The 56,327-nt window shown below is 44.6% G+C and carries 39 protein-coding genes; 23 read left to right on the top strand and 16 right to left on the bottom strand.

Annotation, left to right across the window (positions count from 1 at the left end; all coding sequences use genetic code 11):
- Positions 1-80: 80 nt before the first annotated feature.
- Together ACWB0I_RS00990 and ACWB0I_RS00995 are read left to right on the top strand one after the other, a co-directional pair.
- The gene (locus ACWB0I_RS00990; protein ID WP_479386162.1) at positions 81-1,004 is read left to right on the top strand and encodes a hypothetical protein; all 924 of its coding nucleotides are present in this window, start codon (positions 81-83) and stop codon (positions 1,002-1,004) included.
- Positions 1,005-1,021: 17 nt separating this feature from the next.
- Positions 1,022-1,915, top strand: coding sequence for an FkbM family methyltransferase (locus tag ACWB0I_RS00995; RefSeq protein ID WP_479386163.1), 894 nt, complete (start codon positions 1,022-1,024; stop codon positions 1,913-1,915).
- Between the two features lie 66 nt (positions 1,916-1,981).
- On the opposite strand, the gene ACWB0I_RS01000 is transcribed toward ACWB0I_RS00995, so the two are convergent.
- Positions 1,982-3,229, bottom strand: a complete 1,248-nt coding sequence (locus tag ACWB0I_RS01000; protein WP_479386164.1) for a hypothetical protein — start codon at positions 3,227-3,229, stop codon at positions 1,982-1,984.
- Positions 3,230-4,057: 828 nt separating this feature from the next.
- Between ACWB0I_RS01000 and ACWB0I_RS01005 the strand changes: the two genes are divergently transcribed.
- The 5 genes from ACWB0I_RS01005 (at position 4,058) to ACWB0I_RS01025 (ending at position 12,505) form a co-directional block, all read left to right on the top strand.
- A complete protein-coding gene (locus ACWB0I_RS01005; RefSeq protein WP_479386200.1) occupies positions 4,058-6,064 on the top strand; it encodes a cellulase family glycosylhydrolase in 2,007 nt (668 codons plus the stop codon).
- A gap of 12 nt (positions 6,065-6,076) precedes the next feature.
- On the top strand, positions 6,077-7,879 hold the full coding sequence (locus tag ACWB0I_RS01010; protein ID WP_479386165.1) for a family 16 glycosylhydrolase: 1,803 nt from the start codon (positions 6,077-6,079) through the stop codon (positions 7,877-7,879).
- A gap of 195 nt (positions 7,880-8,074) precedes the next feature.
- Positions 8,075-10,600: a T9SS type A sorting domain-containing protein gene (locus tag ACWB0I_RS01015; protein ID WP_479386166.1), complete on the top strand. Its 2,526-nt coding sequence runs from the start codon at positions 8,075-8,077 to the stop codon at positions 10,598-10,600.
- 386 nt (positions 10,601-10,986) lie between these two features.
- Positions 10,987-11,772: a DUF3108 domain-containing protein gene (locus ACWB0I_RS01020; protein ID WP_479386167.1), complete on the top strand. Its 786-nt coding sequence runs from the start codon at positions 10,987-10,989 to the stop codon at positions 11,770-11,772.
- Between the two features lie 439 nt (positions 11,773-12,211).
- Positions 12,212-12,505, top strand: a complete 294-nt coding sequence (locus ACWB0I_RS01025) for a GIY-YIG nuclease family protein (protein WP_479386168.1) — start codon at positions 12,212-12,214, stop codon at positions 12,503-12,505.
- A gap of 6 nt (positions 12,506-12,511) precedes the next feature.
- Here the strand turns inward: ACWB0I_RS01025 and ACWB0I_RS01030 are convergent, their stop codons facing one another.
- Positions 12,512-13,324: an acyltransferase gene (locus ACWB0I_RS01030; protein WP_479386169.1), complete on the bottom strand. Its 813-nt coding sequence runs from the start codon at positions 13,322-13,324 to the stop codon at positions 12,512-12,514.
- Between the two features lie 264 nt (positions 13,325-13,588).
- On the opposite strand from ACWB0I_RS01030, the gene ACWB0I_RS01035 reads away from it, so the two are divergent.
- The 3 genes from ACWB0I_RS01035 to odhB all read left to right on the top strand — a co-directional run bounded on the left by ACWB0I_RS01035 (position 13,589) and on the right by odhB (position 18,603).
- Entirely contained in the window at positions 13,589-14,362 is a 774-nt protein-coding gene (locus tag ACWB0I_RS01035; RefSeq protein WP_479386170.1) for a GNAT family N-acetyltransferase, read from the top strand.
- A 303-nt stretch (positions 14,363-14,665) separates the two neighbouring features.
- Positions 14,666-17,389 carry a 2-oxoglutarate dehydrogenase E1 component gene (locus ACWB0I_RS01040; RefSeq protein WP_479386171.1) on the top strand — a complete coding sequence of 908 codons (2,724 nt, stop codon included), beginning with the start codon at positions 14,666-14,668 and terminating at the stop codon, positions 17,387-17,389.
- Positions 17,386-18,603, top strand: coding sequence for a 2-oxoglutarate dehydrogenase complex dihydrolipoyllysine-residue succinyltransferase (gene odhB / locus ACWB0I_RS01045; RefSeq protein WP_479386172.1), 1,218 nt, complete (start codon positions 17,386-17,388; stop codon positions 18,601-18,603). The genes ACWB0I_RS01040 and odhB overlap by 4 nt, the downstream gene beginning before the upstream one ends.
- A 427-nt stretch (positions 18,604-19,030) precedes the next feature.
- Here odhB and ACWB0I_RS01050 read toward each other — a convergent pair whose 3' ends face one another.
- A complete protein-coding gene (locus ACWB0I_RS01050; RefSeq protein ID WP_479386173.1) occupies positions 19,031-21,775 on the bottom strand; it encodes an nSTAND1 domain-containing NTPase in 2,745 nt (914 codons plus the stop codon).
- 140 nt (positions 21,776-21,915) lie between these two features.
- On the opposite strand from ACWB0I_RS01050, the gene uppS reads away from it, so the two are divergent.
- Complete coding sequence (gene uppS, locus ACWB0I_RS01055; protein ID WP_479386174.1) at positions 21,916-22,674, top strand: polyprenyl diphosphate synthase; 759 nt, start codon at positions 21,916-21,918, stop codon at positions 22,672-22,674.
- Positions 22,675-23,433: 759 nt separating this feature from the next.
- Here uppS and ACWB0I_RS01060 read toward each other — a convergent pair.
- Positions 23,434-24,087, bottom strand: coding sequence for a hypothetical protein (locus tag ACWB0I_RS01060; protein WP_479386175.1), 654 nt, complete (start codon positions 24,085-24,087; stop codon positions 23,434-23,436).
- Positions 24,088-24,445: 358 nt separating this feature from the next.
- Between ACWB0I_RS01060 and ACWB0I_RS01065 the strand changes: the two genes are divergently transcribed.
- The 5 genes from ACWB0I_RS01065 (at position 24,446) to cydC (ending at position 30,870) form a co-directional block, all read left to right on the top strand.
- Positions 24,446-24,889, top strand: coding sequence for an RrF2 family transcriptional regulator (locus ACWB0I_RS01065; RefSeq protein ID WP_479386176.1), 444 nt, complete (start codon positions 24,446-24,448; stop codon positions 24,887-24,889).
- A gap of 20 nt (positions 24,890-24,909) precedes the next feature.
- Positions 24,910-26,286, top strand: coding sequence for a cytochrome ubiquinol oxidase subunit I (locus ACWB0I_RS01070; protein ID WP_479386177.1), 1,377 nt, complete (start codon positions 24,910-24,912; stop codon positions 26,284-26,286).
- 18 nt (positions 26,287-26,304) lie between these two features.
- The gene (cydB, locus tag ACWB0I_RS01075; protein WP_479386178.1) at positions 26,305-27,321 is read left to right on the top strand and encodes a cytochrome d ubiquinol oxidase subunit II; all 1,017 of its coding nucleotides are present in this window, start codon (positions 26,305-26,307) and stop codon (positions 27,319-27,321) included.
- Positions 27,322-27,397: 76 nt separating this feature from the next.
- The gene (gene cydD, locus ACWB0I_RS01080) at positions 27,398-29,128 is read left to right on the top strand and encodes a thiol reductant ABC exporter subunit CydD (protein ID WP_479386179.1); all 1,731 of its coding nucleotides are present in this window, start codon (positions 27,398-27,400) and stop codon (positions 29,126-29,128) included.
- A complete protein-coding gene (cydC, locus tag ACWB0I_RS01085) occupies positions 29,128-30,870 on the top strand; it encodes a thiol reductant ABC exporter subunit CydC (protein WP_479386180.1) in 1,743 nt (580 codons plus the stop codon). The genes cydD and cydC overlap by 1 nt, the downstream gene beginning before the upstream one ends.
- Here the strand turns inward: cydC and ACWB0I_RS01090 are convergent.
- The 5 genes from ACWB0I_RS01090 to ACWB0I_RS01110 all read right to left on the bottom strand — a co-directional run bounded on the left by ACWB0I_RS01090 (position 30,846) and on the right by ACWB0I_RS01110 (position 37,551).
- Positions 30,846-32,369: a sensor histidine kinase gene (locus ACWB0I_RS01090; protein ID WP_479386181.1), complete on the bottom strand. Its 1,524-nt coding sequence runs from the start codon at positions 32,367-32,369 to the stop codon at positions 30,846-30,848. The genes cydC and ACWB0I_RS01090 overlap by 25 nt on opposite strands.
- Positions 32,370-32,372: 3 nt before the next feature.
- Entirely contained in the window at positions 32,373-33,083 is a 711-nt protein-coding gene (locus ACWB0I_RS01095) for a response regulator transcription factor (protein ID WP_479386182.1), read from the bottom strand.
- A 299-nt stretch (positions 33,084-33,382) separates the two neighbouring features.
- Positions 33,383-33,880 carry a polysaccharide biosynthesis/export family protein gene (locus ACWB0I_RS01100; RefSeq protein WP_479386183.1) on the bottom strand — a complete coding sequence of 166 codons (498 nt, stop codon included), beginning with the start codon at positions 33,878-33,880 and terminating at the stop codon, positions 33,383-33,385.
- 5 nt (positions 33,881-33,885) lie between these two features.
- A complete protein-coding gene (locus ACWB0I_RS01105; protein ID WP_479386184.1) occupies positions 33,886-36,267 on the bottom strand; it encodes a GumC family protein in 2,382 nt (793 codons plus the stop codon).
- A gap of 159 nt (positions 36,268-36,426) precedes the next feature.
- Positions 36,427-37,551: an aminotransferase class V-fold PLP-dependent enzyme gene (locus ACWB0I_RS01110; protein WP_479386185.1), complete on the bottom strand. Its 1,125-nt coding sequence runs from the start codon at positions 37,549-37,551 to the stop codon at positions 36,427-36,429.
- A gap of 717 nt (positions 37,552-38,268) precedes the next feature.
- On the opposite strand from ACWB0I_RS01110, the gene ACWB0I_RS01115 reads away from it, so the two are divergent.
- Entirely contained in the window at positions 38,269-38,640 is a 372-nt protein-coding gene (locus ACWB0I_RS01115; protein ID WP_479386186.1) for a cupin domain-containing protein, read from the top strand.
- Positions 38,641-38,643: 3 nt separating this feature from the next.
- Here the strand turns inward: ACWB0I_RS01115 and ACWB0I_RS01120 are convergent, their stop codons facing one another.
- The 3 genes from ACWB0I_RS01120 to ACWB0I_RS01130 are packed head-to-tail and all read right to left on the bottom strand — an operon-like array spanning position 38,644 to position 42,576.
- Positions 38,644-40,218 carry a GMC oxidoreductase gene (locus ACWB0I_RS01120; RefSeq protein ID WP_479386187.1) on the bottom strand — a complete coding sequence of 525 codons (1,575 nt, stop codon included), beginning with the start codon at positions 40,216-40,218 and terminating at the stop codon, positions 38,644-38,646.
- A gap of 14 nt (positions 40,219-40,232) precedes the next feature.
- Positions 40,233-41,660 (bottom strand): aldehyde dehydrogenase family protein, encoded by a 1,428-nt coding sequence (locus ACWB0I_RS01125; RefSeq protein ID WP_479386188.1) that lies wholly within the window; start codon positions 41,658-41,660, stop codon positions 40,233-40,235.
- A gap of 52 nt (positions 41,661-41,712) precedes the next feature.
- Positions 41,713-42,576 (bottom strand): ADP-ribosylglycohydrolase family protein, encoded by an 864-nt coding sequence (locus tag ACWB0I_RS01130; protein WP_479386189.1) that lies wholly within the window; start codon positions 42,574-42,576, stop codon positions 41,713-41,715.
- A 598-nt stretch (positions 42,577-43,174) separates the two neighbouring features.
- On the opposite strand from ACWB0I_RS01130, the gene erpA reads away from it, so the two are divergent.
- The 4 genes from erpA to ACWB0I_RS01150 all read left to right on the top strand — a co-directional run bounded on the left by erpA (position 43,175) and on the right by ACWB0I_RS01150 (position 47,832).
- On the top strand, positions 43,175-43,498 hold the full coding sequence (gene erpA, locus ACWB0I_RS01135) for an iron-sulfur cluster insertion protein ErpA (protein WP_479386190.1): 324 nt from the start codon (positions 43,175-43,177) through the stop codon (positions 43,496-43,498).
- Positions 43,499-43,630: 132 nt separating this feature from the next.
- Positions 43,631-44,131: a peptide deformylase gene (def, locus tag ACWB0I_RS01140; protein WP_479386191.1), complete on the top strand. Its 501-nt coding sequence runs from the start codon at positions 43,631-43,633 to the stop codon at positions 44,129-44,131.
- Positions 44,132-44,148: 17 nt separating this feature from the next.
- On the top strand, positions 44,149-45,651 hold the full coding sequence (locus ACWB0I_RS01145; protein WP_479386192.1) for a leucyl aminopeptidase: 1,503 nt from the start codon (positions 44,149-44,151) through the stop codon (positions 45,649-45,651).
- Between the two features lie 171 nt (positions 45,652-45,822).
- Positions 45,823-47,832: a (Fe-S)-binding protein gene (locus ACWB0I_RS01150; RefSeq protein WP_479386193.1), complete on the top strand. Its 2,010-nt coding sequence runs from the start codon at positions 45,823-45,825 to the stop codon at positions 47,830-47,832.
- 68 nt (positions 47,833-47,900) lie between these two features.
- Here ACWB0I_RS01150 and ACWB0I_RS01155 read toward each other — a convergent pair whose 3' ends face one another.
- Together ACWB0I_RS01155 and ACWB0I_RS01160 are read right to left on the bottom strand one after the other, a co-directional pair.
- Positions 47,901-48,833, bottom strand: a complete 933-nt coding sequence (locus tag ACWB0I_RS01155) for a YitT family protein (protein ID WP_479386194.1) — start codon at positions 48,831-48,833, stop codon at positions 47,901-47,903.
- Between the two features lie 130 nt (positions 48,834-48,963).
- Positions 48,964-49,143, bottom strand: a complete 180-nt coding sequence (locus ACWB0I_RS01160) for a hypothetical protein (protein WP_479386195.1) — start codon at positions 49,141-49,143, stop codon at positions 48,964-48,966.
- A 208-nt stretch (positions 49,144-49,351) separates the two neighbouring features.
- Here ACWB0I_RS01160 and ACWB0I_RS01165 point away from each other — a divergent pair, with 208 nt between their 5' ends.
- Both ACWB0I_RS01165 and ACWB0I_RS01170 read left to right on the top strand, forming a co-directional pair.
- Positions 49,352-54,181 carry a two-component regulator propeller domain-containing protein gene (locus ACWB0I_RS01165; protein ID WP_479386196.1) on the top strand — a complete coding sequence of 1,610 codons (4,830 nt, stop codon included), beginning with the start codon at positions 49,352-49,354 and terminating at the stop codon, positions 54,179-54,181.
- Between the two features lie 188 nt (positions 54,182-54,369).
- On the top strand, positions 54,370-55,248 hold the full coding sequence (locus ACWB0I_RS01170) for a damage-control phosphatase ARMT1 family protein (protein ID WP_479386197.1): 879 nt from the start codon (positions 54,370-54,372) through the stop codon (positions 55,246-55,248).
- 437 nt (positions 55,249-55,685) lie between these two features.
- On the opposite strand, the gene ACWB0I_RS01175 is transcribed toward ACWB0I_RS01170, so the two are convergent.
- Both ACWB0I_RS01175 and ACWB0I_RS01180 read right to left on the bottom strand, forming a co-directional pair.
- Complete coding sequence (locus tag ACWB0I_RS01175) at positions 55,686-56,042, bottom strand: response regulator (protein WP_479386198.1); 357 nt, start codon at positions 56,040-56,042, stop codon at positions 55,686-55,688.
- 75 nt (positions 56,043-56,117) lie between these two features.
- The coding region (locus ACWB0I_RS01180) for a hypothetical protein (protein WP_479386199.1) at positions 56,118-56,327 on the bottom strand (210 nt) is incomplete at its 5' end.

Raw genomic sequence — 56,327 nt, forward strand, 5'->3', positions numbered from 1 at the left:
ATTATGGAAGGCAGGAAAACCAATTAACACAAAATCTTTTTGTCATGCATTTTAATTTAGTTTAGCAGGAGTAAAATTAGATGCAATTGAGCTTATTCAGTGTGGAAAATCAATCTAAGGAGTTGTATCGCCAATCTTTGTCGCAGTTTAATATTCAGATGGCGCTAAAAGAGTTGCGCCTCTGGCAAAGAACCGTGGATGCGCCCGACAATCTATCGGAGAAAATTCAAACCCTGGAAAAATTCGCTGACCAGTTGCAAAAAGCGCAGCCCAATGAAATATTATTTCTGGCCAATGTACACCAAAACCTGATGAATATGCCCGAACTAAAAGCCCTGCACGAAGATGCCCGCTTTTTTTTGGCCGGCGTTAATCAGGCTTTAAATGCCCTTTTGACGGAGCAGGATTATGATTTTATTTTTGAAGAGCTGCATCCGGCCGAGATATTTTTTCAGGCCAAAGAATTTAAGAAAACGATTGCTGTTGTAGAAAATTACATCTCACATTTTGGCGAACACCCCGTCCTGCGTCAGTTAGAAGGGGCCGCTTATTATGAACTCAATGAAACCAGCCAGGCTAAAATTTGTTACACTCTGGCCTTATTTAATGATCCTCAGGTCTGTCAACCTCAATATTTTGTTTCCAGAACCATGCAAAACAAGATCAAATTTTTACAAGGTAGATTTGATGACTGGACCACTCTCTCTGTTCACCTTACCTTTGTCCTGTGGGAAGAAGGACAATTATTTATTGATATCAAGAATAAGAAGTTTACCTCGCTCATCAAAGAGAAAGTGGAAAAACATCCTAATAAAGTTCTGGAAGTACAGGGGGCCTGTCTGAAATTTTTGCATTTATTGTATCTGGCAGAAACGGAACGTCTGAGAATAGGTGGCCGAAATACAACGGCCTTTTTGCTGGAACTTCAGGAACAAATGCAGGACACGCATTTTGATTGGTTTTTACGTTATGAACAGGCGCTGAAAAAATTTCGGATGCTTTAAGGAGATACCGAACCACAATGCTGAATCGATTATTAAAACTGGAAACCAGCCTGAACAATGAAAAACGGTTACCGTACAAAGTGGTACACGCCTTTATTGATCGCCTGAATTTTTCTCTGCCCATTGCCATAGATGGTCGTTTGTTCTGGATTCCCATCATTTACGGCATGGGATTCTACCATTTTCTAAAAACCGAATCCTGGCTGGTTGAAGTCTTAAAGCGTATTTACACAATTACCGATGGCGCTTTTATGGATGCCGGGGCTAATATTGGTCAAAGCTTGTTGCGTTTTAAGAGCTTAAAGATTTCGGCGCCCTATCTAGGATTTGAGCCCAACGCCGGAAGCTATTTTTACTTAAGGGAATTGATTCGCAAAAACCGTTTTAAAGACTGTACGATTTTCCCCCTGGCGCTTTCCGATTCTACTCATTTACAGGCCTTTTACACACGACACCGGAGCGATGTTTCTTCTACGCTCATAAAGGAATACAAAAAGTTTGCTACCTCAGAACAGGAACAAATGGTACCGGCAGTAAAAGGCGATGCTATTTTACAGGAACTGGGCAATCCCGGGATTGCGGTGATTAAAATTGATGTGGAAGGGGGCGAATTGGAAGTTATCAATGGGTTAACGGGTACATTGCAGGAGCAGCATCCTTTTCTGCTTGTAGAAATATTACCCGTTTACCACTTAAACAGTCCCAATTTAAAATTGCGTTTCCAGCGACAGAAGCGATTGCTCACTGAGCTCAGACAGCTCAATTATGTTTTGTTTCGGATTCGCGGGAAGGGGCAACTGGAAGCAATTAAAGACATTGGCATTCATTCCCAATTAAAAAATAGTAACTATCTCTTTGTCCCAAAGCGGGAAAGAGAAAAAGTAGAAAGCCATTTTGAAGTGCTGCAATAAAAAAGTCCCCTGCCAGGAATTGGCCGGGGACTGTGAATGAATGTTCCTGTCTTTCAGCAATGTTAACTATGGGTTCCCTGATCTGCGGGCCACTGTTGGTTGGGGTATTTGCAGAGCCCGAAAGAGTTTCGCCTTTTCCACCATGAGTTCAACCCCCTGCAGCAATTCTTCCTTTGTAAAGTTGCAGTGGCCGTAACGCCAGACAAATTGATTGGTGTACATGATCCGCCCATTTTCCGGAAATACCTTTTCTCGATATAAGCGTTCGTGCCAGGCCGGAACGATGGGATCTCCAACGGTGTGCATGGTAACCAGCGGCCTGTTCAGTTGCCCGTCCGTGTCAAATAGCTGTTTCAAACGGTTCAGAGCAGCAGGATCGGCGCTAAAGCGCCGGACATTTTTGTTCAGGTATTGATCGTCGCCAGAACCATGATACTGACGATCCATGTTGTCAAAGGGATTGCCGCCCACGCGCTCTACCAGATCGTTGGTGGCAAATACATTGTACCACAAAACCCCCAGAACGGTTCTGGGAATGCTTTCGGGATCATCAGGATCGATGGGCGCTCTGGCACAGCGAATGAGTTCCTGAGTGCGCTCCGGATAATCCTGAAGAAGGGTTAAAATCCTGGGCACATATTTCACATCCCAATTCTGAATCAACTCATCAGGAATGTGAATGGGGCTGCCGGGAAGTGTACCGGGGAAAAAGTAGTCAAACAGCACGCGAAAATCGCCCACATAATTAACCTGTTTCTGAATGTCGCCAATAGGGCCACACAGAGCCAGGCCGCCATCGTAGAGTTTTTTCATTTCCAGAGATTTGGTTGTAACCAGCCCGCCTTCTGAGGCGCCAACCAGGTAAACGAATTCCGGTTCCGGGAACAGCTCTTCAAATTTGAATTCCAGTTCAACCAGGTCAATAATCGCCTCCTGAACGGCAAAGCCATTTTCCCGGTAGCTGGTCGTGGCAAAGGCATAGCCCATTTCTGTTACCAGATCGGGAACATAGGTGCCATCGTCCAATGTCATCTGCGATTCGGGGATGGCAACCGGTTGAGTGACATCCACATAGCCATGGGCAAAGAGCACCAATTCGTCATTCCAGGCCTCCGGCATCCAGATCTTAAACAACGCGCCGGTAATTAACGTCCCTTCATAAACAGTGTAGTCTTCAAATCGTTGAACCGTAAGTACAGATTGTTTTTCGGATGAAGGATGGTTCTGGTTTTCAAAAGGTAATTCGTTGGAACAGGAACTTAAAAAAAACAGGGAAACACCAATCGACAGCAAAAACATAAATAGCTTCCTCATAGCCCACCTCCCATGATTAAATTGGTACTGATCTGATTAAAAGCACTTAAATTTAATGCTAAAAGATTTAAAATTACAATTTTTTTACAATAAGCAATCTTAAAAGATGTACACCGCTCAGGCAGCAAAGACGCAACCTTTAAAAAACCGCAAAGGGCAGTAAGAATTAATTTTAATTAAAAATTACAAATTATGAATTATTTTGTGATAGGTCAAATGCTGCCAAGGCGGTGAAGGCCTGTGCCGGCATTTCATCCTGAATGTCGCTTTAGCGGGAGGACAAATTCCTTACACCTGCAGACAATTCACAGGCACAACGTAACTTGAGCTTCAGCTCGAGACATCCCTTTGAAGACACAATTTTCCCCTAGCCCCGATTTTCGGGGAGGAGGGACCAGGAGTGAGAAGGAACAAAACGCAACCTGTTGGAACGAAGGGGAAAACCCGCTTCTTGGATACAGGCTCGTCCAACCGGCTAAAGCGGCCGGACAATAGTGTAAGAGTTAAAGGGTTCCGGGGCACCGGCCTGTCATTTTTTAAAGAAATTTTTTGGTTGCGGCTTTGCTGCCTTAGAAGTTTTGAAAGAAGTATTTAAATAGCCAATTGAGGGCAAGGTAAGTAGACAGCGTTTTTTTTTCGCCACCCTTCCTCATTCTGATGCTGACAGGTAGGGAGGTCCACAATTATTATTTCAATAATTGTTCTTATTGAAAAAATAATAAAATTCGCAAGGTTAGGCTCAAAAGGGCGCATTCTTTCGTTTTCCAGGATTGGCATTAAAATTGTAAATTTAAAACAATTGATATTTAATTTAAGGAGATTGGCTTGATGCACTTAATTCACCATGCTCAAAAGAACTTTGTGTTCTTGATGGGGATTTTAATGTTTAGTCTGGTCAAGCCTTCTTCAGCCTTTATCAAATGTAAGAGTGGAAAATTTATCAACGATCAGGGCAGGGAAGTCTTTTTTAAAGGGGTTGGCCTGGGAGGATGGCTGGTACCGGAGGGGTACATGCTCCACACCCCTGGTTTTGGTTCTCCCTCTTCCATTAATGCCCAGGTTGTAGATGTTATTGGCGAGAGCAATGCTCAGCAGTTCTGGAAAAAATATCGCGAAAATTACGTATCCCGCAAAGATATTGAATTAATTTCTTCCTGGGGCTTTAATTCCATTCGCTTACCCTTCAATTATCGGTTGCTTTCTCCGGAAGACCAGCCAGGCGTCTATCTGGAAGAAGGTTTTGGCGTGATTGATTCTCTAATCGCCTGGTGTCGTGACAATCGATTATATGTCATTCTGGATATGCATTGCGCGCCTGGTGGACAAAACGCCAGTAACATCAGCGACAGCGACGGCATTGAGGCCCGCTTATGGACCGAATCCGATAATCAGGATCGTACCGTAGAGATATGGCAGCGTATTGCGGAACGCTACCGTAATGACACAACGGTTGTAGGCTACGATTTACTGAATGAACCTGTCCTGCCTGACGGCCATCCGGCCACCGAGTTGCGCAGCCTGTACATGCGCATCACTTCGGCCATCCGTAAGGTTGATAAAAATCATATTCTTTTTATTGAAGGAAACTGGTATGGCACAGATCTGACTGCGCTCGATCCTCCCTGGGACACCAATCTTTCCTACTCCTTTCATAAATACTGGAGCACAACAGACGTGGGCAGTATTCAAAGTTATCTGAATCTACGCAAAATCTACGGTACGCCGTTATGGATGGGGGAAAGTGGTGAAAATTCCAACCACTGGTTTGCCAGTGCGGTCAAATTGCTGGAAGAAAACGATATTAGCTGGTGCTGGTGGACCCATAAAAAGTTTGAGACCACCACCAGCCCCTTTTCGGCCAGATTGGCTACCGGTTTTCAAACTCTGGTCGATTACTGGAACGGTCAAGCCGCAAAGCCCGGTCAATCATTCGCTTTTGGCGTTTTAATGCAGTGTGCAGAAAATTTGAAATATGAAAACTGCGACTTTCGCCCCGATGTTTTACAGGCCCTGTTTGATCCCGATTTTTTAACGCGCAACACCCCCTACAAAGACCTGGAAATACCCGGCACCATCCACTGCGTCGATTTTGATTATGGTGGTAATGGCCTTGCCTATTATGATACGGAATACCAGCGTACCCATTGGGATGTTTCTAATCCATGGAACTCAGGTTATCAGTACCGAAACGATGGAGTGGATATCGAAGAAAGCAAAGATAGCGCAGGCCCACAATACAGCGTGGGCTGGATTGAAGCAGGGGAGTGGATTAACTACACCGTACAGGTTAAAGAACACGCTTTGTACGATGTTATTTTGCGTGTGGCCAGCGCCCAGGATGGCGGAAAACTGCAGTTAGTACTGGATGATGTTCCTCTGAGCGATGTCATTTCCATCCCCAAAACCGGTGGTTGGTACAACTGGGATACCATTACAATTAAAAATGTTAGCCTGCAAAATGGACAGCATCTTCTTACCTTAAAATTTGTGAATGGCGGGTTCAATATCGGTCAGCTGGAGTTTGTAAAGATCACTGATGTCGAAAGACATGGCACGTTACCTGTTCAGTTTGAACTGGGGCAAAATTACCCCAATCCTTTCAATAATGCTACGCGAATTCCCTTTTTTGTTGATCAAAGATCCACCGTTCAATTAGATATTTTTGATCTTCAGGGCCAACATATTTTTTCAGATCATCAAGAGAGCGTGGGAGAAGGAGATTTTTATTTTTCAACAAGTGATGCGCAAAGCCGGTCGATCAGTTCCGGCATCTATTTGTATCGCGTGCGGGCAGGTAAAAAAGTAAAGTACAAAAAAATGGTTTTGCTAAAGTAACAGGGTAAGAAGTTGAACTTTAAATCAAACATGTTAATCATAACGGTTGTTTTAACTTTTTTCACTATCGTTGTGAGCAAAAATTACAAAGGGGCCGAGTACCGCACCAAAGATTCATTTCTGTATGGCCGATTTGAAGCGCGCTATCGGCCGCCAGCCGGTAGCGGGGCTCTGGCTTCCTTTTTTACATTCCATGATTTTAGCTCGTCGAGCGAATGGAATGAGATCGATTTTGAAATTTTAGGCCGTTACGATCATGTGGTGCAAACGACCAGCATAGGCCCCGGGCAAAAAATAAGAGCCAGTCATCAATGGGTAGATTTTAACACTCATGACGATTTTCACGTGTATGCCTTTGAATGGACGCCTGAGTACATAGCCTGGTTTATCGATGGACAGGAAGTCCATCGCCAGGAGGGAGATTTCATTTCCGATTTTCAGTATCCCCAGAAAATAATGATGAATATCTGGAATCAGGAATATGAGCGCTGGTCGGGTCCCTGGTTTGACGAGAACTTACCGCTTTTAGCCTATTACGACTATGTGAGCTACGCCGCCTACACGCCGGATTCCGGCGATTGTGGAACCGATAACAACTTTACACTGCTGTGGAAGGATGAGTTTGATGCTTTTGATTCAACGCGCTGGGAAATGGCCACGCACACCTTTAGCGGCAATCTTTGCGACTTTACACCGGAAAATATTCTGTTCCAGGATGGCTATCTGATTCTGTGTCTTACCGATCCCGATCATCTTAAAGGTGTGGATGTACAGCCACCGACCATGCTTTGGGTCTGGGCTCTGGAAGATCAAGTGTACATTAAATTTAATGAACAACCCGATTCCCTTTCCGCCGTTACGCTGGCCAACTATGCCATCCCGGGCACCAGAATTCTGAATGCGCAGTTACTGGCTGATGGTCGAACCGTAAAGTTGATCACAGAGGGACTGGATGCGGAGCGTACGTACAATGTGGTCTGTTTAAATGTGCAAGACCGCGCTCAGCCGACCAACAAACAGACCGGCCAGGTAAAAACCATTCGGCCACAAAAATATCTTCCCTTTCCTATTTTGATTAATGTGGGTGGCGATACATTAGGCCCCTATTTAGGCGATCAGGAATGGTTCCCGGATCGGCTTTATGGTTATGAAGATGGATATGCCGACACCTTTGATGATCATCCTGAAATCAGCCAGACCGATCAGGATTCTCTCTTCTGGAGCCAACGGAGGGAACTGGTACATTATCGGCTACGTTTGCCCGATGGTTTGTACCGCGTTACATTACGCATTTGTGAAAATGAATTCCAGGAAACAGGCAAGCGGGTTTATGATATTCTGGTTAACGGTCGCAAGGTGGCCAATCGGTTGGACCCATTTCAAGCTTTTGGATTTCGGACAGCCGGAGCCCTTGTCGCCGATTCGGTCATGGTAAATGATGGGCTGCTCACCGTCCATTTTACAGCCCGTGTGGGGCACACTCTGTTAAATACCATTGAAGTAGAGCCCATAGCTACACAGCTGTCTGAACGACAATGGGCAGTGATACCGGAATCGATTCTGATGCTAAAGAGTTATCCCAATCCATTTAATCAGACAACCAATTTACTGATCGATCTCAAAAAAAGGGGGGATGTGAACATTGAAATTTTTACCGTACAGGGCCAGAGCATCTGGCAGGCCACCTTAAGAAATCTTGCTCCTGGTCGACACCGGCTGCGCTGGCCGGCAGGAGGAGCGAGTGGTATCTATTTTGTCAGAGCCACTTTAGTAGGGAAAATTTCGGTTATGAACAAATTAATACTCATTAAGTGAAAAGCGGTTCTGCAGAAGGCGAATGAAGGTGTTAGGAATACCGATTTTTCGTCGATCCGCTTTCGAAAAGAAATTAGAATTGACATCGTGCAAAACTTAAAAATATACAAGAAAGGAGGGGTACTACAAATTGCAGACCAAGTTTAACAAAAGTAGTTTAACCAAAAACAGTAACCAACAAGAGGAGGACACTCTATGAGTCGTATTTTCCTGTTAATTTTGTTAATCCCGTTATTGATGTTTGCCCAGGAGCAAATTCTCTTTGATGATTTTGATGCAGCTCCGGCAGACACCAACTTCTGGGCCTGGTTTGATAATCACGGTGGACAGCATTATCAAACCAATGCCAATGCAGATTCTGCTTATGGCTGGATCCATTACAGTTATGTCAATGATATCGTCTATTCCGGAAGCGGTGCGTTCAAAATGGATTACTCTGCGCACAACACGGAAGGCTGGGGCGGCTATACCAAACTGGAACACTGGAACCCCGATTCCAATGCCGTGTACGACTGGTCCAATTATGATTCTATCATGGTCTGGTACTATAATGCGGTTCCACAAAGTTTACCAGGACGTGTTCATTTACGCTTCAATTTGCACGATGTGTCGGATGCACCAAACGGCGCAAAAACTTATGATGTGACTGAATGTGAATACTATTATTCGTTCCATTACATTCTGGATGATGAACCCGGCTGGCACGTGTTCAAAATGGTCTTAAAAGATGTCCGGGACGATCCCAATATTGACGAATGGGGCGGACAGGGCTTTAACCGTACAGGTTGGGCCGGCATTCAAGGCAATGATGTTTTAGACCTGGATAAGATTAAAGGCTTTTCTATTGAATTTTCGATTAGTGGCGCCGGTGAAGGCGATTATTCACAGGGAACGATCATTATCGATCACATAGTATTGTATTCTCCAGCTGCCAAAGCCTTTGTCTTTTTTAATGGCAAAACACTGGCCTCGGCATTAAATGGATTTACCTGGGGACAATCTTCTATGGAAGTGGTAGAAGGTGTCGGCCCGGAAGGTAAGAATGCCCTTCAATGGATTCCTGGTGATGAATGGGGGAATGGCTGGAGCGGTGCCGGCTGGAACATTGATCCTCCCTATAATATGGCCTTTACCTGGGCTACCGATTCATTGAAATTTAAGATGAAAGCAGAGGAAGGCACCGGACCATTGCGTGTCCAGTTTGAAGATGGCAATGTCAAACGCGGCATGGTGTTTGACCCGGTGGCAGACAATCAATGGCATGATTATGCGTTCAAATTGAGTGAGTTTCCCTATCAGGACGGTACGGCCAACTTTGATTCCAGCCATGTCACGGTTTTGCAGTTTATGACCAATGGCGTTTCTTCGGCCGGTAAAACGATTTTGATTACAGACCTGTGGACGGGTAATCCGCTTATCGATGTCATCCCTCCGGCTGCGCCCACGGACGTTTCTGCTGTACCGGCAGATTATTACAACCTGGTGATCTGGCAGGATGTACCTGGTGAAGAGGGCGAATCGTACACTGTGTACACTTCGGATCAGCCGATCACCGATGTGACCGCAGATGGGGTGGAAATTGTCGCCGACAATGTTCCGGAAGGCACGCAGTCCGTTGCCCATTTTATCTACTATCCGTTGAAAGATAAACCCGTGACCAGATACTATGCCGTAACCTGTAAAGATGCTTCTGGAAATGTTTCCGAACCTGGTGTATCCGGTGCAATCGAAAATACAGCCAAAGGCATTCCGACCATCTCTCTAACTCCGCCGGAAAATTTTGTCGCAGATGGCGATCTGGCCGAGTGGGATCCTCAGGTTATTATGCCTTTCGAACTGATGCCCTCGGTAAGCCATGTTGCCGGTGGAACCTTCACCGATGACAATGACCTGACCGCAACCTGTTATCTGGCTGTGGATGACGAATATTTGTACATGGGATTTGATGTTCTGGATGATATTTACAGCTATGATCCGGCAGGAAACTTCTGGGAAGACGACATGATTGAAGTGTACATCGGCCTGTACAATTTTACCCATCAGCACATTGGCTTTGAGCGTGGCGAAGAACCCGATTACAAAATCGTGTTGCTTAAAGACGGTTTACATGTAGATCAGGTGGGCTTTACTCCTGCCATGTTCCCTAATCCATCGGACAATTACAACTTTACCGATTTTGGGGCTTCGGATTGGGCCATTGAGGTGCGCATCCCGCTGGATTCGTTGGTAACCGGTGGCGCAGCCGGTGATACGCGTTTCCATCCGGTTAATGGTATGCGCATTCCGCTGGATTTGGTGATCCATGATTCGGATGCCACCAATGTACGTGAGGGTATTCTGTCTTATTCCGAAAAAAATAACGATACCTCATGGCAGGGGGCACAGTTCTGGAGCTACACCTGGATTGGCGATACAGCCGGTGTTGAAACGGCTATTGATGATCCGGTGAGTGTTGTTTCTGATTTCCGTCTGGAACAGAACTTCCCCAATCCATTCAACCCGACAACCACTATTGCTTACGCATTGGCTAAAAATGTGCAGGTCGAGTTGACGGTTTACAATGTACTGGGACAAAAAATTGCCACTCTGGTTAACCAGAAACAAAGTGCAGGTACACATCAGGTTTCCTTTGATGCCGGTAACCTCTCTTCTGGTGTGTACATGTACCAGCTTAAAGCAGGTGACTTTGTCCAGACCAGGAAAATGCTATTGATGAAATAGCATTTCGTCAGGGAAGACTAATTAAAGCCGACTCCTGGTGGAGTCGGCTTTATTGTTTTATTTCTAACCGATTTTTTGTGCTCTGCAAAATGTATTTTCTCTTATCGTACTGCCGAAATAGTTTTTTAATTAAGATGCAGTTGGCTTAATTTCTTGTCCTCCTGGGTAAAAGAAGGAAAAAATATTGAAAATTTAATTAAGACATTTTACCTTACACTAACTTTTACGCTGGTCAATATTCCGAACCATTACCGAAGGTAGAGGGGCATTTGGCAGGTTTACAACCATTCAAGGAGTTATTGGCCTTTAGAGAGAAAAAAAAATTAAGCAAAGGAAAATGCTGTGTGGCTATTATCCCCTGAATCAATTGGCGAAGGGAATGTACGATGAAAAAAACTATTTTGATCATCATTCTGCTAACAATGTGCGGTTTCTGGCAAAAACCGCTAATAGCCGATGAGATTCCGCCTTTTCGCTGGCAAATTGGTGAACAACTTACCTGGAAAGTTAGGTGGTCGTTCATCCGATTGGGTACATTAAAGATGATTGTAGAAGATACGGTTCAAATCAAAAGCCAGAAATTGTACCGAATTAAATTGCTGATGGATTCCAATCCGATGTTAATATTCGTGAACATTCATAATCGCTATGAATGCCTGGTCGATTCGCTTTTTCGTCCTGTGGTGTACATGGTCAATGAAAACAATAACGGCGATCGTAATCTCCTGCTCTATCAATTTGATTATCAGAATAAAAAGGCACTGATGCAGGTGCTGGATGCGGATGATACCACACGCGTAAAAAGACAAGCGACCATAATTCTTGAGCACACTTTGTATGATGGAATCTCTCTGACTCTTTTTGCCCGGGGAAATGCTCAGCCCGGAAGATCTTTTAAGTTATTTACTTTTATTAATGATGAGATCGGTCCTCTGGACATGCGTTTTGCACAGGAACTGGAAAAAATAAGTATTTCAAACATTAAAAAGGATTTTACCACCGTTAAGGTGCAGGGGAAATTTTACATCAAAGGTATTGCCGGGGTTACCGGCGATTATCAGGGATGGTTTACGGCTGACCATCGTCGCGTGCCTTTAAAAGCATTGATGAAGGTTTTTATTGGCAATGTGACGGTAGAATTGGAAAAGTGGAAAAACTGGCACTATGAATAAATCGACCATCAAAAAGGCTTACAAATAATTTAAGCCAGAAATAGGTGTTTATCTCATTGAATCGGATTTTGACGCTACCGTTTATTTAGAATACTTCCTTCAAAACTTATAATTCCGCTTAGCGGGATGCGAAAATTTTTGTGCTATGTGAGCAAATGAAATTGTTGAATTGTTGATTTGTTGAATGGTTGAATGAGCATCGAGCTGACATAGCGAATTCCCATTGTTCGTGAATGGTATTTTCAACATAAGTGAGAAAATTTCCCACACAAGCCTTCCCCCTCTCCCAGATTTTTATTCTGGGAGAGGGGGATTGAGGGGGTGAGGGCTAATTCGTGAAATGACTTCCGCTGTTGCAGGGGAAGAGTTAAGAGTATAAGAGTTAAAGGGTTCCTGGCCCTCGGTCTGTCATTTTTTTAAGAAGTATTTTGGTTGTGGCTTGGCTGCCATAGACTCTACGCTGGATTTGCCGGCCAGAATAAATCGGCACAAGGCCAAATTGCGCTTTGGAACGCATCGCATAAAAAATTTACAGGAAATCTGGAACACCCAGGGTGGCTCTGCTATCCGTTTTCGCATATTAGACCGGCTTGAGCATGATGATAAGACAACCGATGCACAAAAGGAATTGAAAGACCTTGCCGATTTGTGGCAAGAAAAATTTACCGGGCAGAGCTATCGCATCATTCGCTTTAAAAAATGTCAACCAATTTTTCCAGCGAAGGGTACTTAAACCTGCCTAAAGATTTTTTTCAGCAATCATCTGTTTAGTTTCGTTCCGATTGTTTTTAGGCGGTTTTCGATGCGCCGGGATGCGCGATTTGGGTAAAATCACTTCGTGCGGAGCGATCATGGCGCCGGGCCCGATTTCAACGTCGCCCATGATCGTCGATTTCATTCCGATGGTAACCCCGTCCCCGATTTTAACCTTTTCCAGAACCAGATAGCCTTTTTGTCCGTAATGGGCAATAATGGTGGCTGAACCGCCGATGGTCACATAATCGCCAATTTCAATCAAACCTGGATCCGAAATATTGGTCGTGTTGATGTGTACGCCTTTTCCTACTTTCATGCCCATCATCTTGTAAAAAAGAACATTTAATGGAGTGGGAGTGATAAATTCTAAAAAGGTGTAACGGACAATATAGGTCAGGGCATTATGAATGTACCAGGGAACACTATGGTAAGAGAAGTAGTTGCCGCGGAATGGTTTTATCCTGAAAGGAATTAAAAAATTAAAAAAAGGTACCACAAAAATCAGGCAAAAGCCATAGAGAAAATAGGCCATCACCCCAGCAGTACTGATCATAAAATAATGAAACACAGGCGCCCAGCCGGCTGTAACACTTTTAACCCAGAAGAAAAAATAGACCCCTGGCGTGGCCGAAATACCCATGGCAATAATGCCTACAAAATAAAGGGGCAGCAAAGCGGCTAAAAACATCCCTGTACGAAATTTTCTTAATAATCGTTCAAATACCCCAGCTAAACCGCTCAGATTGGATTTGGTGGTCAGAATGTTCTCTTTGTAAGCTCTTTTCTTTCCTTGCATTGGGCATATTCCTTGTTTTTATTTTTTTAACTTCTGTAAATTAAAATGATCCTGCCATTCATTTTTGTTGAATAGCACAAAAATTATTCTAATTTCAATTCCAGGTTAATAGATAAATCGACATTTGACTATTAAAATTAAGCTTTCTGGAATGAAAAAAATAATTCTGGTAATTTTTTGCGTTTGCTCAAAGTTTGGTCAACTTGAAAAATTATCTTATATTATTGACTAAGATTATTTTAAACATGATAAAATAGGTGAAGCATGTTGGAAACAAAAAACGAGCTAGAACAGCTCGAAAAAGAAAAACATCGACAGATTATTAAACTGGTTACCCACTCTTTTTACAAAGAACTGGTCAATTACGGCGTGGATCAGAGTGATATTATTAACGTTTCGACCCAACTGTTGGATCATGTATTACAGAAAAAACCGATTAATAACAATGGTACGTACAGTCAGGACCTGTTAATTTCTAAATTGAAGGATCGCTGGCATATCGAGCGAAAAATAATATTTGGTGATGTGCACATTGAACCGCTCATGGAAGAGGCCATTCCCAGCATTTGCGATTGGTTGAAACAACGCGAGATCAGTCAAACGTTTATTCGATTTTTCCCTCAAAACAGACAGAAACTGGAAGAGTATTTATTACGAGCAGCGCATCGACAGTATTTTGCTGTTAAATATTTAAAAGAACATCTGGTGGGCATCATTGGCGCCGAGAACATCGATGAAGCCAATAAAAAACTGGAGATGAAAAAATTCATCGGCGCTTCGGAATTCAGGAACAGGGGCATTGGAAAAATTTCGACCTTTCTGTTTTTGTACTACGTTTTTGAAATTTTAAATTTCCAGAAAATTTACATTCATTCATTGGACACCAATATTAAAAACATTAACCTTAACAGTAAGTTTGGCTTCGAGCTGGAAGGCATCTTGTATTCGGAAGTACAGATCGACGGCAAACCGTACGATGTGCTGCGCATGAGTTTATTGCGCGATAAATGGCAAAAACTGTTTGGAACGACCAGATAGCAGGGTTTCTTTACTACAAAGTAAGGAAAACACTGGTAGACTGAAGCCACCCCTGGTTGTCATTTCGACTGATGTGCGGAGCGGAAGCGACGTGCAAGAGCGGAGAAATCTTTCTTCGCACTTACAAAAAGCTCGAGTTACGTTGCGCTTACGAATGGGATGCCAGTGTAAAAGATTCCTACCCCCGATAAATCGGAATGCGAAATGACACACTACGAGAACCTTCTTCGTTTTAAGTGATCGTTAAGAAATAACACCCTGCTAAAAACCGTTACATCTATATGAAAATTTAAAGGGAAAATAATGCAGGCAATACAATATTTAGATCATCTTCATCCAGGTTACCTGGAAACGCTGTACGAACAGTTTAAAAAAGATCCCTCGTCGCTTGATGAAAGCTGGCGCCAGTTTTTCGAGGGCTTTGAAATCGGGCTGCAGTCCGGAGATGCGACTCCGGACGGTCATATGGCCAAGGAGTTTCGCGTTGTGGAATTAATTCACGCTTACCGCACCAGAGGGCATTTATTTACTAAAACAAATCCGGTCCGACAAAGACGAAAATATTCACCTACGCTGGATATTCAGAATTTTGGTTTAACGGAAAAAGACCTGTCCACGGTGTTTCAGGCTGGTGAATTAATCGGTATTGGTCCTGCGCCGCTGAAGGCTATCATCGAGCATCTAAATCACACCTACTGCCGTTCTGTTGGAGCCGAATTCATGTTCATTCGTGTGCCGGAGCGTGTAGCCTGGCTGCGTGAGCGAATGGAATCTTCAAAGAATGAACCGCAATTGTCCATTGAAGACAAAAAGCGCATTCTGCAAAAACTCAATGAGGCTTTGGTGTTTGAAACGTTTTTACATAAACGCTATCTGGGGCAAAAACGTTTTTCGCTACAGGGCAGCGAAACCTTAATTCCGGGTCTGGATTTTTTAATTGAACATGGCGCCCAACTTGGAATAGAAGAATTTGTTTTGGGGATGGCCCATCGCGGGCGATTAAATGTACTGGCCAATATCCTTGAAAAAACCTATGAAGAGATTTTTGCCGAATTCGAGGATTTCCCGTTAGAGGAAGGCTCCTTTTCCGGCGATGTAAAATACCACTTAGGGTACACCAGCGTTTTAAAAACCGCTAAGGGCAAAAAAGTCAAATTGAATCTGGCCCCCAATCCTTCCCACCTGGAAGCCGTGGACCCGGTTATTGAAGGCATGGTGCGGGCTAAAATGGATACGCAATATCAGGGCGATGTGAATAAAATTGTACCGATTCTGATCCACGGGGATGCGGCCATTGCCGGCCAGGGCGTGGTTTACGAGGTGATCCAGATGTCTTTGCTAAAGGGTTACACAACCGGTGGAACCATTCATCTGGTCATTAATAATCAATTGGGCTTTACCACCAATTATCTGGAAGGTCGGTCCAGCACCTATTGCACCGATGTGGCCAAAGTAACGCTTTCGCCCGTTTTTCACGTCAATGCAGACGATGCCGAAGCTGTAGTGCACGTGGTGCGGCTGGCCATGGAATATCGGCAAAAGTTCCACACCGATGTCTTCATAGATTTACTGGGCTACCGACGCTATGGCCATAACGAGGGAGATGAACCCCGATTCACACAGCCAAAACTCTATCAGGCCATTGCCAATCACCCCGATCCGCGAACCATTTATTATCATAAATTATTGAATCGCAGCGAGATAGAGCGGGGATTGGCGGAAAAAATGGAAAAGGAGTTTCAGGCTTTATTACAGGAAAAATTAAATTGGGTACGCACCACAAAACAACATATTTCCGGCGAGCAGGAACAGGAAACTTGCGACCAGAAAACAAAACCTGAAAACGCGTCGCTGTCCGTTCCGGAGACGGGCGTCCCTTTGGACGAACTCACCAGAATTGCCGGCGCCATTTTTCATATTCCTGAACAGTTAAATCCGCTGCCAAAGATCCTTAAAATTTACGAAGAACGCCAGAAACGCTTTGCAGAGGGCCGGAAAATCGATTGGGGCATGGCCGAATTACTGGCCTATGGTACGTTAGTGCAGGAAAACGTACCAGTTCGGTTAAGCGGACAGGATAGTGTGCGCGGTACCTTTGCCCATCGTCACGCAGCGATTTTTTCACAGGACGATGAAACGCCGTACATCCCATTGCAGCACGTGTCCCCAGAGCAGGCCCCCTTCTTCATCTACAATTCTCCTCTGTCTGAATACGCTGTAATGGGCTTCGAATTCGGTTACGCCTGCGCCATGCCCTATGCTTTAACCATCTGGGAAGCTCAATATGGTGACTTTGCCAATGGGGCGCAAATCGTTATTGATGAGTTTATTGCCAGCTCAGAAGAGAAGTGGAAACGATCGAATGGCCTGGTACTTTTTTTACCGCATGGCTACGAAGGCCACGGCCCGGACCACTCCTCAGCCCGAATGGAGCGTTTTCTATTGCTGTCCGCCAATAACAATTTGCGTATCGTGAATTGCACGACACCGGCCAATTTTTTCCACCTGTTACGCTCACAGGTCAAATTACCTTTCCGCTTACCGCTGATCGTTTTTACGCCTAAAAGTCTGTTGCGCCATCCTGAATGTGTAAGCTCAATCCAGGAATTGACTAAAGGCAAATTCCAGCCCGTCTTAGCGGATCCGCAAATACAGAGCAAAAAGGTTCAGCGTGTAGTGCTCTGTTCCGGTAAATTTTATTACGATCTTAAACAGCGCAGGGGCGAGGTGAACGACCAGACTACAGCCTTGATACGTCTAGAACAAATCTATCCTTTTCCCCAAAAGGAATTGGATCGGATATTAAAAACCTACCCGGAAGCGGCAGAAATCTGGTGGGCGCAGGAAGAACCGGCCAATGGCGGAGCCCTGTGGTTTATTGAAAAACAATTAAAAACATTAGATCTGAAAATTGTTAGCCGTCCGGCCAGCGCTGCGCCGGCTACAGGTTCATTTAAAAAACATATGGATGAACAAAACAGCTTGTTAGAAAAAGTTTTCCCAAAGAAAGAGTTGAAAAAGAAATGAAAATAGAGATTAAAGCACCGGAAGTCGGCGAATCCATTAGCGAAGTAACCATTGGTAAATGGCTGAAAAAAGAAGGCGATTTCGTCGAACAGGATGAAGTGATTTGTGAAATCGAATCGGAGAAGGCAACCCTGGAAGTAGTTTCTGAGGACAGCGGTCAAATACACTTTTTGGCCAAAGAGGGGGAGACCGTGGCCATCGGGAGCCCCATTGCTATCATTGAGACGGATGCAAGTCAACCTGCAAAAAAAGAAACCGCGCCACAGGAGGCGCCTGTCAGTCAGGAAGTAAAAAGCCCGGTTAAAACGGGCCAAAAACAACGACCTAAAATCAGTCCCGTTGCTCAGAAATTCATTCAGGAGCAAAAGATCGATGAATCCCTGCTCTCCAGGTTTTCTAATGATGAGCGCATTACCAAGGCCAGGCTGGAAAGCCTGTTAAAAGAGCAACCGGTCGAATCGTCTGAAATAACGGCTAAGCGTCCTTTGGACCAGGAACCGGTTTCGGAGCCGGCACGAAAAGAGCGCCGCGAACGCATGTCCACCCTGCGCAAAACCATTGCCCAACATCTCGTTCAGGCCCGGCAATCGACGGCCATGCTTACAACGTTTAATGAAGTGGACATGAGCGAAATTATTAACCTGCGTCAGACTTATAAAGAGACGTTTTTAAAGAAACAAGGTGTTAAGCTGGGTTTTATGTCCTTCTTTATTAAGGCGGCCGCGCAGGCTCTAATGGAGTTTCCGGCAGTGAATGCCAGAATTGATGGGGATGATATTGTTTACCATGACTATGTGGATATCGGCATTGCCGTTTCAACGGATCGCGGATTGGTCGTTCCGGTAATCCGAGATGTACAAACGTTAAATCTGGCTGAAATTGAAAAAGAAGTGGCTCATCTGGCCGAAGCGGCTCGCAACCGAAAATTGTCCATCGAACAATTAAAAGGCGGCACCTTTTCCATTACCAATGGCGGAGTGTTTGGCTCGCTTCTTTCAACGCCTCTGATTAATATTCCGCAAACGGCCATCTTAGGCATGCACAATATTCAGGAACGGCCGGTTGCCGTTGAGGGACAGGTGGTCATCCGGCCCATGATGTACCTGGCTCTGTCTTACGACCATCGTGTAATCGATGGAAAGGAATCGGTCCAATTTCTGGTGCGTATTAAAGAATTGATCGAGCAGCCCATGCGTTTGTTGCTTGAGGTGTAACAAGTCAGGGATCATTTTTTAATTTCAATTGAGCGAAGCTAAAAAAAACGGCTCTGTTGCAGCCATTAACCAACAAGGGAGAACAGAGTGAAGGCCAGTGCAACCTGTCATTTCGAATGCCCGCATCAAACGTAACTCGAGCTTTAGCTCGAGCCCTACACTGCCAGGTTGAATTTCCCCCTATCCCAATTTTTGTTAGGTGGTGAGGGCTTGTGAGAGGAATCCCATACATGATTGAAGAGATTCCGGTTCTCGCTTATGCTCGGCCGGAATGACACATTCAGGAAAGATACCTGGCCCTGCTCTGCCCATCGCTTCCGCTCCGCGCATCGGTCGAAATGACAATTTGGGAGGGCAGGCCATTCAACCCTTGAATAAATTTAGGCACCTTAAGACATCAGATTTTTGAAGAAAGTGTTTTAACAATTTACATACTGGTATTTTCGAACTCTTCATGTCGGTTGCCGAAGATCTCCATGCCGGCTGTAAATAAGCCGCCAAACAAAAATCCTTCGATGGAGCTTAGAACCAGTCGCGATAAGATTCCAAAGTGAACCTCTCCTAATAAAGAGGCAAACGGTTCCAGATTGATCTGCGACCTGGAAAACGAACGGGAGATGGCAGCAATACTGCCACTGAAAAGATTGCCTTCGAACAGGGAGAGCGTAATAGCGCCGATGGTCGAAAAAAGAGCAGCGGTAAAAATTTTAGCCAGGCGGTGTTGCGGATAGAATATTTCAGAGATAGTCAGCCCAAGCGAAAGGCAAAAGCCGAGAATGGTACCTTCCAGCGCCCCGGTAATGTTAATCAACTCCTGCCCGAAAAGAGTACGCAGGATGTCCACGCCAATCAAATTAATAATACTGCCGATCACCAGGCCGCCCAATGTACCACCGACTACCATCCACCACAAACTGTGGCGATAGGTCACGTAACGCATGGTAGCAATGCCGCTACTGATGCCCAATCCGGCGAAGAAGGCAGCCATTCCGCCCAGGGAAATCAGGACCAGTAAATAGGTTATGGTCTCGAACGAGTGGTGATGTTTTAATAAGGCCAGCAATACGGTAAGCATGGAGCCCACAACCAGGCCGGAAACCGTGGCACCAAAGGTGGCGCCGGAAATCTTTTTGGAAATTTGTTTACGGTTTCGGTAGAGACGGACCCAGATCAGCCCGGTAGTGACCAGGAAGGCAATGATCAGGGGTAACTTGCGCAGGTACACCAGGTGAATGTCAAAATCGCGGGCAAAAGCCAGGCTAACGGCTCGACGAATGAGTCCCGCCTTTTTCTGGTTTTTCCCCTTGCTTAATTTTACTTGTCCTTCCAGACCGTAATTTTTCAGATAAATAACGCTGGCGGTTTTGCGCACATTTAAATCTTCATCCCAGAGTGCATGGTGGTACAAGGCCTGACCAACTTCTGGGTGCATGATGTTAATGGCCGATTCGGCGGCCGCCATGCGTACAGCCGGGTCCGCGCTCTGGAACGATTCAATAAGGATTTGAGGCAGAAGCGGAACGCGTTTTTTAAGCCATTCAGAAAGCACGTAACCCCGGTACAATTGACTGCGGGCCAGAAAGTTGGCCTCTTCCGGTGTGAGTTTAAGATGGTGCTCAAATGGAAGAACGATTTGCAAGGCGTCCTGGTCGAGCAACAAAGCATGTTGATTGTACGCTTCCAATCCGCGTTCCAGAATGGCACTGGCCTGGCGTAAACCTTTTTCTTCTTCTGAAATCCATTCTCTGATCTGAGGAATTAAAAAATCATGACTTAGTTCAATCCAGCTTTTTCCTTCCTGACGCCCAATGCGAATTAGCCGCGTATCGGATAGCTCATAAATGAGGTCTGAGATTAATTTGGCCGAAATGCCACTGTTCACAAAACGGCTGACCAGGGTTTCAAACGGCACCACCAGGCGTTGACCTGTTAGTGTAATCAGTGATTTTAAAATTTCTCGAACCAGATCGAGCCTCTCTCCGCTAAAACGTTGCAGGACGCGCGTCATGTAACTTTCCAGAATTTGTGAAGCTCCGCCCAGCGCTCTGTATTCCTGACAGGTAATGCCAATCTGCTTGTCGCGAGCATCAAACAGCGCATCACATACAATCTGTAATTGCGGCGGATCGATGGACTCGTTGCTTTGCCCCAAATCATCTAAGAGGCAGGCCGCCACGTCTTTTTCAATAGGGCATTGCACCACCTTTGCCGGTTCAATAATGGCACGCACAGCCTGCTCCCGTTCTAATTTTAATAAGCGGTACTCATGGTGAAAAATACCGGGTAAAATATATTTGAAAAGATTCATCTCGGCCAATAGATCTTCTCGAAGCACAAAGACCGTGCGCAGAGGCAAATCTTCCATGCTAAGCAGATACTCAAAGGCTTTGAGCAATTGTTGACGTTCAGTTTCAGGGAGAAGCAAGAAAAAATCTTCAAACTGATCGAAAAAAATGACATGGTACGATTTTGGGGAGAGCGCCTTGATTTTTTGTAATAAGGGAAGCCACTGAATCTGTTTAAGAGAACCGTTATGCTCTCCGGCGATGGTGTTTAAAACATAGAGTAATTGCTCAGCTGGGTCGTGAAAGCTGCGAATCACATAAGCCGAATGCCCACGCGATTTAAAGGCAGGCACCAATCCGGCACGCACCAGTGAACTTTTACCAACACCCGATTTGCCGTAAAGGATAAAAGAGCGATGAGCTAGAATCTTCGAAAAGAGGAGTTCGATCTCTTTTTCCCGACCAAAAAACAGATTCTGGTCTTCTTCACTAAAGTAATCAAGAAATTTGTAAGGCCTTTTAATATGTTCTGGTAAATCGCTTTTTTGAAACCGTTCACTCAAAATGGGTTCAACCGGAGCAATAAACATGTAGCCATGTTTTGAAATGGTTTTAATAAACCTTGGCTGGCGGGCATCATCGCCCAGACTTTTACGAATATCTTTAATACACTGGCTTAAAGCCGATTCGGTGACAATGGTGTCTTTCCATACCGTATTAAAGATCTGCTCTTTGCTGGTAAGTTGCTGACTGTTTTCGATCAACAGAACCAGTACATCAAAATATTTTGAGGTGAGTGGAATTTGCTGCTCATGTTTTTTTAATAGTCTGTTTTTTAAATCGATTTCAAACTCACCAAAACGAAAGCCGACAATTGTATTATTCATATCAGATTTTAACTTTTTCTCACAAATATCTCATGATTATTTGCCATACATTGAGTAATTACTATCATTCATAAGCTGCATCATAGAAGGTAAAATTAAAACATTCATTGGCTTTAAGCAAAATAATTACAGAGGATAAGATGAACGGACATCTAAAATTAACAACGGTTAGCCCCAAAACCCAGCGCAACCCATTGCACGTGGCTATTATTATGGATGGCAATGGCCGCTGGGCTCAACAACGGGGTAAAGCTCGCTTTTGGGGACACCGTGAAGGGGCTGAAACGGCTAAACGAATTATTGAAGCCGCACCCCAATATGGCATTTCTACCCTCACGCTCTACGCTTTTTCTTCCGATAACTGGAAACGTCCGCCACAGGAAGTCAATATGTTGATGCAGCTTCTGCAAAACAAATTGCGTAGCGAAGTTAAAACCAGCATCAAAAATGGCGTGAAACTTTCATTCATTGGCCGCCGCGACCGCTTAAGCCCCCAGCTGGTGGCCCAGATGGAAGATGCCGAACAAAAAACCGCTTCGGGCCGCAACCTGCATTTACGTCTGGCTATTGATTATTCGGCGCGCGAGGTTTTAATGCGCGCTGCTCAAATGGCAGCCGATGAATTCGATTTAACCAAAGAACGCTTTGCCGAATATTTAGCACGCGCCATGCATTCCAATGATGCAGCGCCGGATGTCGATCTTTTAATCCGCACCGGAGGAGAACAACGCCTGAGCGATTTTTTGTTGTGGGAATGTGCTTACGCCGAATTTTATTTTACTTCAACCATGTGGCCCGATTTCACAGAAGAAGAATTAGCTCGCGCTGTAGCCGATTTTCATTCTCGAGAGCGAAGATTTGGTACCGTTCCACAGGTAGCGCAAACCGTAATGGCCTGATATGATCCGATCTTGCCAGGCGTCTTAAAATCGATCATCCCCTTCCTGAAATCTTTTAATGCTCCTATCTTTAATCCAGGGAACATGTTGGACAGTTAAAAATTTTTATGATTTGCCCTCATTGATCTAAATTCCCGATTTAAGTAAAAAATTCTTTGCAACGATGCTGTTTGCCCTTTGCCTGTACAGCAGACGAAAGGTAGAATGGTGATTCGAATCAAAAAAAGAATTCGTGCCTTTGTGGCTTTTTTAATGGTTGTGGCTTAGAATACTTCCTTCAAAACTTATAATCCCGCTTAGCGGGATGCTAAAATTTTTAAGATGAAGATCCTAACCCCCCGGCCCCCTTCCCTTTTTTTAAAGGGAAGGGGGGCGGTGGGATGGGTTTTAAAACAAAAGCTCGCCTTTTTGGACAGACTAAAGATCGATGGGATGATGACTAATTTGTGAAAAGACTTCCGCTGTTGGAGGAGAAGAATTAAGAGTGTAAGAGTGTAAGAGTATAAGAGTGTAATGGTTAAAGAGTGTCTGTCATCGCTCTTACAAAGCCTCGAGCCAAAAATCAAGTTACGTTGCGCCTGCGAATGGTAAGGGATTCTCAGAATGACATGCCGGCACGGTTCCTCACCGCCTGGGCATAAGTTGCCCCCTCGCAAATTAATTCATAATTCGTAATTTTTAATTTAAAAATGCTTCTCTGTGCGCTCTGTGGTTGATTAAATCCTTGTGAAAATGTCTTTGGGTTGCGGCCGTGCTGCCTTAGAATTCATAGCCCAGCAAAATAAATAAATTGTTAGAAGAAATGGAAAGCTTTTTTGCGCCATTGCCGCCCAGCCAATCGCCTGAACGCTCGTAAGAGGGGGTGGCCATGCAGTAACGAACCGCCAGATTAATGCGGAAGACGGAAAGACCGGCGCCCAGAGCAAAGCCGATTGTATTGGCCGTAGAATAAGTGTAGGTCGTTTTTTTGTCTCCATCATCGGTGTAAATATCCGGATAATTGGAATGAAATAAACCCAGTTGTCCAAGACCATAGACCACCACATTTTCGGAAATGGCTTTGCGTAATCCCAGACCGCTCAAAGCCCAAACCGTAAAATGATCGTCAGAAACTACCCCCATACCGCTTAACTGATTTTGCATGGCGTTGGAATTAGCGCTATTGCTGGATAAGATTAAACTCGACTGCCAGCTCAGTTTATTGAAGGGAAGACGTACATCAAACATGGCGCCAATGCCGTTCAAAGCATAACCGGACTTTTCACCATGACTGGCAGCGTAATTGCCTTGCGGCATTGATGAGCCCAGATAAATGCCAAAATGAAAACTGGAATCGGCTTTTTGAGCAAAACTCTGGCTAAAAACAAGTAGCAGAATCAAGGAAATGGTAACCATAACGCGACGAATTTTCATACAACACCTCATCTTTCTTTTGTAAATAAATTTACACGAAAATTAATATGTTTCAAGAAAGTTTTACTGACGAAAAGCAAAGAAAGATTCTTGAAAGCACACCGATCAGAATTTCCCGATACGCTGCAATTGAAAAATGGTAAGGCTTCCAGGATAGGCAATTTTTTAAACACAGAATTACAGATGAAATGGTTTCTTGCTTACGTGGCCTCAAAATTTTAATCCCAGAATGTTTCCTCCCTTAATGGCTCCGACTTGAGAAAATAAAAAAAGTTAAAAAAGACTTGCCTAAAAAAAAATCATTGATTAAATTATACTGTTGTGGTAATATATTTTGGAGAAAGGCGCTGTTTTTTAAATGAAGATTAGCACTCTGATAAAACGGGAATACGATTACGCAGTTCGCATTTGTGCCTACCTTGCAGGTCAGGAACGCGGTAAACCCATATCTGCTAATAAAATTTCCCAGGCTTTAAGCATTTCCAGACCATTTGCCAGCAAAATAATTTTTAAACTTCGTCAGGCCAACATCATAGGTTCTACCCAGGGACGCAATGGGGGAATTTTCCTGAAGCCTTCTCCGGATGTCCTTTCCGTTTATGATATTTTAGTGGCCATGGATTTTGATTCGGTCGTCAATGAATGTTTACGCAATCCGGTGATTTGTCCCATCATTGGCATTTGTAAAATTCATCATTTTTTTGGCGAACTCCAGGAGATGCTGGAGCAACGCATGAAAGAGAAAATGATTAGTGATTTGGTGATATATGATCATGAATTGGAGACGCTTTTGTCCCTTTAATTATTAACGAGGAGGTTGCTATGAGTGCTTTAGCATTAGCACGATGGCAGTTTGCCATCACCACAGTTTACCATTTTTTCTTTGTGCCTCTTACGCTTGGCCTTTCTATTTTTGTGGCCATTTTAGAAACGGCTTATGTGCGCACCGGTAAAGAGGTGTACAAGCGGATGACCAAGTTTTGGGGTACGCTGTTTGTTATTAATTTTGCCATGGGGGTCGTGACTGGAATTGTACAGGAATTTCAGTTTGGTCTGAACTGGTCAGAGTATTCGCGTTTTGTGGGTGATATTTTCGGAGCTCCGCTGGCCATTGAAGCCTTGCTGGCTTTCTTTTTGGAATCGACTTTTTTAGGCATCTGGATTTTTGGCTGGGATCGTCTCTCCAAAAAGTTGCACGCCACAGCCATCTGGTTGGTGGCCATTGGCTCCAATCTTTCGGCCCTGTGGATTTTAATTGCCAACTCCTTCATGCAACAGCCCCAGGGCTACAAATTAATCACCGATGAAGCCGGAAATGTGATTCGGGCCCAGATGACCAATTTTGCTGAGCTGGTCTTTAATCCCAATGTTTGGGTTCAGTTTCCGCATGTGCTGACCGGTGGGATTGCTACGGCTGCCTTTTTTGTGATCGGCATCAGTGTGTTTCATCTGTTTAAAAAGAGTGAAGATCAGGAAGCCTACCAGCTTTCGCTTAAATTTGGAACGATTTATGGATTCATTGGGGTGGTGCTGGTGATCTTATTGGGGCACACGCAAATGCAGCACACGATGAAGATTCAACCCATGAAGGTAGCGGCTACCGAAGCCTTATGGGAAACGGAAAATCCGGCCAGTCTGTCAATTCTGACCATTGGAGACCTTTCCGGAAAAAGAGAGGTGTTTTCCATTCGTATTCCTCATTTACTGAGTATTCTGGCCTACAACTCTCTGGAGGGCGAGGTCAAGGGGGTCAATGAATTACAAAAGATGTATGAGCAAAAGTACGGCCCTGGCGATTACATTCCTCCCATGGTTATTAATTACTGGAGTTTCCGGGCCATGGTAGGTGCTGGAATTCTGATGTTAATTCTTTCAATTTACCTGCTTGTCTATGTGCTGAAAGACAACTACGAATTCAAACCCTGGGTAAAGAGAGTAATGCTCTGGGCGATTGCCCTGCCGTTTATCGCCAATTCAGCCGGATGGATTTTGACGGAAGTCGGTCGGCAGCCCTGGATTGTTTTTGGCATACTCAAGACACAGGACGCTGTTACGCCTTCCATGGTTGTGAGTGTCGGCGAGGTGGCCTTTTCATTAATTGTGCTCACCTTAGTTTATGGTGTTTTAATGGTTGTTGATGTTTATTTGTTGAAAAAATACGCGATGGCTGGTACCAAAACAGCCGAAGCGCTTCATTAATTTGAGAGGAGGTAAGTGATGGAATTTTTAAATACATTATGGTTCATTTTGATTGCCGTCCTCTTTATCGGTTATTTCTTTTTAGAAGGTTTTGATTATGGAGTGGGCATGCTGGTGCCTTTTTTAGGCAAAAGCGATGAAGAACGCAGAGTGCTTATCAACTCCGTTGGAACCTTTTGGGATGGTAACGAAGTTTGGCTGTTAACGGCCGGCGGCGCCATGTTTGCCGCTTTCCCCAACTGGTATGCTACTTTGTTCAGCGGATTTTATCTGGCATTGATTTTAATGCTGGTGGGCTTGATCGTACGCGGTGTGGCTTTTGAATTTCGTAGCAAAGATGACAATCCCGGATGGCGAAATTTCTGGGATTGGGCTCTGGCTGTGGGTAGCTTTATACCTGCGCTTTTATGGGGTGTGGCTATGACCAATATCTGGGTTGGTGTACCCATCGATCAAAACATGAACTATGTAGGCGGTTTTTTTAACTTGCTCAATCCCTTTGCCCTGTTGGGTGGTCTTGGAACATTAACCATCTTTTTACTGCATGGGGCGCTGTTTATCTCGTTGAAGACAGAGGGCGAAATAGAAGAGAAAGCCAGAGCGCTGGCTGCTAAGCTCTGGATTCCGACTGTGATTGTGTTCGTCCTGTTTATTATTGTGGGCTATATTAAGACGGACCTGTTCCTCAAATTGGGCGTTAGCCCGGGTATTGTGCCCATTTTTGCTGTTCTGGCTTTGATTTTTACCTATGTTTTTATTAAAAATGGCAAAATGGGCTGGGCGTTTGTGATGAATGCGCTGACCATTGTTTTTACAACAGTGACCATTTTCATGTCCTTGTTTCCCAATGTCATGCCTTCTTCCCTTAATCCGGACTGGAACTTAACCATTTACAATGCTTCTTCTTCGCCTTACACGTTAAAGATCATGAGTATTGTGGCTTTGATTTTTGTGCCCATCGTTCTGGCCTATCAGGCCTGGACCTATTACATTTTTAAACAGCGCGTTTCGACAAAATCAAAACTCACTTACTAATTTTAGCGGGGCTGTGGAGGCGCTCCACAGCCCTTTATTACTACTTTTAATAAAGTAACACTTACAAAAATTTTGCATGAATTTAGATGCCCGGCTTATCGCCCAGATAAAAAATTTGAAATGGCCCTTCATCGGCTCTGCCTTTTTTTCTTTAATAGTAGGCCTGGCCATTGTGATGCAGGCCCACTATTTGAGTGTCATTATTGACGCCAGTTTTTTGCAGAAACAGTCGCTTAGCGCACTTACTTTTCTCCTTTTCCTGTTTGTTCTGATCACTCTATTGCGCTTTTTATCGCAGTGGCTAAGCGATATTTTTGCCACACATCTTAGTTCAAAAATCCGGTTTGAATTAAGAGACCGACTGGTTGCCCATTTGCAGAAGGTAAGTCCCGTAGATCTGGGACACGAAAAACGCGGTGAACTGACCAACACCTTACAACATGGCGTTGAAGCGCTGGACGCCTATTTTCGTTCCTACCTTCCGCAATTATTTAAGGCAGCTGCCATTCCCATTCTTATTTTAATTGTCGTTTTCCCGATTGACTTTCTTTCCGGAATTGTCTTTTTGTTCACCGCACCCATTATCCCAATTTTTATGATTTTGATCGGAAATCTGGCCAAAAAGGCTACCCAGCGTCAGTGGAAAACGCTTTCCTATTTAAGCGCTTTTCTTTTGGACATGATTGAAGGATTAACTACCTTAAAGATTTTAAATCGGAGCGCGCCGCAGGTGGTGCGAATCAAAATTCTGAGCGAACAATTTCGCCACACCACTTTAAGTGTTTTACGCATTGCCTTTTTATCGGCCTTGGTCCTGGAAATGGCTGCCACCATCAGTACGGCGGTCATTGCGGTAGAGATTGGTTTGCGCCTGCTTTACGCAAAACTTCCATTTGTGCAGGCTCTGTTTGTATTGATTTTAGCGCCGGAATTTTATTTGCCCATGCGCCAGTTGGGCGCCAGTTTCCACGCCGGTATGGAAGGCTTTGAAGCCGCGCAGCGAATTTTCGAAATTTTTAATTTACCCTTGCACGAAAAAACTTCGCCGCTCCCTGCTCCTGAATTCTCTTCGTTTTCTACCATTGAATTCAAACAGGTGACCGTCAGATATCGTGCAAAGGAAAAACCTGCTTTACACAAGTTCTCTTTACAATTTCAGCGCGGTAAAAAATATGTGATCATTGGGCCTAGTGGCGCCGGTAAATCAACCCTGTTTAATTTGTTGCTACGGTTTATTGCCCCCACTGAGGGCAAAATTCTTATTGACCGTCACGATTTGCGCCAATGGCCGGACGAAGCCTGGTTCCGATTAATCAGCTGGGTACCGCAAAAGGCCTACCTGTTTCACGATAGTATTGAGGCCAACTTGAGGCTGGTTAAACCCCAGGCCACCCAACAGGAAATTGAGCTGGCCTGCCAAAAAGCCCGTTTGGATCGCTTCATCAAACAATTACCGCAGGCTTATCAAACGGTGGTTGGAGAGAGGGGGGCGCGGTTAAGCGGTGGACAGGCGCAGCGCCTGGCTCTGGCCCGCGCCTTTTTGAAAAACGCTCCTCTCATCTTATTTGATGAACCAACAGCCAATCTCGACCCTGAACTGGATCAGGAGATTATGGAAATCATGAACCAATTTCCCGAAGATCGTACGCAAATTATTATTGCTCATCGTCTGAATACCCTGAAAACAGCCGATTACATTGTGGCCCTGGATGGGGGCCAACTGGTGGATTTTGGTACGTTTGAAGAAGTAAAACAACCCAACAGATATCTGGGGCAGTTGATGAACCGTTTGCAGGAGATGGTGTAATGCGTCCTGTGTTACGGCTGATTAAACTGATTGTGCCTTACCGTAGATGGATTGGACTGGCGGTGGTCCTGGGCACTTTGACCATCGGTAGCGGCATTGGTTTGATGATGACTTCCGCTTTTATCATTTCCATGGCGGCTCTCCATCCTTCCATTGCCGAATTGCAGGTGGCGATTGTGGGAGTGCGCTTCTTTGGCATTAGCCGGGGGCTCTTCCGTTATTTAGAAAGGCTGATCAGTCACGACACTACATTTCGCCTGCTTTCGCATTTTCGCGTGCGTTTTTACCAGGCTCTGGAACCTCTGGTGCCAGCGCGTCTAAGTCATTTGAAAAGTGGCGATTTACTACAGCGCATTGTGGCCGATATCCAGAGTTTAGAAAACTTCTTTGTGCGCGTGATTGCCCCCCCTGCGGTGTCGGTGCTGACCGTTGTCGTTATGTCCCTGATACTGTGGCGATTCTCCTGGCGTTACGTGCTCATCTTTGTTGTGTTTTATGGTTTAGCGGCCACCATTATTCCATATCTAAGCATTCAATTGAGTCGCGGGTTAGGGAAAAAAATAACGCAGATCAAGAGTGAACTGAATATTGCCCTGCTCGATCAGCTCAATGGCCTACCCGAACTTCTGGTCAATCAAAGAACCGCAGATCAACAGCAAAAAATTCATGCCCTGAATGCTGAGGTGACGCAGTTACAACAACGCATGCTAATTATTGATGCCCTGCATCAGGGATTTGTTACTTTGCTCATGTTTGGCGCTGTGCTGGTTACGTTAATCATTGGAATTGAGGACATCCAGGCACAACAACTGGAGGGAGTCTATCTGGCCCTGCTGGTTTTGGGAATGCTCACTGCTTTTGAAGGCGTGTTGCCCCTGCCTCAGATGGCCCAGTATCTGGAAGAAAATAATGAAGCTGCCAAAAGATTGTTTGAAATCATCGACCAACCGCCGTTATTTACAGAACCGCAAAATCCGCTTCCTTTTCCGGTAGATCAAAAACTCGATTTAGGCATTAAGCATTTATATTTTGCCTATCCGCAAAACGAAACGCCCATCCTTAAAAATCTGTCTCTCGAAATCCCCCATAGTTCCCATGTCGCTGTAGTCGGGCCCAGCGGTTCAGGCAAATCCACCCTGGCCCGTTTATTGATCCGTCTGTATGACTATCAGAAAGGTCACATCTTACTCAATAGCCAGGAATTGAAGGCCTTTAAACAAACAGATATTCGGGAACACATCGCCTATGCTTCGCAGGATTTCCATCTCTTTACAGGCACCATAGCAGAAAATTTACAGCTAATAAATCCACAGGCTTCTGCTGAGGAGATGATGGAAATATTGAAAGTGGTCCAGTTAGACGATCTGGCGGAGAGTCCGCAGAAAAGCCTTAACTACTGGATCGGCGAGCACGGGCGTTTGCTCAGCGGCGGACAGGCGCAACGACTGGCTCTGGCCCAGGTGTTGTTTAAAAAGCCAGCCATTTTAATCCTGGATGAGGTAACCTCTCATCTTGATGTGGAGACAGAAGGACGTATTTTGCGCAATATTTTCGATTATTTCAGGGAGCGAACCATTATCAATATTACCCATCGCCTTAGCAATATGGAAGAATACGATACAATATTTGTTCTTCAGGAAGGTCAATTGGTTGGGGCAGACGGGCACCGGGCATTGCTGGAGGGCCATAGTCTGTACCGGCACATGTACTCGGTATTTCAAGAAAGTTTAATGTTTGTCTGATCCTTTTTCGGAGTCGATGCTTTTTCCCTGGACCAGAGAGGTAACCTGAAGCTGAAAACGGTTCCTTCTGTGTTGTTGCTTTGCACAGTTATCGTCTGTCCGTGGGCCTCGATAATTTTTTTAACAATGGCCAACCCCAGGCCGCTGCCGCCGAGCGTTCGATTCCGGCTTTTGTCCACGCGGTAAAACCGTTCAAAAATGTGAGGCAAATCCTCTTCCGGTATGCCCGGTCCGTTATCACGAATGTTAATTTGCGCCTGCTTTTCTTTTTTTACCAGTTCCAGAATCACCGTGGCTCCGCGTCCGCTAAATTTTAACGCATTCTGAAGTAGGTTAGAAATTGCGCGTTCAATCATGCCAATGTCGCCCCGAACAAGAGGAAAGTTTCTGGGAAAGCGCGATATTAGGTTGACGCCCCAGGCCTCAGCTTGTGGCTGAAACTTGAGTACAATATCCTGAGCCAGCTCGGCAATGGAAAAAGGCTCGATGTTCGGTTCAATTTGCCGGGCGTCAAATTTGGCCAGTTCGAACAGTTCATTGACCAGGTCATTTAAATGTACAACGTTTTTATGGATGATCTTAAGGAATTTTTTACGTTCTTTTTCGGACAGGGCTTTTTCCTTCATTAGAATGGTTTCCACATAGCCGCGGGCCGATGCCAGGGGACTGCGCAAGTCATGCGAAATGTTGGCGATCAGTTCTCTGCGCAGGCGATCATTCTGCTCCAGAGTACGTAGGTGTTTTTCAAATTCGCTGGCCATGTTATTAAATGCCAGGCCCAAATCACCAATTTCATCCTGGGTGGTGATGGGAATACGCGCATCATATTTACCATTCTTGAAATAATTAACCACATTGCGCATAATCTGTAAACGCCTGTTCAGGAAAAAGAAAACCATAAAACCGGCCAGTAAGCTCATCATTACGGTAAGCATGGCCGCTACTGACGTGTTTTGTATAACCCCGCTTTCACGAATGGTTTGCCAGGATATGGTGTTTAACGGCACATTAAATGTGACCAGCAAATAACCCATGCGCTTAGGCAATGAAATGGGACTGGCCGAAAAGATAACGCGGTTATCACGTTTAAGCGGATCCTGCACAAAAATGGCCTTCATACGGTTGGTGGAATCCAGGCTTAAAAACTCAAGAATGGGGCGCGTATCGATCTTTTTGCGAGCTAATTCCGATTCTTCTGTTAAGGGAAAAAGAATGTCGCCAGCGTAACTCAATAAAAAGATGTGCGCATCCGGATTAAGCAACCGCAGTTTGTTAATTTCTGTTCTTACAGAATCCAGGGGCTGGCCTGCGTTAAGTTTTTGTTCAATGATTCTGGCTATATTAGGCGCTGTACAGGCGTGCATCTTTTGATCTTTCTCAAAATAGTAATCAAATGTGCAGGATAACGAAAGGTACATTTGAATGGCCGAAAGAACCATGATCTCGATTAAGAAGATGAGGGCAATTTTGCCAAACAAACTTTTAAAAACTTTTTTCATGGATTACAAACCATCCTCATCGACAAATTTGTAGCCAACCCCCCATACAGTTTTGATGTAGTAAGGATTGGACGGGTCTTCTTCTATTTTAGCGCGCAAACGATTGATGTGTGAGTTCACGGTATGTTCGTAACCTGAGAATTGATACCCCCAAACCAGATTCAACAACTCTTCACGTGTGAAGGCCTTGCCCGGATTGGAAATAAAAAGTTTCAATAAATCAAATTCTTTAGATGTGAGTTCGATTAGTTTATTATTGAGTTGCACACGATGTTTGGCTACATTCACAATCAAACCATGAAATTCGTAAATTTCATCATTATTGGACTGTTGCCCTTCTTCGAACGCCTTCACTCGTCTTAAGATCGATTTAACGCGCGCCAATAATTCCCGCACCGAAAACGGTTTGGTGATGTAGTCATCGGCGCCTAATTCCAGGCCCAATACTTTGTCAAATTCATCGCTTTTGGCGGTTAACATCAAGATGGGTAATTTTTTCTTTTTTTCACGCAGAGTTTTGCAAATTTCAAAACCATCCAATCCAGGCAACATGACATCCAATAAAACCATTTCGTATTCGTTTTTTAAGGCAAGAGCCAGGCCCTCGTTGCCTTCATTGGCCACATCTAAATGGATGCCCAGATCCTTCAAATGCAATTCAAGAAGCGAACAGAGTTCGTCATCATCTTCAATTAACAAAACGTTTTTGCCCATGATTGATTCTTCCATATTTTAAAATACGGTGTAATTGTCACAAAACCATTGCAAAAGGTTAATTTTTTCATGCGATTTTTTCGGCCCAAAAACAAATTTGAGATTACCCCCTGATTTTTTTGTCGTTGAATGGAACTGCAAAATAAAAAGAGAAAAACATACGCTTTTTGCAACGCTACCCCGACCTGAAAATAGTGATTTATGAATTATGATTCGTTCTCTAAGAAACGAATCATCTTTTTAAAATAACAAAATTTACAGTGGAATAATTCCACGAAGTCAAACAACGAGAGATCGGCTTAAAAGATTCTGGTGAGATAATACAAAGCGGAAAAGATAATAGCCACACTTGAGGTGACTGAAAAGGCTTCTTTGACGGTGTACCAATTAGAATGATTAACAAAAATGACATCGCCGGGTTGCAACCGGATTTGTTCCTCATTTAGTTTAATTAAATTTTCCAGATTTACTTTGAGTTCTTTTTTCTTTAGACGCCCTTTTTCATCTTTTGATGTTCTGATGATTTGAATATTGTCCAGGTCTGCGTAGGTATTGGGGCCACCGGCCAGGGAGAGCAGCTGAATTAAGTTGGTAGAGCTCGAAACTTCGTAGAGTCCGGGTTTTTGGACAAAGCCCCAGAGACTAACGGTAATGGTAATGTCGCCTGGTTTGGCGTAATAATAGTTGACCGACTTACCAGTTACATTCCGGTTGGCCATATCCAGTTGTTCGATTTGAGCCCAGAGAGGCGTGCTCATCATAAAGAACATTAAAACGATGATCAATCTCTTTTCCATGCGCATTATTCCTGTGTTTCCTCGCTCACTTCACTTTTATTTTTCTTGGATTTTTTACCTTTGGAATGTCCGTAGGTGTAATAACCGTAGTAACCATAATAACGGCTTTTATATTGCCCATAGTAACTGCCATAAGCGCGTTTGATGTCAAAGTTATTCATGGCCACACCTAAAACATGGGCATTCACCCTTTCCAGCTGTTCCAGAGAGTGTTCCAGCTCATCGTAAATGGTGGTACCGGCCAGAATAATCAGCAGAGTGCCCTCTACCTGGGTGGCCAGAATGGAAGCGTCGGTTACAGCCAGTACAGGCGCCGTGTCGAAAATAACTACGTCGTACATGCCTTTTAATCTTTCGATCAGTTCATGGGTCTGTGGGGCAGCCAGCACTTCGGAAGGATTGGGAGGCACCAGACCGCAGGTTAATATGGACAGATGAGGAATCACGTCTTTGTGAATGACTTCGTGCAGCTCATTCTGGCCGAATAAATGGTTGATAATACCCGGTTCTTTTGGCAAATTAAACAGGCGATGTACAGAGGGCCGTCTCAGGTCAGTATCTACCAGTAGAGTGTTCATTCCGGCCTGGGCAAAGGTAATGGCCAGATTAGAGGCGGTTGTGGTTTTTCCCTCTTTTGGGTTAGGGCTGGTGACCAGAAAACTTTTTATTGGTTTATCCAGACGCGAATACTGCAAATTGGTACGTAAGCGTCGGTAGCCTTCGGCCACGGAAGACCGGGGACTCAAATAGGCCACAAGGTGGCTGTCCAGCTGGGAGTTGGCCTTGTCTTCAGAGAATTCGGAAAGCATCTGAGAATCCATGCTGGGAATAACGGATAGGGGTTTCCAGCCACGTTTTTTGAGGTCTTCCGGAGTGCGAATACTGACATCCAGATATTCGAGCAAAAATACCAGACCAATGCCCAGACCAAGGCCTAACAGAGCGCCGAGCATGAGGTTCATGCGCACCTTGGGCGAAATGGGAATGGTGGGCACAATGGCTTCGTCAATGATCTCAATATATCCAAATTGTGACTGTTCGGCGATGGTGGCTTCCTGGTATTTTTCTTCTACTAACAGGTACAGTTTTTCCGCGCTGAGCCGGGCCCTTTGTAAACGGGCAAATTCAATGCTTTTTTTAGGAATGCGTTCGAATTGCTTCTGGTAATCGAGCAGGACTTCACCTAATGCTTTCTTTTTAGCTTCCAGGGCCTGAGTTTGAATTTGGGTATCGAAGATTTTTTGCTTTACTTCCACCAGGTATTTAGCTGGATCGGTTAACTGACCGGGCAGAACGGATTTCAAATAATCGTTGGTTCGTTTTTGCAGCTTTTTGCGCAAATTATCAATCTGAGCATCGATTTTTAAAAGTTTTTCTTTATAGATGGGATCTTCGGTGGCATGCGGATTCTGCGAGATGGTAATGTCCTTTTCGACTTCCAGTCGGGCGATCTCTTCCTGTAGTAAGCGGATGTAAGGATCGCTGGCGTCGCTCATGATTTTGGCCACATTGGGTTCCTGCCGGGCAATTTGCCGACGATAGAAATTGAGCGATTCTTTGACCGATTGCAATTCAATGTCCACATTTTCATATTGAGCCTGCACTGTGGCAAGTTGTTCAATGACCTTTTGTGATTCATCGTCCACTGAAACAATACCTGTTTTTTCCATGTAGCGTTGTAATGCTTCTTCGGCTTCAGCCAGCTTTTCCTGTTTGGCTACCAATTGTTTTTCCAGAAATTCGCGGGCTGCCTTGGAGCGCGTTCGACTCATGCGCAAATTACGATCGTAGTACGCTCTGGCAAACTGATTGGCAATCAGGGCCGCATCCCGCGGATCGCCGCTTTTAGCGATGATTTTAATGACTTCTGAATCGCGTACCGGCTCAAATTCGACCGTTTTTGTAAGTTTTTGAGTCAGTTCGTCTTCATAGAGAATTTCACGGCCTTCGGGATCATCTTCCGGAGCCCGAATACAGTGCAGAATTTCATTGGTACCATCGTAATACTTTTTTTCCAATAGCGATTTGGCTACGGCATTGGCCACAGAACGCGATTTTAAAATTTCCAGCTCATTATTCAGGTTCTGGGCGAAACCCAGACCGGTGGGATCGAATAATAATAATCCACCCTGACTTTTGCTTTGCGTGTTAACCAGTACAGTGGCCTGCGCCTGGTAAACCGGCTGGCTATTGATGGTGTAAATTACCGCTGTGAGAAAAACAGCAATAAAAGAGACCACCACAATCCATTTACGACGCAGAATGATTTGCAGGTAATCCTGCAACTTCATTACTTCTTCTTCATTTTCCCAACCTGAATAGGGTTGAGCCATTGGCTTTCCGTTACCTGGAAAACCATCGCCATTTCCCATTCTCTCAACACTCATTGTTTTCCCAAATATTAATCAATTGTTTACCTTAATAATTATCCCTGTTCACAGTAGATTAAATTGTTACCAAAAGAATAAACAGATTAAAAAATAACTCTCTGAATCTACTGCTATTTTACTTAAAAATCAAGAAATTACCACACTTGTTTTCGTATCTCAGGCATAAAAATTTTTAATTTCAGCGATCAATTCCTCGATCTCTGCCTGCGTATTGTAGAAATGGGGCGCAATCCGTAATAATCCATTGCGCAAAGAACAAACAATGCCCTTTTCTGTCAGGGTTTTAAAGAGTTGTTCGGAATGATCGACTTTGAAGGAGTAAATGCCCGACCAGTGGGCACGGTCTTTGGTATTGACCAGTTTGATCCCTGTCTTTTCCAGTTCGGTAACCATGAGTTCGCCAAGATGTAAGAGGTGTTTTTCAATATTTTCCAAACCGATCTCGCTCAATAGCTCTACAGAAGCGGAGAGGGCCGTAATGCCTAAAAAATTAGCCGTCCCATATTCAAAGCGTCGGGCATCGGGCAAAAAGGTTAGATCGTAATCCAAAAAATCCCATGCCTTTTCCACAGCCAGCCAGCCTGTAAAGGACGGTTTAAGAATTTTAAACAACTCCGGAGCAATGTACATAAATCCGGCGCCCATGCCCCCCATCAGCCATTTATGCCCGCCATTGGACAAAAAGTCAATCTGGCAGGCCTGCACATCGAGGGGTAAGGCGCCTAACCCCTGGATGCTATCCACTGAAAATAAAATGCCATGTTCCTTGCACATCTGACCGATGGCCTGCAGATCGTTACGAAAACCGCTGGCAAATTCCACATAACTTATGGAAAGCAATCGGGTTTTAGTCGTAATCGCTTGTTTAAGATATTCGATGTCCACAAGGCCGTGGCGACTGGGAATCTTTTTAATGATGACCCCTCGCTGCTCGAGATTTAGGAAGGGATACATGTTGCTGGGAAATTCGCAGTTGGGGATGATGATCTCTTCGCCAGCCTGCCATTCCAGGCCATGGACCAGGTGGTTAAAGCCTTCTGACGTATTAGTAATAAAAGCGATATTCTCGGGCCGAGCATTAATCAGGTCGGCCAGCAATTGGCGCGTTCTGATGCGCAATTCGTCCGCTTTTTGAAATACGTCAATACTGCCAAACTGCCGTTCATCCAGGTACCATTCCAGCCGATCGGTAACGCGAGTGGAAAGGGGCGAAATGGCCGCATGATTTAAATAGATTTTCTGCGCCGTAATTGGAAACAGGGAACGGTAGGATTCAAACATTATTTCCTCGCTTGTTAGGCATTCACTGACCTGAACCCGGAGATTATCGACTCAAATAGTAAATTCCATTAATTATTTTTGCTCTGAGTTTTGGTCGCACTCTACCTTCTGCTTGTTTAAACCAGAACAAAGAAACAAACCGTTCATGGGCTGCAGGGAAAAACGGTTTCATGGTTCGAGATTCCCGGGCTTTACTATTTTTAGAAAATTTAAATTTTTTCTGTTTAAATATCCAGTAAAGATGAATTGGAGACATTGATTGCAATATTGTTTTATAATAGTGACTTGAAAGGGGAAAAACTCTCTTCATTTTGAGGGATTGTTTTAGCACTCACCTCCTAAACCTCTCTCCCAAAAATTGGGAGAGAGGGGAAATAACGCCGGTGTAAGGGATTCTTCTCCGGCTAAAGCGGGATCAGAATGACATGCCGGCATGGGGCCTCCCTGATGGTCATTTTGACCGATGCGCTGAGCGCAAGCGACATGCAGAGCGGAGAAGTCTCGAGCTAAAGCTCGAGTTACGGGCTTTTATGAATGTCAGGCTACCAGATACCAAGCCGCTCAGGCACTACGGGGCACTTCAAAAAATAATTCGTAATTTTTAATTGAACATGCCTTCTCTGCCTGTTGTGTTTTAGGGCAAATAGAAAAAATTGAAATATGTGGCGGAATGGAATAGTTTATTTGTCAGAATTAAGCATGAACGAAGGGAGTTTTATGTTTGTGAAAAAAATGGCTGAGGTGCCGGCACAGCGCGTTCCGGTAGGTCACAAGGCCTTTGTCCAGGTTTTAATCAACGATCAGGAGGCGCCCAATTTTATCATGCGTCGTTTTATCATAGAAGCGCAAGGATTCATCCCCCGCCACACAAATTCTGTGGAACATGAACAACTGGTGCTGAGAGGCAGGGCGCGTATTGGTATTGGCGATAAGGAATTTGAGGTGTCCAGAGACAATGTGATCTTTATTCCGGCTCACGTTGAACACTGGTACAAAAATACTGGGGATGAGCCGTTCGAATTTTTGTGTTTAATCCCCAATAAAGAAGATAAAATGACCCTCCTTGAAAAGCAGGATGACGCAGACTGACGATCAATCAGAATGAAGAGCTTTTTCAGGAATTAAACTCATGGCGCGTTCGCTTAATGCTGTTATGGTCAGCGAGGGGTTGACCCCAGGATTAGCCGAAATCATGGAACCGTCACAGATGTACATGTTCTTGTAACCAAACACGCGGTTGTTCCTGTCAATAACCCCTTCCTGTGCTGTGCGGCCCATGACGGCTCCGCCTATGATGTGGGCTGTTGTCGGAATGCCAAACAGACTTTCGGTGAGCAGAGTAGTGGGATTGCCCCCGGCAATGCGGGCATATTGCCTGGCCAGTTGCTGGGCTTCCGGAATAAAAGCCGTGGGCGCCTTTCCTTCATCCATCGCACTCTTCATGCCTAACAGCCCCCGACTGAAACGCAAGGTGCTATCCAGAGTTTGCATGAAAAGCAAAATTTGCGTGCGTTTAGCCCAGTCATCAACCAGATAGGTCTTTAAAAAGGTAATGGGATGCCGTCCGATGGTTTTTAAGACATTGGCCAAGCGATGGAAGAATGTTGGCCCGGAGACCATGGGCGACATTAAAATGCGCCAGAATCCTGATCTACTGGGATAGCGTACCGGTTCAAGATGGCTGTACACATCGGTTTGTAATATGGAGCCGATGGCAATACCTTCAGAGAAAACGGTTTTTCGGTCGGTGCTTGTAATTCCGATCAGGCTTTCTGAATTTGTGCGCACCCCATATCCAATGCGATCCGAAAGAGCAGGCAACGATTGCTTTTTAAGTTTTAACAACAAGGGCACGGTGCCCAGAACACCGCCGGCAAACACAACCCCTTTACAGGTAAAAGAGCCCTTTTTCTTAAAGTAACGCGTCGATTGTCTCCAGAACACCTGGTAGCCGTCTTGCCCATCGGGACGGCCAAGCGGCCGGATGTCGTACACCTCAGATTCCGGCTGAATAATTGCCCCCTGTTTTTCGGCCAGGTAGAGGTAATTTTTGTCGAGTGAATTTTTGGCATTGTAACGGCAGCCAACCATGCAGCCCCCGCAAAAACGACAGCCAGCGCGGGCGGGCCCCTTTCCATTGAAATAGGGATCTGGAATTTCTTGCTCTGAATCAGCGAAAAAGACGCCCACTGTGGTTGGTTTAAAACTTTCTTCTTTACCCAGTTGTTGGGCCAGTATTTTTAAGGCTTTGTCTCCGGTTTCCAACCTGGGATTTTCCGTGGCCCCTAACATGGTTTGGGCCATTTGATAAAAGGGCATCAATTCTTTTTTCCAGTCGGCCAAATGGGCCCAGGTCGGCGCAGTAAAGAAGGCATCTTTAGGAACCGGCAGGGTATTGGCATAAACCAATGAACCGCCGCCCACGCCCACACCAGAAAGGATGGTTATGTGCCTGAAAAAAGAAAGTTTAAAAAATCCGAAAAAGCGCAGCGCAGGCAGCCACAGCCAGCGTTTCAGGTTCCAGTTGGTTTTGGGGAAGTCGTCCTCTTTCAAACGCTTGCCCTTCTCCAGAACCAGAACACGGTAACCTTTTTCGGAAAGCCGCAAGGCCGAAACTGCGCCTCCGAATCCGGAACCGATGATGATGTAGTCGTACTCGGGCGTCATGGGCACCTCGTCTTTTAAGTAAAATATTTGATGAGCAATTTGATTAATTTCCTCTTGAAATCTGTGTATGGTGGGTACACCCATTTTAACGGGCTGACTTTACCCTGGCGCAGCACGGCGCGTTCGTAGGAAAAGGCTCGAAAACCATAAAATCCGTGAGCGTTGCCAAAACCGCTTTTCTGAACACCTCCGAAAGGCAGATTAAGGTGGAGGTATTGCAGGAGCGCATCATTGATGCAAACGCCGCCGGAATCGGCTTGAGCCATGATCTGATCAACAAAGGTTTTATCGTGCGAAAAAATGTAAACGCCCAGCGGACGATCGAATTGATTGATCAACTCAAGGGCTTGATCTACGGTATTAAAAGGAATCATAGGGAGAATGGGGCCAAAGATTTCTTCGTTCATCAGGTGATTATTAAAGGAATGGATTTTAACCAGGGTTGGCGCTATGAAATTTTGTTGCTCGTCCTGTTCGCCGCCTAAAATGATTTCATCATTACCTGTAGTAACCTCCTGGAGCATCTTTTGCAGGCGTTGGAAATGCTGTCCGTTATTGATACGGGCGTAGGCAGCCTCTAATTTTTGCGCTCGATGCTGTCCGAACATGTGCGAAACTTCGGCTTTGAGTAATTCAGCAAAACGATTAAAAACCGCCTGATGGACGAGGACGTAATCCGGAGCGATGCACGTTTGTCCACTGTTTAAGTACTTGTAAAAAGCCACTTTTTGCGCAGCATCTTTTAGATTGGCGCTCTGGTCGATGATGACCGGCGACTTACCGCCCAGCTCCAGGGTTACGCTGCTCAGATGTTTTGCCGCAGCTTCCATTACGATTTTACCCACCCTGGCAGAACCGGTAAAAAAGATATGGTTAAACGGTTTTTGCAGCAGGGCCTGAGCGATCCGGTAATCTCCCAAAAAAACAGCGACTTCCTGAGGTTCAAAAAGCGATTCGATCATTTCTTTGATCAGTTGGGCGGTGTGAGGTGCTAATTCTGAGGGTTTTACAACAGCACAATTTCCGGCGGCAATGGCCGAGATCAGCGGAACGACACACAAATGGAAGGGGAAGTTCCAGGGAGAGATGATCAGAACCAGGCCGCGGGGCTCGTAGCGAATCCAGGAGCGGGTGGTAATCATGGCCTTGGTGCGCTTTACTTTGCGTGGTTTCATCCATTGTTTCAAATGCCGAAGCGCGTGACGTACTTCGGCCAGGGCAATAAAAATTTCGGTGAGTTGCGTTTCTTCAAAAGGCTTTTTAAAGTCGTTGTACAGAGCCTGGCCAATGTCCTCCTGGTGGGCAATGATCCATGACTCGATCTTTTTCAGGCGCTGTTTTCGCGCTTCCAGACTCTGGCAGTGGGTTTGTTTGCGCTGTTGAAGTTGCAGATCAAAAATTCGGTCGATCTCATTAAGGGCACTGGTCATGTTATCTGCCATGTTTAAAATCCTTTAGTTGTTCATTTAAGAAAAAAATCATTCATGCTGAAGATCAGCCTTCCAGAGGTTCACGATGTTCCAGCCAGTTCGTTGGAATTTTGCGGCCCATGAGGGCGGCCAATCCGCCGACAATGGCGCAGGTTGTGTCCATGTCGCCGCCGGCAGAAACCGTTTGCCACAAAGCCTGTTCAAAATTATGGCCCTGGTGGGCAACCATCCACAGGCAAAAGGGAACCGTATCCTGGGCAGAAACACGATGCCCGGTGCCCAGCGCTTCTACCGCGTAGTCGAAATCTTCTGCAGCAATTTTGCTGGCCAGCAACAATTTCTCTTTTACTTCGCTTTCGGGCGTCCATTCGGCAATCATGCTCATGAACACCGATGCCTGAAAATTCTGTTCCTGCGCAGCCAGAGCAGCGCCCAGAGCCACCGCAATGGCACCGGCCTGTCCCTCGGAATGCGCATGGGTAACCATGGCCGATTTGCGCGCTTCTTTAACCACCCGTTCCAGATCATGATGGAAAAAGGCGCCCAGCGGAGCCACGCGCATGGCTGCGCCATTTCCGAACGAGCCGCCATCGAACAGTTTGGGCGTTAGTGCCCGCCAGTCTCTCCCCTCGCCTATTTTTTTCAATAAATGGGAAGCGCCCCAGCCGTAACCGCGCCACGGTTCCCTAAGATAACGGTAGGCAAACTTTTTGATCAAAGCATCCGGATCGATGGTCCCCTGTTCCTGCAACATCTCCACAATAGAAAGCGTCATGTGCGTGTCATCGGTCCATTTCCATTCGCCGGGAGGTAAAGCGCTGGCATTCAGATATTTTCGATTGGCTGAATTAAAAAATTGCTGCCCGAATGCATCGCCAACCGAAAGGCCTTCTAAGCTTAACATCATCAGGCGGAGGTTGTCTTTCATGATTGCCCCCCATTGGCTCCTTATTATTAATAAATTGCATCAGGAATGGATTCAATGCAAGTTGGGATCTGCAAGAACGGGGGCCAGGAATCTTCCGCGAAGGTGTCATTCCGGCCGAGCATAAGCGAGAGCCGGAATCTCTTCAATCATGTATGGGATTCCTCTCACGAGCCCTCACCACCAAACAAAAATTGGGAGAGAGAGAAATTTAGTCTGGAAATGTAGGGCTCGAGCTAAAGCTCGTGTTACGTTGCGTCTGTAAATTGTCTGCAAATGTAAGTCCCGCTGAATCGGGATTCAAAATGACATGCCGGCACAGGCCTTCAGCGCCTGGGCACAATTCGCCCTTTAACAAAATAATTCGTAATTCGTAATTTTTAATTAAAATTGTTTGCCTGTCCGGCTGGCCAGACGGGCCTGTCCCCGAGGATCGGGATTTCTGCTTCGCTCCAAACGGCTGCGCCTGCCAGGCGGATGCTCTTTGTGGCTGCTTAAATCCCTGCGGAAATGTTTTTGGTTGCGGCTTTGCTGCCATAGGAATTTTTGTTCAAAGTGCAGCGTTTTTTACAATACACGTTTCAACATTCAGGAGGAAAATATGATTACCTTAACCAATAGAGCGATCCATAAAGTAAAACACATTATGGATCAGGAGCAGCTTCACGGCCAGTTTTTGCGAATCGGCGTCAAAGGAGGCGGCTGTTCGGGCATGACCTACGCCATGCATTTTGATTCGCAGCAAAAGGAGAACGACCAGCTTTTTGAGTTTGATGAGGTAAAAGTGGTCGTTGACTCCAAGAGCCTGGTCTATCTGATCGGGGCCACCATCGATTTTACGGATGGTTTAAATGGTTCAGGATTCGTATTCCATAATCCAAATGCCAGGCGTTCTTGTGGCTGTGGCAGCTCATTTGCCGTTTAAATGCCAATCTGCAAAGTTTAAAGCCCTCTTCACAAATTGACGTGGGGAGGGCTTTTATTTTTACAAATGTAACAATTTTTTTTAAATTCCAAAAAAATTAATATATTCTGTTCTTTTACAGGAGTTTTGAGGATGAAATACAAAATAAGATACATTGGCGATCCCATTTTGCGGAAAGTTGCCGAACCGATTAAAGAGTTCGATGAAGAGTTGAAAAAATTAGCCAGAGACATGATCGAAGTAATGCATGTTGAAGACGGCATCGGTCTGGCTGCCCCGCAAATTGGCATTTCCAGACAAATCATTGCGGTGGATGCTTCTGAATTGGTGGATGACGAATACCCCAGAGTATTCATTAATCCCCAGATTCTGGAGTCATCCGGAGAATGGGTCGTAGAAGAAGGCTGCCTGTCCATTCCGAATGTCCGTGAAGAAGTGCGCCGGCCTGAAAAAATCCTGCTCAAATATCAGGATGAGAACGGAGAGTTGTTTACTCAGGAATTTGACGGATGGCTATCCAGAATTTTGCAGCACGAAATTGATCACTTAAACGGCATTTTATTTGTGGATCGGATCAGTCCGATACGCAGAAATGTATTAATTGCTCAGAAAGTAATTCCCGAAACCTATTAATCAGAAAGGATCTCGTTTTGTTCCAGATTGCAACGGTTTCAGAGTTTGGCTTAAATTCCCACCTGCTCATTATCCTTTTGACCGAAAAATTTACCAAAAAACGGAAGAAAGATTTTTCTGTTTTCCCCTCCTGTATTCAAAAAGATCTGCAGTGGTTCTTTAGCGAAGTAAAGGATTTTAAGGGAAAATTCAAAGAGACGCTTCTTTTTTATCCCCGGTTTTCCAAAAGTGTGGAGCGCGTGATGTTCATCGGAGTAGGCGATTCCTACGAAATCGATCCGTACAAATTTCGTGAGGTCGGTTACTTAATTGAGAGTAAACAGCGAGATATTAAGAGTCGCCGTAATCATATCTTTCTTGGAAATTTGCCTGTTTGCAATCAAAAGATTATTGAACACCTTACAGAAGGCATCCTTTACAAACAATATGTGTTTGATGAATTAAAGAGCGAAGCAAAACAGAATCACATTGAACCACGCTACATCTATCTTTGTGGGAAACATGAATATTCTCCCAAATTCAGGCAGGGCGTCATCAAAACCAGAAAGCTCATGTCCAGTGTCTATCTGGCGCGCAATCTGGCCAACATGCCGGCCAATATTGCCACACCGGCTTACATCAAAGATCTGGTTGTTAAGCATTTCAAAAATTACAATCATTGCACGGTAGAAGTTTTTGATCGTGAAAAACTTGAAGCGATGGGCATGCAGGCCATTCTGGCCGTAGCACAGGGTAGTCAAAATGAACCCTATTTACTGGTTATTAAATATCAACCGCCGGAAGCCAAAAAAACAGTGGCCCTGGTAGGAAAAGGTGTAACCTTTGACACCGGAGGGATTAGTATTAAGCCGGCGGCTAACATGCACGAAATGAAATTCGATATGTCCGGCGCGGCAGCGGTTATTGGTGCTATGGATTTTATTGTGGGCCAAAAAGGTCATATGAATGTTTTTGCCGTGCTGCCTCTGGTGGAGAACATGCCTGGCGGCCGGGCCATTCGTCCCGGCGATGTCATTAAATCTTATTCCGGCAAAACCATCGAAATATTAAATACCGATGCCGAAGGGCGCCTCATTCTGGCCGATGCTTTGAGCTACGCTGCCCGTACCTTTGAACCTGGCCTGATGATCGATTTTGCCACATTAACCGGAGCCTGCGTGGTAGCGCTTGGCGATAAACGAGCCGGTCTGTTTTCCAATTCGGAACCATTACGCCAGGCCCTTTTTGAAGCCGGCGAGGATTCAGGCGACCTGCTCTGGCCCATGCCCATTGATGCCATTTACCACAAAGATCTGGAAAGCGATATCGCCGATATCAACAACATCGGAAGCCGTTGGGGGGGCGCGGTCACGGCCGCTAAATTCCTGGAATTTTTTGTGGAAAAACGCCCGTGGGCCCATATCGATATTGCCGGTACGGCCAATGATGTGAAACACATCGATTTTTTAGGTAAAGGGGCTACCGGCTTTGGCATTCGGTTGTTGGCCGCAGCCTTTAAAAAATTAAATCGACTGGCCTGAAAAATTTTTTGAGTAATTGAACCATTCATAGCCCCCGGAAAACCATTCATTTTGAAACAGATGGGGGATTAGGTGTCCGTCTTCAGAGAAGAAAATGGGATGGATGGGGGCACTGGTTTAACTTGCAAACGATTTTTACATGTTCAGTAAATTTTAACAAAGGAAAATGCCATGCTTTCTTTGGGGGAACAGATCGTTTTAGTCATTGCTCTTTTTGTTTCACTCTTTTTGTCTTACAAAACATTTGCCAGAATGGTGCGGGTTGTGCAAAAAGGCCAGGGAAGCCTGACGGTTGAGCAAGTGGGCCGTCGGTTTTTTACAGCTTTAAAAGTATTGATTTTGCAGAGCACAGTGTTAAAATCCAGATTCTGGTTGAGTGTGTTGCATGCCTTCATCGCCTGGGCCTTTATCCTCTATTTTCTGGTCAATTTGAACGATCTCATTCAAGCCTTTGATGAAAATTTCATGTTATTCGGGCACAATATGCTTGGCCACTGGTACCATTTATTTGTCGATATCTTCAGCTTCCTGGCTGTGTTGGCCATGGCTGTGTTTTTAATCCGACGTTTTATTCTAAATAGTCCCCGTTTGCAAATCAGGGACAATGTCAAACTGTTGCCGGAAGTTAATGCCGGTATTAAACGCGATTCTCTGATTGTCGGTCTGTTTATCATGCTGCATGTTGGTTTTCGCTGGATCGGCCAAAGTTTTTACCTGGCTCATGGAGGGGGCGATGTCTGGCAACCAGGAGCCTCGCTTCTGGCTCATCTGTGGCAGGGAATGTCGCCTGAACTTTTAACCGTTTTTCACCATGTGAGCTGGTGGCTGGCTATTGGTTTGATTTTAGCTTTTGTTCCCTATTTCCCGTACAGCAAGCATGCTCATCTTTTCATGGGCCCGATCAACTTTTTCTTTAAAAAGCGTCTGGATGGTTATGCCTTGTTGGAACCCATCGATTTTGAAGATGAGGAAGCCGAGCAGTTTGGGCAGGCTACTATGGCGCATCTGGAAAAAGGACAGTTGATTGACGCCTATGCCTGCATCATGTGCAACCGCTGTCAGGATGTTTGTCCGGCTTACACCACCGGAAAAGAATTAAGTCCCTCGGCCCTGGAGATTAATAAACGTTATTATCTAAATCGGAATGCCGGGCAGTTTCTGGATAATGAGCAGGAATTACCGCCCTTTCTGGAATTTGCGCTTAGCGAATCGGCTCTATGGGCCTGTACTACCTGCGGCGCCTGTGTGGAAGTGTGCCCGGTAGGTAATGAACCGCTTTACGATCTGCTGGGCATTCGTCGCGATCGTGTGCTGATGGAGTCGCAGTTCCCCAAGCAGTTGCAGAATGCCTTTGTGGGCATGGAGCGCAACGGCAATCCCTGGAATATGAACAAGGATCGACTGGCCTGGAAAGAAGCCGATCCGCAGTTAAAGGTACCTACAGTGCAGGAAAATCCCGATTTTGAAATCCTCTATTGGGTAGGCTGTGCTGGAGCATTTGATCAAAAAGGGCAACGCATTGCCAGGGCTTTTACCAAAATCTTAAACGCTGCCGGGGTGAATTTTGCCGTTCTGGGCAACGATGAAAGTTGCACGGGCGACAGCGCACGGCGTGCTGGCAATGAGTATTTATTTGCCATGCTGGCTGAGACCAATGTTGAAAATTTAAACAAGGCCGGTGTTAAGAAAATTGTAACCACCTGCCCGCACTGCCTGCACACTTTGAAGAACGAATACCCGCAGTTTGGCGGCCATTACCAGGTAGTGCACCACAGTCAGTTCATCAGTGAATTACTTTCATCAGGGAAATTGCAGGTGAGTCAGGAGCAGATCGATGGACTTACCTTTCACGACCCCTGTTATCTGGGAAGGCATAACCGGGAATTTGAAGCGCCTCGTACCATTTTAAACGCCGTGAACAAAATAACGCTCAAAGAGATGGAAAATAGCCGTGAAAACAGTTTTTGCTGTGGCGCTGGCGGAGCTCAGATGTGGAAAGAGGAAGAACCGGGCCAGGAAGCGGTGCGGCGCGCCCGGTTAAAACAGGCTCAGGAAATCGATGCCCGGATGATTTCCACAGCCTGTCCTTTTTGCCTGACCATGCTCACGGATGCTTCCAATGAAAGCGGAGCGTCTGTTGAGGTAAAAGATCTGGCTGAAATTGTAGCCGAACGCCTGTGAACTGGGTGGATTTCCGAATAGGCTGATGGGACACCGTTGTGCAAAGTACCTGTCGCGCGTTCTTGCTGTTAAATCCGTCTTCTAAAGCCTTTGCCTAAAACCTCGTGAACGGTGTTGATGATAACAAAAGCCGAAGGATCAATGTCTTCGATCAGTTCGGTGAGTAGCGTGATCTCTTTTCTGGATACAACGGTCAGTAAAACATCGCGGTCGATGTTTTTGTAAAGACCGCGCCCATGGAGAACCGTGGCTCCGCGACTCAGACGCTTTATGATGACTTCCGCAATTTTGTCATTGTGATCCGAAATGATCAGAGCCGATCGGGCATAATCAAATCCATCCAATACAAGATCGATCAGGTGCGACGAAATAAACAGCAGAAAAAAGGCGTACAGAGTCAGAGCAAAAGCCGGTTTATCTCCGGCCAGGTCTTTTAAATAAATGATGATCCCGGCAAAGCTGATGACAAAAAAATCGATCATCATGATGGCCATGCCTGGTTTAGCACCGTAGCGTTTTTGTAAAATGGCCGCTACGATGTCCGAACCTCCTGTCGAGCCCTTAAACTTAAAAATGATGCCCAGGCCTACACCCAATAACACCGAGCCCAGCAAAATCAAAAAAAAGAAATCGTGTTGAAGCAGGTGTTGAACCGTAGCACTCTGATTGAGTCCTTTGTAATGCAAGCCAGGAAATTCTCCTCTGAACAGATCAATCAAAAGGGAGGAAATCGTAAAGCCATAAAAGGTTCGGGCTCCAAAGCGCTTGCCCAGTTCCTTAATGCCCCAGAGGTACAGTGGGATGTTGAAAAGCCAGATTAAAGTACCCACCGGCAATCGTCCACCGCTTAAATAGTGAAAGGCCATGGAAAGGCCGGAAACGCCGCCAGGTACAACACGCGCATCGACCAGAAAGACGCCAATACCCAAAGCCATTAAAATGCCACCGATTGTAATAAAAAAATAATCGGTAAAAACCGAATGTTTAAAAAACTTTCCCATTACATATTCTCCAGATTTAAGATTTAAAAACGGCAAGTTTAAGAATTAATTCACACGAAGTCAATTGTATTTAGGGAAGGGATAAAAAAAAGGGGATTTCCTCATCCCCATGTATCTGGAACAAAAGGCTCTAATCCTTCAAATTGTGGAGTCCTTCCGGGAATCGTAGTTCCATCGTCATGCGATAGGGCGAAACATTTACGCGAAAATTTTCATCGGTATGGAAAAGAATATCACCCTCACGTAAGTTTAATCTTTTTAATATTTCCTTGATATTTTCAACGATCAGTTCCAATTCTCTTTTTTCCATAGCACCCCCTTTCATCCTCAATTTCCATGCTATTTGATGAAAAAAGTTTTTGCAAAGATACAAGGTAAATCTCGTTTTTCACACACGCAAAATAGGAGTGAAATATTAGGTTTTTGTTAATTTTTTGTAAAAAGTTGGGAAGATTTTAAAGGGAAGATGGTTTCTGTCGATATCATAATTTTGACAAATAGGAAGTATTGAAGAAGTTATGAGCTTTAGAAACCTGATTTCCTGCTTGGTGATTTCGATTATTTTTGGCCCTTTGTTTTCACAAAACGCGTACTTTTTTAAGCACTTAACCACACGCGACGGCCTTTCGCAAAGTTCGATTTTATCGATTGCCCAGGACAAGCAAGGCTTCATGTGGTTTGGCACCATGGATGGGCTCAATCGGTTTGATGGGTACTCGGTTAAAGTGTATCGAAAGAAATTTAAGACAACCAGCAGCTTGCAAAATAATCGTATTAACGACCTGAAGGTGGATGAAGATGGAAATATCTGGATTGCGCATGATCAGGGCATTGATAAATTAAATCCGCTGACCGATTGTTTTACTAATTTCAAACAGCCGCAGAACGTTTTGCAAATCGAATTTGTTAATCGTGAGCAACTTGTAGCCTGCACTTTAAATGGACTGTTTTTTTTGGATTTAAAAAGTGGACAAACCAGCCTTCTTAAATCGAAATCTCATGTACCGGGTGTGCTTAAAAAAGTTGGTCATAATTTACTGTTTTTTCAGGGAAATCAAATTTATCGCCTGCAAGGCAGACAATTGAACCATTGGTTAACCCTGCCGGATGTGAACGCTAAAGTCGTAGATTTACTCAAGGTTAAATCGGACTATTTTATTCTGACCAAACATCAATTGATTCGATATGATTCGACTACCAAAACATTCCATGGATTAACGGATGAACTGAAGTCTAGGCTAAAAGGTAAAGTTCCTTTTTTCAATACGATGTTGAAATTGAGTATTCCACAAATCTGGATTGGCAGTAACAACGGGATTATTATTTACGATCTTAAAGATCAAACTTTCCAGGAAATTACCACCGATTTGCCGAGTAATCTATCCAGCAAGAATATTCATAAACTATTTGAAGATGCCACAGGGGTTTTGTGGATTGGAACGTTCGATTCTGGCTTAAATTACCTGGATATTCAGCACCCTACCTTTTTAAATATACTACCTATAATGTCTGGCCAAAAAATATTGTCTGATCGGTTGGTTTACGCTCTTTTACCTGAGCCTGGTAACAAAATTTGGGTAGGAACCGATGATGGGCTGGATTGGCTTAATCTGGCGGACCATAGTGTTACACATTTCAAGCAGAAAGTGACTTTTTCCAGCAATCGTAATAGAGTGCTTGTTAAGGATAGTCGGGGAAATCTATGGATTGGCACTTACGATGGTATAAACTATCTTAATCCTGCAAATCAGAGTGTGCAGGTTTTTAGACCATATGAGCAGGCGGAACAAAACATTGTTTTAGACCTTCTATTTATTGATCCTGATCATTTACTGGTTGGCTTAAAAAATTCCGGCCTTTTTGTTTTTGATGTAACCAACGGGCGTTTTAGTGGCCCTGCCAGAATACTTCGTGGGGAACGTTCTATCACGGCCTCTGATCTGTTCGTTACTGACCTGAAAAAAGACGCGCAGGGGAATATTTATGTAGCAACCTATGGAGATGGCTTGTTTTACTATCGGGCGGACCAGAATGCATTGCAACCTGTGTTCAATACAGATGGGACGGATTTCGAAAAATGCAGATACCTTTATTGTATTTTTCCTGAAACGTCGGATAGAATTTGGTTAGGTACCTTTGGTCAGGGGCTCTATCTATTTAAAAAGAATGCCGGTACTTTGACTGGTTTATCGATGGAAAATGGTTTGCCAAACAATGTAGTGTATGGTGTTCTGAAAAGCTCGGAAAACAATTATTGGGTAAGCACCAACAAGGGTTTATGTTTAGTACATTTGAGAGATGCAGAATATCCTGAATTAAAGGTTCAGCGCATTTTTGATTTTAGCGATGGCCTACCGGATAATGAATTTAATTTTGGCGCCTATTATCAAACTGATGAAGGCTGGCTCTATTTTGGAACGGTAAATGGCTTTGTGTATTTTGATCCACGACAGATAAAACTGAATAAGATGCCTCCTAAAGTTATGATTACCGGAATTAAGGTGAATCATCAGCCGTTGACCCAACTCTTTTCTGCGAAGGAACGACAACAGATCTGGGAGAAAAAGCAACTCCATCTGAAAAACCATCAACACACTGTGGAGATTAGCTTTACAGCATTACATTTTGTCAATCCATTAAAAAATAGATTTGCCTACAGGCTGGAAGGCTTTGAGGAACAATGGAATTACACGGATGCCAGGCATCGTAAAGTTGTGTACAGAAGACTAAAAGGAGGGGACTATCGCTTTTTGGTAAAAGCCGCCAATGCCAATGGCATCTGGAGCCAGGAGATTGCCGCTTTACAACTCCACATTGACAGGGCCATCTGGGAGCGCGCCTGGTTCAAAATCTTTTTATTCCTATTGATCATTGGCCTGGGGTATGTGGCTCATCATTTCAGAACTTTACGTATACGGGAGCGCAATAAACTTCTCAACGAATTTAATCGCAAATTAAAGAGAGAGATCGAAGAAAAAAAGAGGATGATGGTCTCTCTGAATGAAACTCTGGAAAAATTTCAGACTATTTTTGAGAATGTGCCGGTGGGTGTTTTTTATATGGATCGGAAGGCCAATATTACGGAAGTCAATGAAAACTTTGTCAAAATTCTCGGCTCCTCGTATGATAAGCTTCTGGGGCTCAATCTGTTAACCGATATTAATGATGAAAAGCTCAAAGAAGCGGTTAAGAATGCCATGCAGGGCGAGACTGGCTATTATGAAGGGGAGTACACAACAATTACCAGTAACAAAACCCTGCCGGTGCGGGCCATTATCAGGGGAATCCATTCCATAGAAGAAGATATCGTTGGTGCGGTTGGTATTGTGGAAGACCTTTCAGGCGCTAAATTAGAGGAATTAAAAGAGTCCGTCATCAGGAATATTTCGCAAGCCGTGATTACCACCGAAGATATGGGACGTTTTTATCAGATTTTTGGTACAGAATTGTCTAAAATCATCGACACACAAAATCTGTTTATTGCGCTTTACGATGCTAAGCAAGAGGTGTTTACCTTTCCTTTAATGAAAGATGAGAAAGATGCATTCAAATCCGTCCCAGCCAGAGGCACACTCAGCCATCATGTAATTCAGCAGGGAAAACCATGTTTATTCAGAGAAAGGGAAATACGGGCCCTGATTGAAAAAAAAGTCATTAATCAGGTTGGAACTCTGGCCAAATGTTGGCTTGGTATTCCTCTACGCATCGAAAATCAGATTATTGGCGTCCTGGTGGTTCAGGATTATCAGCGGGAAGATGCTTTTACTCCAGAAACATTAAAGTTTCTGGAGGTAATTAGTTCCAGCCTGGCCGCCTCGATTCACCAAAAGCAAACGCGTCAGATTCTTTCTCTGTTAACAAAAGGAATTGCTCAGAGCTCGCTAAACCTTCTTATTGCAGACCGCCACGGTGATATTATTTACAGTAATCTTTATAGCAAGGACAGTATTTTTCAAAATTCATTAAACTTAAAAGACATTCTAAAACACCATTTAGAAGGCGATAGAGCATTTATTGACGAAAGTATTTCAAAGGGCCAAAAATGGAATGGCGAAGTGATGCGCAAATTCAGCGAAAACAACGTGCGCTGGGAGTATCTTTCCATTAATCCCGTGATCGAGCACAAACAGGTAACGCATTTTGTGGTTGTCATTGAAGACATCACCCATGCTAAAAAATTGCAGAACCAATTGCACCAGACGCAAAAGATTGAATCGATTGGTACCCTGGCCGGCGGTATTGCCCACGATTTTAATAATCTGTTGACGGTCATTAATGGACATGCCGAGATCGCTTTGTTGAAACTCAATCAAAATAAAAAGGTGCATTCCGATATCGTTTCCATTCTTCACGCCGGAAAGCGGGCAGCCAATCTAACGCGCCAGTTGCTGGCCTTTAGCCGCAAACAGATCTTCAAAGCCCAGCTTTTAAATGTCAATGATGTTATTCAATCGATGGAAAAAATGCTGCGCCGCCTGATCGGCGAAGATATTATAATTGAGATTGAACTGAGTCCTACTATTCCCATGATTAAGGCCGATCCCAGTCAATTGGAACAGGTGCTGTTGAATTTGATCGTAAATGCGCGTGATGCCATTAAAGAGCAGGAAAAACTAAGTAAAAAACAGTTAAAATTAATTACTATTAAAACAGAAAAGGTGTTTGTGGAAGAAACCGAGATCATTGGCGAAGATTTGGAAATCGGTTATTATGTGCAGGTTTCCGTAATTGATAGCGGAATAGGAATGGATGATGCAACACGTCAAAAGGTTTTTGAACCATTCTTTACTACCAAGGAGGTAGGTAAAGGAACTGGCCTGGGACTCTCAACGGTCTATGGTATTGTCAAACAAAACCAGGGCTTTATTAAAGTGGAGAGTCAGCCAGGAAAAGGTTCCAGATTTAGTGTTTTCTGGCCTGTGGCTCAGGAAATTGAGGTGAAAACTCCATCCAGAGACGAAGAGCAAGATGTGGCTTCGGGCCAGGGAAAGGTATTGGTCGTTGAAGATGATGAATCGGTTCGTGAATTCATGAGAGATATTTTGAAACAATTCGGATATACGGTGTTCTGTGCTACCAACGGCCAGGAAGGCGCAGAACAGATCAAGAAAATTAAAGACAAATTAGACCTGGTGATTACCGATATGATTATGCCTGAAATGAATGGTAATGAGCTGGCTGAAATAATTCATCTCCATCATCCGGAATCAAAAATCCTGTTTACTTCCGGTTATGCGGAAACCCATATTATTCAGAATGAACTGAACCATGATGGCACCTCATTTTTACACAAACCATTCACCATTGTGGAATTTACCCAGGCGGTAAAAAAGTTATTGGCCAATTAAGGATTTTACCAATCATCGCCCACTATGCCCCTCCCATTAAAGCAAGATGCCCCTTAGGGCAAACAGTATTGTGCTTCGATCTCTATTTAATTTGATTCCTTTGTCGGGCGCCCATTTTCTGTTTCATTTTTTGGCATTTAATGCTTAAATTGTGCGCTCAAAAATTTATGAAGAGGTTCAGACGTTTTATGAAAACACAGTTTCATTGTATTCCCTGTATTTTACGCCAGACGATCGAAACGGTCGATCTGGCCACTGAGCAGCAAGAGGTCAAAAGACAGATTGTAAATAAAGTGCTGGACTATTTAACCTCCGTTGATTTCAATGATCCCCCGCCGGTCATTGGCAAGCAGGTTTATAGCATCATTCATCAGTTGACGGGTAATCCGGATCCCTATCACGATCTCAAATTAAAATACAATCGGTTAGCGCTATCCTTTTATGACGATCTGTTAAAGATCATCTACCGCAATCCGGAGCCGGTACAGATGGCAGCCAAATTAGCCGTAGCGGGAAATATTATCGATTTTGGCGCGCAGGTGAGAGAGTTAGACCTTTACCAGACCATCCATTCTGTGGAAGAGCTTTTTTTCGAAATTAATGATTATGAAAAATTTATTGCAGATTTAAGCCGTTCCAGGAAAATACTGTATCTGGCCGATAATGCCGGTGAAATTGTCTTTGATCGCTTGTTCATCGAGATTTTACAACGCTACTATCCGGAGCTGGGCCTGGAGTTCACCGTAGCCGTGCGTGGCGCGCCCATCATTAACGATGCCACGCGTGAAGACGCCAAAATGGTTGGTCTGGATAAAGTGGCCAAAATCGTAGATTCCGGTGACAGCGCGCCGGCAACGGTTCTGGAAAACGCTTCGTCTGAACTGAAACAAGCCTTCCAGCAAGCCGACCTGATTATTTCCAAAGGCATGGGCAATTACGAAACCCTGGATGAGCGCAATGAACTGATCTATTATTTGTTACGCGTAAAATGCCCACAGGTGAGTCAGGTAATCGGTGCCAGAGAGGGTAGTCTGGTTCTGAAACGGAACGAAAATGTGAAAGACTGAGGCGGACCAGCCTTTTCCCAATTTGTAGCGCCACTTTCAATTATGAATTATTTTGTGAAAGGGCCGATTGTACCTTAATGAGGAAGGCTCGCGTGTGGTGTATTATTTCGAATTCCAGCGTCAAACGTAACTCGAGCTTTAGCTCGAGCCCTACACTGCCAGACTAAATTTCCACCTCTCCCAATTTTTGTTAAGTGGTGAGGGCTCGTGAGAGGAATCCCATACATGATTGAAGAGATTCCGGCTCTCGTTTATGCTTGGCTGGAATGACACCTTCGGGGAAGATGCCTGGCCATAAGATTTATCCGCTCTGTCCCGACGTAGTCGGGGCATCGGTAGAAATGACAGTTAGTGAGAGCCGGTGCTGCCTGTCATTCCGGGTACCCGATTTATCGGGTAGGAGAAATCCCCAATGCCTAACGTCTGTAATGAAATGTTCAGTTGGTCACCTGTTCGATGCCCGCAATCAGCTCTTCGATGTCGAATGGTTTTTCGATGTACAGGCTGGCGCCAATTTCCAGAGGATTGGGCTTAATGTGCTTAATTTCCACAGCACTGATCATAATGATGGGGATCTGGTCATCTAAAGATTTGATCTGCCGGATCAACTCAAGGCCGTTCAAGCCGAGCATTTTAAAATCCACCAGAATGCAGTGGGGCTTTTTTGAAGCCAGATAACCTTCCACCTTAAACGGATTGGAAAGGACATCTACCTTAAAGTTTTTCATTTCCAGAATGTTTTTTAAAGAATTGACAAAAACATAATCATCGTCAATGGCTAAAATGTGCTTCATGGCCTCACCTGACATTATTTAAATCTATCATTATTTAAATATGTTGTAAAAATGGAATATGATGCAAAAAATATTTTACGGAATTGAGCCGGAATGCTGCAATCGTCTTTCAAAAACCGGCTTTTCTCCATTGTGATGAGAAAAATCTTTGTAAGCAACTAAGGCAGCATAGCCGCAACCAAAAGTGATAGAAACTGTTTTAATCACAATTATATTTCGCGCAGATTTAGCAGATATTCGCAGAAATAATTTAAACCAATTCTTCAACACGTCCTCCCTAAAACA

The sequence above is a fragment of the Caldithrix sp. genome (genome assembly GCF_056497305.1).

Coding starts and splice junctions, on each gene's coding strand:
- ACWB0I_RS00990 (WP_479386162.1), top strand. CDS start 81: ATGCAATTGAGCTTATTCAGTGTGGAAAATCAATCTAAGGAGTTGTAT.
- ACWB0I_RS00995 (WP_479386163.1), top strand. CDS start 1,022: ATGCTGAATCGATTATTAAAACTGGAAACCAGCCTGAACAATGAAAAA.
- ACWB0I_RS01000 (WP_479386164.1), bottom strand. CDS start 3,229: ATGAGGAAGCTATTTATGTTTTTGCTGTCGATTGGTGTTTCCCTGTTT.
- ACWB0I_RS01005 (WP_479386200.1), top strand. CDS start 4,058: ATGCACTTAATTCACCATGCTCAAAAGAACTTTGTGTTCTTGATGGGG.
- ACWB0I_RS01015 (WP_479386166.1), top strand. CDS start 8,075: ATGAGTCGTATTTTCCTGTTAATTTTGTTAATCCCGTTATTGATGTTT.
- ACWB0I_RS01020 (WP_479386167.1), top strand. CDS start 10,987: ATGAAAAAAACTATTTTGATCATCATTCTGCTAACAATGTGCGGTTTC.
- ACWB0I_RS01030 (WP_479386169.1), bottom strand. CDS start 13,324: ATGCAAGGAAAGAAAAGAGCTTACAAAGAGAACATTCTGACCACCAAA.
- ACWB0I_RS01035 (WP_479386170.1), top strand. CDS start 13,589: ATGTTGGAAACAAAAAACGAGCTAGAACAGCTCGAAAAAGAAAAACAT.
- ACWB0I_RS01040 (WP_479386171.1), top strand. CDS start 14,666: ATGCAGGCAATACAATATTTAGATCATCTTCATCCAGGTTACCTGGAA.
- odhB (WP_479386172.1), top strand. CDS start 17,386: ATGAAAATAGAGATTAAAGCACCGGAAGTCGGCGAATCCATTAGCGAA.
- ACWB0I_RS01050 (WP_479386173.1), bottom strand. CDS start 21,775: ATGAATAATACAATTGTCGGCTTTCGTTTTGGTGAGTTTGAAATCGAT.
- uppS (WP_479386174.1), top strand. CDS start 21,916: ATGAACGGACATCTAAAATTAACAACGGTTAGCCCCAAAACCCAGCGC.
- ACWB0I_RS01060 (WP_479386175.1), bottom strand. CDS start 24,087: ATGAAAATTCGTCGCGTTATGGTTACCATTTCCTTGATTCTGCTACTT.
- ACWB0I_RS01065 (WP_479386176.1), top strand. CDS start 24,446: ATGAAGATTAGCACTCTGATAAAACGGGAATACGATTACGCAGTTCGC.
- ACWB0I_RS01070 (WP_479386177.1), top strand. CDS start 24,910: ATGAGTGCTTTAGCATTAGCACGATGGCAGTTTGCCATCACCACAGTT.
- cydB (WP_479386178.1), top strand. CDS start 26,305: ATGGAATTTTTAAATACATTATGGTTCATTTTGATTGCCGTCCTCTTT.
- cydD (WP_479386179.1), top strand. CDS start 27,398: ATGAATTTAGATGCCCGGCTTATCGCCCAGATAAAAAATTTGAAATGG.
- cydC (WP_479386180.1), top strand. CDS start 29,128: ATGCGTCCTGTGTTACGGCTGATTAAACTGATTGTGCCTTACCGTAGA.
- ACWB0I_RS01090 (WP_479386181.1), bottom strand. CDS start 32,369: ATGAAAAAAGTTTTTAAAAGTTTGTTTGGCAAAATTGCCCTCATCTTC.
- ACWB0I_RS01095 (WP_479386182.1), bottom strand. CDS start 33,083: ATGGGCAAAAACGTTTTGTTAATTGAAGATGATGACGAACTCTGTTCG.
- ACWB0I_RS01100 (WP_479386183.1), bottom strand. CDS start 33,880: ATGGAAAAGAGATTGATCATCGTTTTAATGTTCTTTATGATGAGCACG.
- ACWB0I_RS01105 (WP_479386184.1), bottom strand. CDS start 36,267: ATGAGTGTTGAGAGAATGGGAAATGGCGATGGTTTTCCAGGTAACGGA.
- ACWB0I_RS01110 (WP_479386185.1), bottom strand. CDS start 37,551: ATGTTTGAATCCTACCGTTCCCTGTTTCCAATTACGGCGCAGAAAATC.
- ACWB0I_RS01115 (WP_479386186.1), top strand. CDS start 38,269: ATGTTTGTGAAAAAAATGGCTGAGGTGCCGGCACAGCGCGTTCCGGTA.
- ACWB0I_RS01120 (WP_479386187.1), bottom strand. CDS start 40,218: ATGACGCCCGAGTACGACTACATCATCATCGGTTCCGGATTCGGAGGC.
- ACWB0I_RS01125 (WP_479386188.1), bottom strand. CDS start 41,660: ATGGCAGATAACATGACCAGTGCCCTTAATGAGATCGACCGAATTTTT.
- ACWB0I_RS01130 (WP_479386189.1), bottom strand. CDS start 42,576: ATGAAAGACAACCTCCGCCTGATGATGTTAAGCTTAGAAGGCCTTTCG.
- erpA (WP_479386190.1), top strand. CDS start 43,175: ATGATTACCTTAACCAATAGAGCGATCCATAAAGTAAAACACATTATG.
- def (WP_479386191.1), top strand. CDS start 43,631: ATGAAATACAAAATAAGATACATTGGCGATCCCATTTTGCGGAAAGTT.
- ACWB0I_RS01150 (WP_479386193.1), top strand. CDS start 45,823: ATGCTTTCTTTGGGGGAACAGATCGTTTTAGTCATTGCTCTTTTTGTT.
- ACWB0I_RS01155 (WP_479386194.1), bottom strand. CDS start 48,833: ATGGGAAAGTTTTTTAAACATTCGGTTTTTACCGATTATTTTTTTATT.
- ACWB0I_RS01160 (WP_479386195.1), bottom strand. CDS start 49,143: ATGGAAAAAAGAGAATTGGAACTGATCGTTGAAAATATCAAGGAAATA.
- ACWB0I_RS01165 (WP_479386196.1), top strand. CDS start 49,352: ATGAGCTTTAGAAACCTGATTTCCTGCTTGGTGATTTCGATTATTTTT.
- ACWB0I_RS01170 (WP_479386197.1), top strand. CDS start 54,370: ATGAAAACACAGTTTCATTGTATTCCCTGTATTTTACGCCAGACGATC.
- ACWB0I_RS01175 (WP_479386198.1), bottom strand. CDS start 56,042: ATGAAGCACATTTTAGCCATTGACGATGATTATGTTTTTGTCAATTCT.